General features: G+C 70.7%; 53 protein-coding genes (1 of these 53 running past the window's edge). 30 read left to right on the forward strand and 23 right to left on the reverse strand.

Translation table 11 applies throughout. The features are described from left to right. Positions 1 to 20: the end of a hypothetical protein gene (locus tag ACGFYY_RS24840; RefSeq protein WP_393712469.1), read on the forward strand. 217 nt of this gene lie to the left of the window's left edge; the window shows 20 of its 237 coding nt (coding positions 218-237); its start codon lies off the left edge, out of view; it ends in the stop codon at positions 18 to 20. A 17-nt stretch (positions 21 to 37) separates the two neighbouring features. On the opposite strand, the gene ACGFYY_RS24845 is transcribed toward ACGFYY_RS24840, so the two are convergent. Together ACGFYY_RS24845 and ACGFYY_RS24850 are read right to left on the reverse strand one after the other, a co-directional pair. Continuing rightward, entirely contained in the window at positions 38 to 1,294 is a 1,257-nt protein-coding gene (locus tag ACGFYY_RS24845; RefSeq protein ID WP_393712471.1) for a cation:proton antiporter, read from the reverse strand. A 6-nt stretch (positions 1,295 to 1,300) separates the two neighbouring features. After that, a complete protein-coding gene (locus tag ACGFYY_RS24850) occupies positions 1,301 to 1,771 on the reverse strand; it encodes a TrkA C-terminal domain-containing protein (protein WP_365270572.1) in 471 nt (156 codons plus the stop codon). 289 nt (positions 1,772 to 2,060) lie between these two features. On the opposite strand from ACGFYY_RS24850, the gene ACGFYY_RS24855 reads away from it, so the two are divergent. From ACGFYY_RS24855 to ACGFYY_RS24875, 5 genes are all read left to right on the forward strand, one after another. Beyond that, positions 2,061 to 3,035: a histidine kinase gene (locus tag ACGFYY_RS24855; RefSeq protein ID WP_393712474.1), complete on the forward strand. Its 975-nt coding sequence runs from the start codon at positions 2,061 to 2,063 to the stop codon at positions 3,033 to 3,035. Further along, positions 3,032 to 3,697, forward strand: a complete 666-nt coding sequence (locus ACGFYY_RS24860) for a response regulator transcription factor (RefSeq protein ID WP_030714905.1) — start codon at positions 3,032 to 3,034, stop codon at positions 3,695 to 3,697. Before ACGFYY_RS24855 ends, ACGFYY_RS24860 begins: the two co-directional genes overlap by 4 nt. 166 nt (positions 3,698 to 3,863) lie before the next feature. Then, entirely contained in the window at positions 3,864 to 4,745 is an 882-nt protein-coding gene (locus ACGFYY_RS24865) for a peptidoglycan DD-metalloendopeptidase family protein (protein WP_393712477.1), read from the forward strand. Positions 4,746 to 4,819: 74 nt separating this feature from the next. Continuing rightward, the gene (locus tag ACGFYY_RS24870) at positions 4,820 to 5,581 is read left to right on the forward strand and encodes an FHA domain-containing protein (protein ID WP_393712479.1); all 762 of its coding nucleotides are present in this window, start codon (positions 4,820 to 4,822) and stop codon (positions 5,579 to 5,581) included. Next, positions 5,578 to 6,942: a serine/threonine-protein kinase gene (locus tag ACGFYY_RS24875; RefSeq protein ID WP_393712560.1), complete on the forward strand. Its 1,365-nt coding sequence runs from the start codon at positions 5,578 to 5,580 to the stop codon at positions 6,940 to 6,942. Before ACGFYY_RS24870 ends, ACGFYY_RS24875 begins: the two co-directional genes overlap by 4 nt. Positions 6,943 to 6,967: 25 nt before the next feature. Here the strand turns inward: ACGFYY_RS24875 and ACGFYY_RS24880 are convergent, their stop codons facing one another. Continuing rightward, positions 6,968 to 8,779 carry a TerD family protein gene (locus ACGFYY_RS24880; RefSeq protein WP_393712481.1) on the reverse strand — a complete coding sequence of 604 codons (1,812 nt, stop codon included), beginning with the start codon at positions 8,777 to 8,779 and terminating at the stop codon, positions 6,968 to 6,970. A gap of 233 nt (positions 8,780 to 9,012) precedes the next feature. Between ACGFYY_RS24880 and ACGFYY_RS24885 the strand changes: the two genes are divergently transcribed. After that, the gene (locus tag ACGFYY_RS24885) at positions 9,013 to 9,546 is read left to right on the forward strand and encodes a hypothetical protein (RefSeq protein WP_393712483.1); all 534 of its coding nucleotides are present in this window, start codon (positions 9,013 to 9,015) and stop codon (positions 9,544 to 9,546) included. A 40-nt stretch (positions 9,547 to 9,586) separates the two neighbouring features. On the opposite strand, the gene ACGFYY_RS24890 is transcribed toward ACGFYY_RS24885, so the two are convergent. The 12 genes from ACGFYY_RS24890 to ACGFYY_RS24945 form a co-directional block, all read right to left on the reverse strand. Next, positions 9,587 to 10,537 (reverse strand): LLM class flavin-dependent oxidoreductase, encoded by a 951-nt coding sequence (locus tag ACGFYY_RS24890; RefSeq protein ID WP_393712485.1) that lies wholly within the window; start codon positions 10,535 to 10,537, stop codon positions 9,587 to 9,589. A 10-nt stretch (positions 10,538 to 10,547) separates the two neighbouring features. Further along, positions 10,548 to 12,335, reverse strand: a complete 1,788-nt coding sequence (locus ACGFYY_RS24895) for an ABC transporter ATP-binding protein (protein ID WP_393712487.1) — start codon at positions 12,333 to 12,335, stop codon at positions 10,548 to 10,550. Then, on the reverse strand, positions 12,332 to 15,448 hold the full coding sequence (locus tag ACGFYY_RS24900; protein ID WP_393712490.1) for a lantibiotic dehydratase: 3,117 nt from the start codon (positions 15,446 to 15,448) through the stop codon (positions 12,332 to 12,334). Before ACGFYY_RS24900 ends, ACGFYY_RS24895 begins: the two co-directional genes overlap by 4 nt. Continuing rightward, positions 15,445 to 16,743, reverse strand: a complete 1,299-nt coding sequence (locus ACGFYY_RS24905) for a lanthionine synthetase C family protein (protein ID WP_393712492.1) — start codon at positions 16,741 to 16,743, stop codon at positions 15,445 to 15,447. Before ACGFYY_RS24905 ends, ACGFYY_RS24900 begins: the two co-directional genes overlap by 4 nt. Before the next feature lie 141 nt (positions 16,744 to 16,884). Then, positions 16,885 to 17,070, reverse strand: a complete 186-nt coding sequence (locus ACGFYY_RS24910) for an FDLD family class I lanthipeptide (RefSeq protein ID WP_365270600.1) — start codon at positions 17,068 to 17,070, stop codon at positions 16,885 to 16,887. A gap of 164 nt (positions 17,071 to 17,234) precedes the next feature. After that, complete coding sequence (locus ACGFYY_RS24915; RefSeq protein ID WP_393712494.1) at positions 17,235 to 17,555, reverse strand: response regulator transcription factor; 321 nt, start codon at positions 17,553 to 17,555, stop codon at positions 17,235 to 17,237. Then, positions 17,552 to 19,429, reverse strand: a complete 1,878-nt coding sequence (locus ACGFYY_RS24920) for an ABC transporter ATP-binding protein (protein ID WP_393712497.1) — start codon at positions 19,427 to 19,429, stop codon at positions 17,552 to 17,554. The genes ACGFYY_RS24915 and ACGFYY_RS24920 overlap by 4 nt, the downstream gene beginning before the upstream one ends. Further along, positions 19,426 to 19,866: a lasso peptide biosynthesis B2 protein gene (locus ACGFYY_RS24925; protein WP_393712499.1), complete on the reverse strand. Its 441-nt coding sequence runs from the start codon at positions 19,864 to 19,866 to the stop codon at positions 19,426 to 19,428. The genes ACGFYY_RS24920 and ACGFYY_RS24925 overlap by 4 nt, the downstream gene beginning before the upstream one ends. Beyond that, a complete protein-coding gene (locus ACGFYY_RS24930) occupies positions 19,863 to 20,114 on the reverse strand; it encodes a lasso peptide biosynthesis PqqD family chaperone (protein ID WP_393712501.1) in 252 nt (83 codons plus the stop codon). The genes ACGFYY_RS24925 and ACGFYY_RS24930 overlap by 4 nt, the downstream gene beginning before the upstream one ends. A 12-nt stretch (positions 20,115 to 20,126) precedes the next feature. Beyond that, positions 20,127 to 21,797: an asparagine synthase-related protein gene (locus ACGFYY_RS24935; protein WP_393712503.1), complete on the reverse strand. Its 1,671-nt coding sequence runs from the start codon at positions 21,795 to 21,797 to the stop codon at positions 20,127 to 20,129. Positions 21,798 to 21,924: 127 nt separating this feature from the next. Then, positions 21,925 to 22,044: a keywimysin-related RiPP gene (locus tag ACGFYY_RS24940; RefSeq protein ID WP_107069644.1), complete on the reverse strand. Its 120-nt coding sequence runs from the start codon at positions 22,042 to 22,044 to the stop codon at positions 21,925 to 21,927. A gap of 257 nt (positions 22,045 to 22,301) precedes the next feature. Further along, positions 22,302 to 22,775 carry a GntR family transcriptional regulator gene (locus ACGFYY_RS24945; protein ID WP_393712506.1) on the reverse strand — a complete coding sequence of 158 codons (474 nt, stop codon included), beginning with the start codon at positions 22,773 to 22,775 and terminating at the stop codon, positions 22,302 to 22,304. A gap of 326 nt (positions 22,776 to 23,101) precedes the next feature. Between ACGFYY_RS24945 and ACGFYY_RS24950 the strand changes: the two genes are divergently transcribed. The 11 genes from ACGFYY_RS24950 to ACGFYY_RS25000 all read left to right on the forward strand — a co-directional run bounded on the left by ACGFYY_RS24950 (position 23,102) and on the right by ACGFYY_RS25000 (position 31,914). Next, entirely contained in the window at positions 23,102 to 23,575 is a 474-nt protein-coding gene (locus tag ACGFYY_RS24950; RefSeq protein WP_365270621.1) for a helix-turn-helix domain-containing protein, read from the forward strand. 74 nt (positions 23,576 to 23,649) lie between these two features. After that, positions 23,650 to 24,165, forward strand: a complete 516-nt coding sequence (locus ACGFYY_RS24955) for a hypothetical protein (RefSeq protein ID WP_393712508.1) — start codon at positions 23,650 to 23,652, stop codon at positions 24,163 to 24,165. Continuing rightward, positions 24,162 to 25,301 (forward strand): MAB_1171c family putative transporter, encoded by a 1,140-nt coding sequence (locus ACGFYY_RS24960; RefSeq protein ID WP_393712510.1) that lies wholly within the window; start codon positions 24,162 to 24,164, stop codon positions 25,299 to 25,301. Before ACGFYY_RS24955 ends, ACGFYY_RS24960 begins: the two co-directional genes overlap by 4 nt. Before the next feature lie 193 nt (positions 25,302 to 25,494). Beyond that, a complete protein-coding gene (locus tag ACGFYY_RS24965; RefSeq protein ID WP_393712512.1) occupies positions 25,495 to 25,896 on the forward strand; it encodes a WXG100 family type VII secretion target in 402 nt (133 codons plus the stop codon). 12 nt (positions 25,897 to 25,908) lie between these two features. After that, a complete protein-coding gene (locus ACGFYY_RS24970; RefSeq protein WP_393712514.1) occupies positions 25,909 to 26,214 on the forward strand; it encodes a WXG100 family type VII secretion target in 306 nt (101 codons plus the stop codon). Then, complete coding sequence (locus ACGFYY_RS24975) at positions 26,214 to 27,890, forward strand: RNase A-like domain-containing protein (RefSeq protein ID WP_393712516.1); 1,677 nt, start codon at positions 26,214 to 26,216, stop codon at positions 27,888 to 27,890. The genes ACGFYY_RS24970 and ACGFYY_RS24975 overlap by 1 nt, the downstream gene beginning before the upstream one ends. A 37-nt stretch (positions 27,891 to 27,927) precedes the next feature. Beyond that, positions 27,928 to 28,476: a hypothetical protein gene (locus tag ACGFYY_RS24980; protein ID WP_393712518.1), complete on the forward strand. Its 549-nt coding sequence runs from the start codon at positions 27,928 to 27,930 to the stop codon at positions 28,474 to 28,476. A 9-nt stretch (positions 28,477 to 28,485) separates the two neighbouring features. Then, complete coding sequence (locus tag ACGFYY_RS24985; RefSeq protein ID WP_393712520.1) at positions 28,486 to 28,785, forward strand: RNase A-like domain-containing protein; 300 nt, start codon at positions 28,486 to 28,488, stop codon at positions 28,783 to 28,785. 10 nt (positions 28,786 to 28,795) lie between these two features. Further along, positions 28,796 to 29,473: a contact-dependent growth inhibition system immunity protein gene (locus ACGFYY_RS24990; protein ID WP_393712522.1), complete on the forward strand. Its 678-nt coding sequence runs from the start codon at positions 28,796 to 28,798 to the stop codon at positions 29,471 to 29,473. Between the two features lie 545 nt (positions 29,474 to 30,018). Next, the gene (locus tag ACGFYY_RS24995) at positions 30,019 to 31,491 is read left to right on the forward strand and encodes an alpha/beta hydrolase (protein ID WP_393712525.1); all 1,473 of its coding nucleotides are present in this window, start codon (positions 30,019 to 30,021) and stop codon (positions 31,489 to 31,491) included. A gap of 84 nt (positions 31,492 to 31,575) precedes the next feature. After that, positions 31,576 to 31,914 (forward strand): hypothetical protein, encoded by a 339-nt coding sequence (locus ACGFYY_RS25000; RefSeq protein ID WP_393712527.1) that lies wholly within the window; start codon positions 31,576 to 31,578, stop codon positions 31,912 to 31,914. Here ACGFYY_RS25000 and ACGFYY_RS25005 read toward each other — a convergent pair. Beyond that, positions 31,893 to 33,095 carry an IS110 family transposase gene (locus ACGFYY_RS25005; protein WP_393712529.1) on the reverse strand — a complete coding sequence of 401 codons (1,203 nt, stop codon included), beginning with the start codon at positions 33,093 to 33,095 and terminating at the stop codon, positions 31,893 to 31,895. The two genes, ACGFYY_RS25000 and ACGFYY_RS25005, sit on opposite strands and share 22 nt — an antisense overlap. A gap of 457 nt (positions 33,096 to 33,552) precedes the next feature. Further along, on the reverse strand, positions 33,553 to 34,722 hold the full coding sequence (locus ACGFYY_RS25010; RefSeq protein WP_393712531.1) for a magnesium and cobalt transport protein CorA: 1,170 nt from the start codon (positions 34,720 to 34,722) through the stop codon (positions 33,553 to 33,555). 153 nt (positions 34,723 to 34,875) lie between these two features. Between ACGFYY_RS25010 and ACGFYY_RS25015 the strand changes: the two genes are divergently transcribed. Together ACGFYY_RS25015 and ACGFYY_RS25020 are read left to right on the forward strand one after the other, a co-directional pair. Next, positions 34,876 to 36,039, forward strand: coding sequence for a winged helix DNA-binding domain-containing protein (locus ACGFYY_RS25015; RefSeq protein WP_393712534.1), 1,164 nt, complete (start codon positions 34,876 to 34,878; stop codon positions 36,037 to 36,039). A 97-nt stretch (positions 36,040 to 36,136) separates the two neighbouring features. Then, the gene (locus tag ACGFYY_RS25020) at positions 36,137 to 37,828 is read left to right on the forward strand and encodes an AMP-binding protein (protein WP_393712536.1); all 1,692 of its coding nucleotides are present in this window, start codon (positions 36,137 to 36,139) and stop codon (positions 37,826 to 37,828) included. Between the two features lie 95 nt (positions 37,829 to 37,923). Here the strand turns inward: ACGFYY_RS25020 and ACGFYY_RS25025 are convergent, their stop codons facing one another. Beyond that, positions 37,924 to 38,412: a glutathione peroxidase gene (locus tag ACGFYY_RS25025; protein WP_393712538.1), complete on the reverse strand. Its 489-nt coding sequence runs from the start codon at positions 38,410 to 38,412 to the stop codon at positions 37,924 to 37,926. Between the two features lie 158 nt (positions 38,413 to 38,570). Beyond that, entirely contained in the window at positions 38,571 to 39,449 is an 879-nt protein-coding gene (locus ACGFYY_RS25030) for a hypothetical protein (RefSeq protein ID WP_393712540.1), read from the reverse strand. A gap of 265 nt (positions 39,450 to 39,714) precedes the next feature. Here ACGFYY_RS25030 and gcl point away from each other — a divergent pair, with 265 nt between their 5' ends. Continuing rightward, positions 39,715 to 41,502 (forward strand): glyoxylate carboligase, encoded by a 1,788-nt coding sequence (gcl, locus tag ACGFYY_RS25035; RefSeq protein ID WP_365277485.1) that lies wholly within the window; start codon positions 39,715 to 39,717, stop codon positions 41,500 to 41,502. Between the two features lie 88 nt (positions 41,503 to 41,590). Here gcl and ACGFYY_RS25040 read toward each other — a convergent pair whose 3' ends face one another. Beyond that, complete coding sequence (locus tag ACGFYY_RS25040) at positions 41,591 to 42,727, reverse strand: SAM-dependent methyltransferase (protein WP_393712542.1); 1,137 nt, start codon at positions 42,725 to 42,727, stop codon at positions 41,591 to 41,593. A 174-nt stretch (positions 42,728 to 42,901) separates the two neighbouring features. Here ACGFYY_RS25040 and ACGFYY_RS25045 point away from each other — a divergent pair, with 174 nt between their 5' ends. Together ACGFYY_RS25045 and ACGFYY_RS25050 are read left to right on the forward strand one after the other, a co-directional pair. Then, entirely contained in the window at positions 42,902 to 44,410 is a 1,509-nt protein-coding gene (locus ACGFYY_RS25045) for an APC family permease (RefSeq protein ID WP_393712544.1), read from the forward strand. A 71-nt stretch (positions 44,411 to 44,481) separates the two neighbouring features. Then, positions 44,482 to 44,958 (forward strand): hypothetical protein, encoded by a 477-nt coding sequence (locus ACGFYY_RS25050; RefSeq protein WP_393712546.1) that lies wholly within the window; start codon positions 44,482 to 44,484, stop codon positions 44,956 to 44,958. Positions 44,959 to 45,361: 403 nt separating this feature from the next. Here the strand turns inward: ACGFYY_RS25050 and ACGFYY_RS25055 are convergent, their stop codons facing one another. From ACGFYY_RS25055 to ACGFYY_RS25065, 3 genes are all read right to left on the reverse strand, one after another. Next, complete coding sequence (locus ACGFYY_RS25055) at positions 45,362 to 46,819, reverse strand: catalase (RefSeq protein WP_365277474.1); 1,458 nt, start codon at positions 46,817 to 46,819, stop codon at positions 45,362 to 45,364. A gap of 211 nt (positions 46,820 to 47,030) precedes the next feature. Next, positions 47,031 to 47,921: a 2-hydroxy-3-oxopropionate reductase gene (locus ACGFYY_RS25060; RefSeq protein WP_365277471.1), complete on the reverse strand. Its 891-nt coding sequence runs from the start codon at positions 47,919 to 47,921 to the stop codon at positions 47,031 to 47,033. 75 nt (positions 47,922 to 47,996) lie between these two features. Next, the gene (locus tag ACGFYY_RS25065; protein WP_393712549.1) at positions 47,997 to 48,830 is read right to left on the reverse strand and encodes a TIM barrel protein; all 834 of its coding nucleotides are present in this window, start codon (positions 48,828 to 48,830) and stop codon (positions 47,997 to 47,999) included. Between the two features lie 125 nt (positions 48,831 to 48,955). On the opposite strand from ACGFYY_RS25065, the gene ACGFYY_RS25070 reads away from it, so the two are divergent. The 7 genes from ACGFYY_RS25070 to ACGFYY_RS25100 all read left to right on the forward strand — a co-directional run bounded on the left by ACGFYY_RS25070 (position 48,956) and on the right by ACGFYY_RS25100 (position 54,992). Then, on the forward strand, positions 48,956 to 49,207 hold the full coding sequence (locus ACGFYY_RS25070) for a thiamine-binding protein (protein ID WP_150260218.1): 252 nt from the start codon (positions 48,956 to 48,958) through the stop codon (positions 49,205 to 49,207). Next, complete coding sequence (locus ACGFYY_RS25075) at positions 49,204 to 49,602, forward strand: helix-turn-helix domain-containing protein (protein ID WP_266377658.1); 399 nt, start codon at positions 49,204 to 49,206, stop codon at positions 49,600 to 49,602. Before ACGFYY_RS25070 ends, ACGFYY_RS25075 begins: the two co-directional genes overlap by 4 nt. Before the next feature lie 154 nt (positions 49,603 to 49,756). Next, the gene (gene uraD / locus ACGFYY_RS25080) at positions 49,757 to 50,272 is read left to right on the forward strand and encodes a 2-oxo-4-hydroxy-4-carboxy-5-ureidoimidazoline decarboxylase (RefSeq protein WP_365277467.1); all 516 of its coding nucleotides are present in this window, start codon (positions 49,757 to 49,759) and stop codon (positions 50,270 to 50,272) included. A 2-nt stretch (positions 50,273 to 50,274) separates the two neighbouring features. Beyond that, complete coding sequence (gene uraH / locus ACGFYY_RS25085) at positions 50,275 to 50,667, forward strand: hydroxyisourate hydrolase (protein ID WP_030765369.1); 393 nt, start codon at positions 50,275 to 50,277, stop codon at positions 50,665 to 50,667. 1 nt (position 50,668) lies between these two features. Beyond that, positions 50,669 to 51,592: a factor-independent urate hydroxylase gene (pucL, locus tag ACGFYY_RS25090; protein ID WP_365277464.1), complete on the forward strand. Its 924-nt coding sequence runs from the start codon at positions 50,669 to 50,671 to the stop codon at positions 51,590 to 51,592. A gap of 190 nt (positions 51,593 to 51,782) precedes the next feature. Next, positions 51,783 to 53,186, forward strand: coding sequence for an 8-oxoguanine deaminase (locus tag ACGFYY_RS25095; protein WP_393712554.1), 1,404 nt, complete (start codon positions 51,783 to 51,785; stop codon positions 53,184 to 53,186). 378 nt (positions 53,187 to 53,564) lie between these two features. After that, complete coding sequence (locus ACGFYY_RS25100; RefSeq protein ID WP_393712562.1) at positions 53,565 to 54,992, forward strand: nucleobase:cation symporter-2 family protein; 1,428 nt, start codon at positions 53,565 to 53,567, stop codon at positions 54,990 to 54,992. The last annotated feature ends 212 nt before the right edge of the window (positions 54,993 to 55,204 follow it).

The following is a 55,204-nucleotide window of genomic DNA, read 5'->3' on the forward strand; positions in this document are numbered from 1 at the left end:
AGCCGATGGCACCACCCTGATCGGCGGCCCGCGCCCGCTACGGTCGCCCGGCGGGATCCTGGTCGGGAGCGGGCTCCGCGACGTCCTCGGGGGACCTGGCGGGGGCCGGCACGGCGGCGAGCAGCGGGGCGCGTACCGCACGCCGCTCCCTGAACCACGCGGCCAGGGGCTCGGTGTAGCGGGCGGTGAGCGGCCCGATCACCACGAGGATGAGCACGTAGGCGGTGGCCAGCGGCCCGAGGGCCGGTTCGATGCCCGCGGTGACCGCGAGACCGGCGATGACGATGGAGAACTCGCCGCGTGCGACGAGCGTGCCGCCGGCCCGCCAGCGGCCCTTGACCCCGACGCCCGCGCGCTTCGCCGCCCAGTACCCGGTGGCGATCTTCGTGCCCGCCGTGACCACGGCGAGGGCGAGCGCCGGCAGCAGGACCGGAGGAATGCTGGCGGGGTCGGTGTGCAGGCCGAAGAAGACGAAGAACACGGCGGCGAACAGGTCCCGGAGCGGGCTGAGCAGGGTGTGCGTACCCTCGGCCACCTCCCCGGACAGGGCGATGCCGACCAGGAACGCGCCGACCGCGGCGGAGACCTGCAACTGCTGGGCGACGCCCGCCACCAGCAAGGTCAGACCGAGGACGACCAGCAGCAACTTCTCGGGGTCGTCGCTGGAGACGAAGCGGGAGATGTGGCGGCCGTAGCGGACCGCGACGAAGAGGACCAGGCCGGCGACGCCGAGGGCGATGGCCAGGGTCAGGCTGCCCGCCGCGAGACCGACCCCGGCCAGCAGCGCGGTGACGATGGGCAGGTAGACGGCCATGGCCAGGTCTTCGAGGACCAGGATCGACAGGATGACGGGGGTCTCCCGGTTGCCGACGCGGCCGAGATCGCCCATGACCTTGGCGATGACGCCCGAGGAGGAGATCCAGGTGACCCCCGCCAGGACCACGGCTGCCACCGGCCCCCAGCCCAGCAACAGGGCCGCGACCGCGCCCGGCACGGCGTTGAGGGTGAAGTCGACCAGCCCGGCCGGGTACTGGGTCTTGAGGTTGGAGACCAGGTCCGAGGCGGTGTACTCCAGCCCCAGCATCAGCAGCAGCAGGATGACGCCGATCTCGGCGCCTATCGCGACGAATTCCTCGCTGGCGCCCATGGGCAACAGTCCGCCGGTGCCGAAGGCGAGACCCGCCAGCAGGTACAGGGGGATCGGGGAGAAGTGGAAGCGGCCGGCGAGCCTGCCCAGCAGACCCAGGCCCAGGATGATGGCACCGAACTCGATCAGGAAGACGGCGGAGTGCACAGGCGATCACTCCCGTCCGAGTATGGAGGCGGCCGCGTCGACGCCCTCGCGGGTGCCGATCACGATGAGCGTGTCCCCACCGGCGAGACGGAAATCGGGTGCGGGGGACGGGCGGGCCTCGGCCCGCCGCAGGACCGCCACGATCGACACCCCGGTCTCCGTCCGCATCCGGGTCTCGCCCAGCAGCCGGCCGTTCCAGTACGAGTGACCGGACAGCTCGATGCGCTCGGCGACCAGCCCGAGATCGGTGGTGTGCAACAGGTTCGGGCTGTGGTGGGCGGGCATCAGGGCGTCGATCAGCGAGGTGGTCTCCGCCCCGGACAGGTGCAGCGACTGGGCGCACGCGTCAGGATCGTCCGCACGGTAGACGTTCACCGTGCGGGTGCCGTCGCGGTGGGCGATCACCGACAGGTGGCGCCGCTCGCGGGTGGTGAGGTCGTACTGGACCCCGATGCCGGGCAGTGGCGTGGTGCTCATCCGTGGAGCAGGCACAGCTCTGTCCCCCCTTGCTTCGTGTTCGACGGTGGTGCGGCGCAGCCTGACGGCATACAGGTTCCGGTGGCCGCGCGGGCTCATGGTGCCACCTCGCGCGGGGGGCCGGATATGGGTGTCGGCACGGATGGACAAGGCCCCCGGTAGCCGACAGGCTGAGGCGGGGACACCGATCCCACCGCAGGTCACCGCAGGTGCGAGGGCGCATCGGCGGGGATGGTGGGAGCGAGCGGTCCGCCATCGCGGCGGACCCGGAACGAAGGAAGGAACGCCCGTGTCGCTGTACTGGCGGATCTTCCTGCTCAACGCGGCCGTCCTCGTCACCGCCGTCCTGCTGCTCCTCGGCCCGGTCACCGTCTCCACCCCGGTGCTCTTCGGCGAAGCCGTGGTGCTGCTCGCCGGGCTGGCCGCCATGCTCATCGCCAACGCCGCCCTGCTCCGGATCGGCCTGGCACCGCTCGGCCGGCTGACCCGCGCGATGAGCGCGGTCGACCTGCTGCGCCCCGGCGGCCGGGCGCGGGTGGAGGGCCCCGCCGAAGTGGTCGAGCTGACCACCTCCTTCAACGCCATGCTGGGCCGCCTGGAGGCCGAGCGGGCCGGCAGCAGCGCCCGCGCCCTCTCCGCCCAGGAAGCCGAACGGCGGCGCATCGCCCAGGAACTGCACGACGAGGTCGGCCAGACCCTCACCGCCGTCCTGCTCCAGCTCAAGCACGCCGCCGACCGCGCCCCGGCCCCCTTGCGGGAGGAGCTCCGCCAGGTGCAGGAGACGACCCGTACGAGCCTGGACGAGATCCGCCGGATCGCCCGCAGACTGCGCCCGGGAGTCCTGGAGGAGCTCGGGCTGCACAGTGCCGTGCGTGCGCTGACGGCCGAGTTCACCAGCGGCTCGCTGACCGTTCGGCACGTCATCGGCCCGCACGTGCCCCCGCTGGACGAAGCGGCCGAACTCGTCGTCTACCGGGTCGCCCAGGAGGCCCTGACCAACGCCGCCCGGCACGCCGGCGCGAGCGAGGTCGAGGTGCGCCTGGCGGGCCGGCCCGACGGGGCGGTCCAACTCCTGGTCCGCGACAACGGCCGGGGCATCGGAGCCGCCGGTGAGGGCGCGGGGATCCAGGGCATGCGGGAACGGGCCCTGCTGATCGGCGCCGCCCTCGCCATCGGCAGCGGCCCTCGGGGCGGCACCGACGTACGGCTGGACGTACCGGCGGTGACCACGGCCGCCGCCGCGACCACGGAGGAGAACCGTTGACCGATCCTGAACGGCCGCCGACCCGTGTGCTGCTCGCCGACGACCACGCCCTCGTACGGCGCGGGGTCCGACTCATCCTCGACGCCGAGCCCGACCTGACGGTGGTCGCCGAGGCCGGGGACGGAGCGGAGGCCGTCGCCCTGGCCCGTACCGGGGAGGTGGACCTCGCCGTCCTCGACGTGGCGATGCCCCGGATGACCGGACTGCAGGCCGCACGGGAACTCTCCCGGCTGCGCCCGGAGCTGCGCATCCTCATCCTGACCATGTACGACAACGAGCAGTACTTCTTCGAGGCGCTCAAGGCCGGGGCGGCCGGCTATGTCCCGAAGTCGGTCGCCGACCGTGACCTGGTCGAGGCGTGCCGGGCCGCGATCCGGGACGAGCCGTTCATCTATCCCGGTGCCGAGACCACCCTCATCCGCAACTACCTGGACCGGGCCCGCCAGGGCGACCCGCTGCCGGCCCGGGCGATCACCGAGCGCGAGGAGGAGATCCTCAAGCTCGTCGCGGAAGGCCATTCCTCGAAGGAGATCGGCGACCTCCTGGTCATCAGCGCCAAGACCGTGGAGCGCCACCGGGCCAACCTGCTCCAGAAGCTGGGGATGCGCGACCGGCTGGAACTGACCCGGTACGCGATCCGGGTCGGCCTCATCGAGCCGTAGGCCGCCTCCTCCGGAACCTGCCCGATGCGCGCCGCCGGCCGTGACGACCGGCGCCCGCAGCTCGCACCCTCGTAGCTACGAGGTGGCGCGACCCGGCCCCCGACCCCAGCATGACGCGGGAGACCGCCCGTCCGGGCGCTGTCCACAGGGGCCGGGAGGGGAAGACGTGCTGCGGTATCCGAGCAGGTTGTGGGCGTTGGTGTTGATGTGCCTGGCAGGACTGGTGTCGACGGGCACGCACGCGCCCGCCTTCGCCTTCGCCACCGCCCCCGCCACTGCGTCTGTCGCGGCGAAGCCGCCGTTCCAGCTGCCGTTCCCGTGCGGGACCACCTGGCAGTTGAACACCTGGGGCCACAACCCCGCGCTGGACATGGTGGTGGAGGGCAACACCGGTTCCGACGCCCTACCCGTCCTCGCGTCCGCCGCCGGCACGGTGTCCGCCACATATTGGACGAACGGATCGGGCAACACCCTCCAGATCAGCCACGGCAACGGCTGGTTCACGGCGTACTACCACCTGAAGGACGACCCGGCGACCTACGTCAAGAAGGGCGACCCCGTCCAGCCGTCCACCCGGATCGGCCGGATCGGCACCTCGGGTGCCTCCGAGTGGTCCCACCTGCACTACGAGCAGCGCTACCTGGCCTCCGGCGACTTCACCGACGAGAGCCACCGCGTCCCGGCCCACTTCGACGGCATCGAGTACTCGGGCGCCGCGAAGGAGTGGCCGAGCGTCACCAGCCGCAACTGCGCCGGCACCCCGCCCCCGGCCTGGCAGGACTGCCCGTCCGGCCACGTCTGCTTCTACTCGGGGGCCGACGGCACCGGCACCGTCTGCCGTTCCGCCGTCGACGAGCCCCGGAGCACGTGCGGGCTGCGCCGATCCTTCTTCAACAACGGCACACCGCAGCCGGGTTACGACCACGTGCAGGTGTACTTCCGGGAGGGCGGCAGCGCCTGCCTGCACCGCGGCTGGGACGAGGGACGCGGGAACCTCCCCGCCGGGGGCCGGACCATCGAGCGCTTCCAGTGGCGCGGGGAGTGCTGAAGACAGGCCATCGTTGTGGGAACGATTGATTCCGCCGGCTAGCCTTCCCCTGCACCTCCGGGGAAGGAAGCGACGTGAACAGCATCATCGTGGTTCCGGGGCCCACCATGTCCCCGACCGCACAACTCCGCCTGGCACCGGGGCAGACCCTCCGGTTCGGCCGCGAGCCGTACGGCGCCTCCGGGGGCGGCCCGCACGTCCTACGGGTCCCGCACGCCGGCGTCTCACGCTCGGCGGGGGAGATCACCGCCACCGCCACGTACTGGTCCCTCAGCAATTTCTCCCGCTCGGCGACGTACGTGGTCGAGAACCCCGAGGGCGCCGGCGAGCACATCAAGATAGGCCCCGGCCGGCTGGACGCACCGGTCCCCTTCGAATTCGCCCGACTCGTCCTGCCCGCCGGCTCCGAACTGCTCACCCTCGACGTCTGGGCGCCGCGCCACGACTACGCCGACCGGGACGCCACCGGCGAGCCCGACGGGGAGCCGACCGTGGTCCCCTTCCCGCTCGACCGCTCCAGCCGCTACTTCCTGGTACTCACCGCGCTCTGCGAGCCGAGGCTGCGCGGCGCACCGCACGCGCCGCTGCCCACCGTCGAGCAGGTGGTCGAACGGCTCAAGCCGGCCTGGCCCGCCGCCAATCGCGCCGCCGTGCAGTGGAACATCGACTACCTCGCGGTCAAACTGCGCCTCAAGCCCGGCCCCGACACCGTCGATCCGGGGCCGCGGCTGGTCGGCAAGAAGGAGACCCTGGTCTCGCTCGCCCTGCGCTTCGACCTCGTCCGCGAGCAGGATCTGGTGGCCCTGCCGGCCGCCCCGACCGGTACCGCCCGCTGACCGGGAGAGCCGGTGACCCCGGCGCACTCACCGTCCCGGCCGGCTACCGGGTCGGCCCCTGGGTGGTCGGACACCTGCTGGGGGCCGGCGCCTTCGGCAGCGTGTACGCCGCCCTGCGCGCCCTGCCCGAGCCGGGGCTGCCCGGCCGGGCCGCGCTCAAGATCCTGCCGACCGGTACCCGTACCCCACGCCAGTTACGGCACCTGAGCGAACTTGCCGCGCGCGAGACCGAGGTACTGCGCCGGGTGCGTACACCCCGGCTGATCCGACTGTACGAGGTGCTCACGGTCGACGACCCCGACCGACCCGAACTCGACGGCGCCACCGTCCTCGTCCTGGAAGAGGCGACCGGCTCCCTCGACACCCTGCTGGTCGACGGAGCACCGCCCACCGGGCCCGCCCTGCTCGCCCAGATCTGCGAGGGGCTCGACCAACTGCACGGGGCCGGCTGGGTGCACGGCGACCTCAAGCCGGGCAACGTCCTGCTCATGGCCGACGGCACGGCGCGGCTGGGCGACTTCAACATGGCCGCCGAACTGGAGGGCACCCACGCCTACTCCCCGGCCTTCGCCACACCCGACTACACCCCGCCCGACCTGCTCTGGTCGGAGGTCGGCGAACGCGGTACGAAGATCCGCCCGACGGCCGACATCTGGGCCTTCGGGGTTCTCACCCACGTCGTCCTGACCGGCGCGCTGCCGCTGCCCGGCGGCACCCCGGCCGCCCGCCGGGACGCCGCGCTGCGCTACGCCAGGGGCGAGGAGGAACTGCGCCTGTCCCCGGAACTGCCGGAGCACTGGAAGGACATCGTCCGCGACTGCCTGGCCCGACGGCACGAGGACCGGGCTCCGCACACCGCCGCGTCGCTGCTGCGCCGGGTGGGTGCGGCGGCCGAAGCCTCGTCGCCCGCCCCGCCCGTCCCGGGGGTTCCCCCACCACCGAGGCGCGGCCGCGCGCTGATCGCGGCCGGTACGGCGGCACTCGCGGGCCTGGGCGCCCTCTGGGTCTCGGGCCTGTTCCACCTCGGGGACACCGCCGGGGCATCGGGGTACGACCGGTGCTGGCGGGGCGCGGTCTGCTTCTTCTCGGAGGAGGACGGCCGCGGCGAGATGTGCTCCTGGGTGGACGGCGGCGCCGACTGGATCGACGGCCCGGCCCCCTGCCCGTGGACGGCCCGCAGCGCACCCCGCTCGGTCTTCAACAACGGTTTCGACGTCACCGAGGGGGCGTCCAAGGTCGACGTCGTCTACTTCGGCCAGGCAGCCCAGCAGGAGCTGCTGGGCTGCGTGAAGGTACGGACGAGGACCAACCTGAGCGGAACCGTCCGGCCGCGCTCCCACGCCTGGGTCCCCCACTGCTGAGGCCCTCCGGCCGGGCCGGCTCGGGCTACGCGACCTCGATGCCGTACCCCCTCACGAGTGCCTCGAGACCGTGGTCGTAGCCCTGCCCGACGGCGCGGAAGCGCCACTGCCCGCCCCGACGGTAGATCTCGGCCAGGAGGAGGGTCCGTTCGCTGGTGCTGCCGTCGAGCGTGGCCTGTGCCGCGGCCTGCGCGTCGCTGCCCGGCGCGATGCAGATCTGGACCGCTCCGACGTCTCCGAACGTGGCGCTGCCGTCGATGGCGGCGGCGATCGCGATCCTGTGGGCGGCGGGGGGAAGCGCGGCGAGATCGAGGGTGACGGTCTGCTCGGTCGGGCCGTCGCACAGGAGCCGGACGGTGCCGTCCGGGCTCTCGGGTGCTCCGTAGAAGACGAAGTCCTCGTCGCAGGAGACCTGTTCCTCCTCATCGAGGACGAAGGCGACCACGTCGATCTCGCAGTCCGTCCGCAGCGCCCAGGAGGCACCGACGTGCCAACGGCCGGCCGTGGGGAGGGCGGGGAGATCGAGGACCCCGCCGCGGGGGAGAACCTCGGTCGACGCACCGCCTCCGTGGTGGGCGACGACCGGCTCGGGGCTCGGTGCACCGAGCCACGCGGAGTCGTGGACCGGTAGTCCCAAGGAGGTGACGCGAGCCATGCGACGATCGCCCTCGCCGCCCGGCAGCAGCACGATGTCGGTGACGCTCGCCGAGAGATTGATCGCGGCGGCCCCGCCCATCTCCACGACACGCGCTCGCGAGGCGGCCGCCTCCTCGTGGGTGCCACCCAGCACGAGGACCCTGCGCCGCCCGAACGGCTTCGCGGCGGGCCGGGGCTCGGCCTGCCGGGGCACCGCGGCGGTGGGCTGTGCGGCGGGAGGCTGTACGGCGACGGGCGCTTGTGGCGGAGCCTGCTTCTCGTGGGGCGTTCCGGGACGCACGTCCGCCAGCAGCGTGAGGAACGCCTGCTCGTCGATGACGGTGACCCCTTCGGCGACCGCCCGTCGGGCCTTCGCCGAGAGCGCGTTCGCGTCGTTGGTGACGAGGGCGCTGGTGTGCCGGCTGACCGTGCTCATCACGTTCAGGCCGCTCGCGACCGACCGGGCGACCAGTTCGACCCGAGCGATCTCCGTCTCGCCCGTGACGGCGATCTTCATCCCCTGGACGAGCGGCTCGCCGGGCTTCAGCGGGCCCGGGTTGCGGTAGGCGCAGGGGACCTTCGGCAGTTTCGGTGCGAACCGCGGGTCCTGCCGGGGCGGGCAGGACACCAGGGGCAGCGGGAGGTCCAGCCGTACGGCTTCGGCGAGCGAGGCGCGGAAGATCCCCGCGAGGACACGGGTGTCGTCCAGCGCGTCATGGGCTCTGGTCTGCGTCACGCCGTAGTGCGCGGCCAGGGAGGCCAGACCGAGGTCGGCGGTGGGCGGCTCCACCCGGCGGTTCAAGGCCAGGGTGCACAGACGTCGGGCGACGGGCAGGTGGAGCCGGGCGCGGGCGAACTCGTGGGCCAGGAAGTCGTAGTCGAACTGCGCGTTGTGGGCCACCAGGACCCGGTCCCGCAGGAGCGCGCCGATCTGCTCCGCGACGCGCTCGAAGGGGGGAGCGTCGCGCAGCCGCTCCGCCGTGAGCCCGTGGATGTGCACGGGACCCGGATCGCAGCCGGGGTTCACCAGGGTGGTGAACTCCCCGGTCGGGGCGCCGTCCGGCCCGTAGGTCAGCACCGCGATCGAGAGGATCCGGTCGCGCCGTGCGACCAGTCCGGACGTCTCGACATCCACCAGGGCCCAGTCGTGCGCGTACTCGGGCAGGCGCGAGACGTCGAGCGCCGCGGAAACGGTAGTCATGCGGGCAATGATCAACCGGACGCCGCCGCCGATTCAACCCGAATGGCCTTTTGTCCCCTTCGTTCAGGGGTCGCGGCGCCCGCCCCGGCTCCGACCGAAAAGGGACGGACGGTTCGTCCGGCGTGCCGATCTCCCCGGCTGCGCGAAGTGGCCGAAAAGGGAACGGGCCCCACCGCGCACGGCCCAGACTGGTGGGAGACGATCACCAGGGTGAGCAGGAGGCAAGTGTTTCGATGGATCCGTACGCGTACGTGCCCGCCGACGATCCACTCTTCGGCACGGTCCGGATCGAACTCGACCACGAGGCCGGGACGCTGGGCGTGAGCGGGGACGGACTGCCGCCGGTCGACATCCGGCGGGTCCCGGACACCGTGCCGGTGAGCCATGTGCCGATCGGGACGCGCGACCCCGAGCAGCTCACGCTGCTCGTCGACGGCGCGGCGGAGACGCTGCTGCCCGCCAAGGGATTCCTGACCCGGCGCTCGTACCGCGTCGAGGTCGTCTCGGGGGCGCGGAAGTGTCGCTATCTGCTGGTCCCGGACTCCATCGGCACCAGCCGGCTGCTGCGGGACGAGCGGCTGCTGGGCGTCTTCTCCTCGACCGGCGACGGGTACGTGTCGGCCGAGTGGGAGGTGGTCGGCGAGACCGAACCCGCCCACGAGCCCTACGACGCGTCGGTGGGGTACGCGCTCGCGGCGGCCTTCGGCACGGGTGCCGAACCGATGTGGCAGCTCACCCTGAACGCCGCGCTCGACCTCTGGCCCTGAAAGGGCCTCCGTCAGCGCGTTCCACGGGTCGGCCCGCCGCCTATCGGGCCGCGAGGATGTCCTGGAGGTCCCGTACCGCCTCCGACCGACCGTGCTCGGCGTACACGCCCGCCACGTTGACCACCACTTCGTCCACCCCCGCCCGACCGTATTCGGCCAGCTGTGTGGCGATGCTCCCGGGCGTGCCGTAGAGGAAGACCCCGGCGTCGACGAGGGCGCGGGCGCCGAGTCCCGGGCGGCTGTGGTGGACCCGCAGGCCGGCGCGGCGGAGCATGTCGACGTAGTGCGGACCGGCCAGGTGGACGTGGGCCGCGGCGAAGGCGAGCCCGTAGGCGTGGCGTCCCGGACGGTCGACGGCGGCGTGCACGACGGTGACCATGCGGGGCACCGGGCGGCCCGACTCGGCGGCCCCCTTCGCCATGGCGGGCAGCAAGGTGTCGCGGACGTATCCGGGCGGGGTCATCCAACTGATCGCCGCGTCCGCCGCCCGGCCCGCCGCCCGCGCGAGCGTGGGCCGGAGCACCCCGAGTCCGGTCTCCACTCCCGGATGGCGAAGACCCGGCAGGCCGACGGAAGCCCCGTGGCCGGGCCCGGCGGCTCCGTCCTCGGCCCCGACCAGGCGCCGCACCTCGGTCAGGTAGTCCACACAGGCGTCGCGGGGGCTGTCGTACGGCTTGCCGTGCAGCCCGGCGACGAAGTCGGGGGTCGCGGGACCCAGTCCGACGACCGTGCGGTGTCCGGTGAGGACGGACAGGGAGCGGGCCTGGATGGCCGCGTCAAACGGGTGCCGCAGCGGCATGAGGGCGACGCTGGTCCCGACCGGGACCCGGTAGCCCATGCCGGCCAGGTAGGCGAAGACCTGCTGGGTGTCGGCGCAGAGGGACTGGCCCTGCCAGAGGCGGGCGGCGCCCGCGTCACGGACGAGCGCGGCGAAGGGGGCCACGTGCCGGGGGTCCGTCGGCATGGCGGGGAACAGGACGGATACGCGCATCGCTCGGCCTTCAGGGGGACGCGGCTTCGGTGGTCAGGTAGCCCGAAGCCTGGATACGGAAGAGCCGGGCGTAGACGCCGTCGGCCCTCAGGAGGTCGTGGTGCCCGCCGTTCTCGATGACCTGGCCGTTGTCCAGGACGACGATCCGGTCGGCCATCCGGACGGTGGCGAAGCGGTGCGCGATGACCAGGGAGGTGGCGCCGCGGGCGACGTCCTTGAGTCGGCCGAAGATCTCCGCCTCCGCCTCCGCGTCGATGGCGGCCGTCGGTTCGTCGAGGACGACGACGGGGGCGCGGCGCATGAAGGCCCGCCCCAGGGCCATCTTCTGCCACTGGCCGCCGGACAGTTGGTGGCCGTCCTCGAAGTGGCGGCCGAGCGGGGTGTCGTAGCCGCGGGGCAGCGACTCGACGATGCCGTCGGCGCCGGCCGCCCGTGCCGCCTCGGCGACGCGCCCCGTGTCCTCGCGGGATTCGACGCGGCCGAAGCCGATGTTGTCGCGGACGGGCAGCTCGTAGCGGATGAAGTCCTGGAAGATCACGCCGATGTGGCGTTGCAGATCGTCCAGGTCGTACTCCTCGATCGGGACGTCGTCCACCAGGATCTGGCCGCTCGTCGGCTCGTAGAGCCGGGTGAGCAGCTTGACCAGGGTGGTCTTGCCGGAGCCGTTCGGTCCCACCAGCGCGACGCATTCGCCCACGGGCAGGGTGAAGCTGACGCCGTCCAGGACGACGCGGCCGGTGCCGGGGTAGACGAAGCGGACGTCACGGAACTCGATGCCCTTGCGGAGTTGGTCCGGGAACGGTCGGGTCCCGCCCTTGATCTGCCGCTCGGGCAGGGCGAAGAAGTCGAAGAGGTTGCCGAGGAAGAGACTGTCCTTGTAGAGGGCTGCGATGCCGAGCAGCATGCCGTGGGCGGAGACCTGGATCGAACCGACGGCCTGCAGGTAGCCGGCGAGCTGGCCGACCTGCCCGGCTTGTGTGGTGGTGTGGATCGCCCAGAGCACGGCGCCGGAGGAGGCGACGACGCTGAGCAGACCGAGGACGCCGCCGAGCACGGACTGTCGGCGGGCGAGGCGGCGGTCGACGTCGAAGAAGGTGCGGACGAGCCGGGTGTAGAGGTCCACCAGGTGGGGGCCGAGCTGGAAGAGGCGGATCTCCTTGTAGGAGTGGTCGGTGGTGGTGAGGTGCTGGTAGTAGTACAGGCGTCGCCGGTCGGCGGCCCGGTCGTACTCGATCTCGTACGCCTTGTGGCTGAAGAGCATGTACGAGACGACCGACGGCATCGGCGACAGCAGGATCGCGAGGGCGATCCAGGGGCTCCAGGAGAACAGCACCACGCTGACGGTCACCAGGGTGACCAACTCCCGCGCGACCTCCAGGAGCTGGGTGAAGACCTGGTAGACGCGGCCTCCGCTGCTCTCCTGGAAGGCGCGCTGCATCTTGTCGTAGACCTCGGCGTCCTCGTACTGCTGGAGGTCGAGCATGGTGCCCTTGCGCATCACCCATTCGCCGATGCGAGCGGTGAGTTCGAGCCGCAGGAGGGTGTCGAGGTATTGCAGAGAGGTGCCCAGGAGATGGTTGACGAGGCCCACCCCGAGAAGGGCGCCGCCCGCCAGGAGTGCCGACCGTCCGGCGTCCGGGTCGCCGGTGACGGCGTCGGCCACACCCTGCACGGCGGCGGCGACCAGACCGATCTGCGCCGCCGGTACGAGGGCGAGGAGGACGGAGACGCCCGTGAAGGCGGAGACCCGCAACGGACTGAGCCGCCAGAACAGCGCGCTGACGCGCAGCCAGATCATCGGCCTTCCCTCGCCTTCGCGGCGGTGCGGCCGCGGACGGCGCGCAGCACATGGGCCCACAGGGCGTGGCTGCGGGCTTCCCGGACGAGGTCGATGGGAAGGAGCCGGTTGATCTGCATGTGCGCCAGGCTGGCGAGGATGGCGTCCTCCGAGCCGACCAGGAGGCCACGGCGAGCCGCCTCGCGGACGGCTCCGGCCATCTCGGCGACGGCGGGCGCCTGGGCGGCGAACGTCTCCTGGAGGAGCAGCCGGTGGGCCCTGCCTTCCTCGTGCGGATCGCGATCCCACGGGCTGAGGAGTTCGCACAGGTAGGCGCGGTGTTCCCGGAACAGTGTCCGGGTGTCCCGGACGTGGGCCTCCTCGTGGCCGCCGAGGTGGTCCGTGCGCGCGCCCCACTGGGCGTAGAGGGTGTCCAGCGCGGCGACGGCGAGGAACTCGGGCTTGATGTCGGGCTGTCGCGACAGCAGAAGGGCGGTGGCCTCGCTGTTGGCGGTGAAGACCCGCTCGGCCGCGTCGAAGACCTCCGGGCCGCCGTAGCGCGCGATCTCCGGTGCGTAGCCCGCGAGTTCGATGTCCAGCGCCAGCCCGCGCGTGACGAGGCCGCGGCCCCAGGTGGCGACCCGGGTGAGGATGCGGTCGGCGTCCGTGCCGCGGACCCGCAGGCGCAGGTGTGGGAAGGGGTCGGCGTAGCGGATGTAGAACCAGCGGTCCAGGATCCCCTCCTGGCCCAGTTCCGCGACGAGGTCGAGCAACGGGCCCGCGATGATCTCGTCCTGCCGCTCGGGAGCCGCGTAGACCTTGAGGAACGTCCATGCGCCGCCGGGCAGATGGCGCTCCACGGGCACCTCGCGGCCTTGCCTCGGCACGGGAGCTCGGGAGGCGCGGACGGCGTCGCGGGCGAGGACGGGGACGACGACCTCGGCGGCGTGGCGCTCGCCGGCGGCGTCCTGGAGCCACATGCCGTCGAAGGACGGCAGCATCTCGTGGAGGACGACGGTGCCGCGCGCGTCCAGCTCCGTACGGAGCTCGGCCCGGCAGGCGGGGTGGTCGAGGTCCATCAGCAGCCGTTGGTCCGCCTCGACGAGATAGACGTGGCGGGGCACGTTCCAGCGCCGACGCCAGCCGTCGAGGTCGTCGAGCGGGTGCGCGGACGGTGTGCCGGCCGCGGGTGCCGTGGGTCCGGCCGCCCTGTCGTGCGCGTCCACCCGCCCTGTGGTGATCCGCCACTGCGCGGGGCGCAGGACGATCCGCCCGCGCGTGACGCGCGGCAGGAAGGGAGCCGCCTCGGCGGGGCCCCAGTGGAAGCCGGAGGGCATGACGTGCCCGTCCTGGGAGGCCTCGATCAGGAACCGGGCCACGTTCGGCGCCAGTGTCGGGTTGAGCATGTGGTGTTGGGCGACCACGACCTCCCGGTCGAGCGTGCGGGACCACAGGTGGAAGCGGTCCCCGCTGACGCCGACGAGGATGTCGTCGAGCGGCAGGACCCGGTCCGGGCCGACCGACGGCGTGGTGTTGACGGGGATCTCGTACGGCCGGACGGCGGGGCGCAGGGTGATGTTGGCCGCACGGCCGTACGGGGGCAGGAACGCCAGCTCCGCGTAGGCGACGTCGGGGAAGAGCGCCTCCTCGGCGCGGGCGTAACCGCGCACCCGCTCGACGGCGGGTTCGCCGAGCAACTCGCTGAAGCGCCCGAAGGTGCGGCCGCCGTACGTGAGGCTGTCGGGGCGCAGGACGGCCCGCCACTCCCCCCGGTCGACGGCGGCGCGGTCGGCGGCGTGCAGCTGGAGGTAGACCTCCATGGCGGGCGGCGGGTCGGGCACCGGCCCGGTCGGCGTGAGCCGAGCCAGCCAGGCGTCGGTCAGCTCGACTTCGAGGGACCTGTCCCACCAGGCCTGCTGGGCGAACTCGACGAGCGTGCCGTCCAGCCGGGCGGTGTCCTCGGGCGGCGTCATCGGCAGTTCGATGTTCCGCGGCGGGTTGGTGTAGGACGGCGGGGCGTCGAGCCCGGTGTCCGGGCTGAGCAGACCGAGCACCGGGACGCGGGTACCGGCGCCGTAGCGTTCGGTGAACTCCTCGCGGTAGCGCGTGAGGTGGTTGCGCCTGCCATGGGCGGAGCTCAGGCGGACCAGGATCCCGACGGCCTCGGCCGCCGCCTCCCCGATCGACGCGTTCAGGACGGGCTCGTCCAGCCGTAGCGCCATGTCGGCCTGGTAGGAGCGGCCCTTGTGCCCGGGGACGAGGTCGTGCTGCGCGGCGGCCAGCCGGCGCAGCGAGGCGCTGTCGTCCGCCCGGTCGGCGAGGTCGGCGGCGGTGGCGAGCCGGTCGGCCGTCTCCTGCGCGGCGGGGATACCGGTGAGCCTCTTCAGGACGTGGTGCTCGGGCCGCTCCGCGGTCTGCGGGGGCCTCAGGTCGCTGATGAGGAAGCCGAGGTCCCACATCTGCCGGACCAGGCCCTCGACGGTCTCGGCGGGCACGTCGGGGAAGGCGGCGGCGAGCTCGGCGGTGATCCGGTCGTACGGGACAGGGGTGGCGGCCGTCCGCATGACGAGGTCGACGGCGGGCGTGGCCCGGATGCGTACGCTGCGGGCGTCGTGCCGGCCGTACTTGTCGGCCTGCGGCAGGACCACGCGATCACCGGCGGTGCTCGCCATCGGGTTGAGGACGAGCCGGAGCTTTCGGAGCAGGTCGTCGGACTCGTCGAGGCGCTCGATCAGCCCGAGCAGCCAGCCCATGTCGGCGCGCACGCGCAGCCGGTGCTCCTCCGGCCGCCCGAGCCGGGCGGTGGTACCGGGACCGAACTCGCCCATCGCCACGCCGGCGAAGGCTCCGAAGGGTGTGGGCCGGGTCGTCATGCGCGTGACGTAGCGCAGCAGCCCGGAACGTAACCGACGCAGACGCTTCTCGCTGAGGTCGCCGATCCGGTCGAGGCTGTCGGCCATGTCCTCGCTGGCGATGAGCAGGGCGCGTGTGACATCGGGACGGCGGGCGAGGTCGACGAGGGCCTGCGGGGTCTCGTCGGGCCGCGCGGTCACGTCGAGCCAGGTGCGGGCGGGCAGGACCGGGGAGCGCAGGAGGAAGAAGCCGACGGGCTCGTACGGGGTCACGGGCGTCACCGGCCGAGGAAGGCGCGGAACCAGTCGGGCCGCCGGTCGCCGGTGGCGGCGAGCAACGTGAGCGCGACGCCGGTGGCACCGGTGAGCAGCCCGGGGTCGTCGACGGGCCTACCGGGCTCCTCCAGGTCGGCGAACCCGAGCGGGCGGTCCGGCTCGTGGCGGTCGAGGAGGTCCCCGACCAGTTCCGGCAGCCGGTCACGGGCGGCCGTGCTCCAGGGGGCGAACTCCATGGTCAGCATGACCAGTCCGGCGAGCCCGTGGCAGAGGGTCGGCGACAGGGGCCGCAGGTCCCCGGCCCGGGCGAGCGCGCCCTCGAAGGCGGTGACGGCCTCGGCGCGCAGTGCGTCGTCGCCGGTGGCCACGGCGACCGTGAGGAGCGCCCCGGCGACGCCGAAGGTGCCGTAGCACCAGCCGATCCGCTCGTGCACGCATCCCGCGGAGACCTCGTGACCGTGCTCGTCGACGGGGGTACCGTCGCTCCACCGGGGGCCGTACGTGTCGATGTCCGCCTGTGCGCGGATCCAGCGAGCGAGGGTGGTGACGGCTTCGAGGTGGCCCGGGCGTCGGTGGCCCGCCGCCCAGGCGGCGGCGAGGGCCGCGGCGATTCCGGGGACGCCGTGCGAGATGCCGAGGTTGAGGTACCCGTGCGGGTACTTGGTGAGGTAGTCGCCGACGGGCGGGTAGTGGGCGGGCGCGATGAGCAGGCGGTACGGGGTGCCCTCGGTCTCGGCGGATTCGGCGAGCCAGATGAGGTGGTCGGCGAGGAGGGCGGCCGCCTCGCCGACCCGTTCGGAGGGGTCGGGTACGGAACTCAGCTGGGCGAGGGTGCCGGCGGCCCCGGTGACGAGGTCGTAGTCGAGGTCGCTGACGGCCCCTTCGGTGCGGTGCGGGGGCGCGGCGAGGACCTGCTCGGCGAGCTGGTCCGTCAGCCGGTCGAGGCTGGGGCGGAAACGAGGTTCGTCGCGGGTCACGTCCGCGAGGGCGAGGAGGAGACCGCTGGTGCCGGCGAACATGCCGTGGTGCTGCAGAGGTTCCGTCCGGGTGGAGAGGACCGCCTCGCGTATGTGCTCGCAGGCCGTGTCCAGGTCACCGAGCCCGGCCCGGGCGGCGTACAGGTGGAGCAGCGCGGTACCCGCTTGGCCGTGGGTGAGACTCGGCGGATACCAGGCGCCGGTGGTGTCGCTCTGCTCGAAGGCGCGGAGCGCGAGGTCGTCGACCTGGGTGGTGGTGACGGTTTCCCGCAGGACCTGCCGGACGGCAGTCCGCGCGCGGCTCACGAGGTCGTCGTCTGCCACGCCGGCCCAGGCTTCGGTACCGTGTCGGGTGAGGTGCATGGTGGTCGGGCCCCTGTCTGTTCGGCGTGCTTCTCTCGCTCTGCGACGACGGGTGCTGCCGTGTCTCGACCACGGCAGCACCCGTCGGGATTTCGCCCGTGGTTACTTGCCGCCCACGCAGAAGATCGTGCACATCGAGGTGCAGACACAGGTCTTGCTGGCCTGGCAGGTCACCCGGGTGCAGACCGTGCGGGTGGCGATCCCCGAGATGGACGGCGGCGGCGCCTGCTCACCGGCGGGGCCGGCGGGGGCGGAGATCCGGGCGTCCAGGTCGAATGCGTCGGACATGTCATTCCTTTCGTCATTCTTCCCGGCGAATCAATTCGCCGGGGGCTCCGGAGTTTTTCGGTGCCAGGGAAATCATGTCGAACCTGTCGGGGCCGTTCCATTGGCCGTGGCGACAATATTCACGAGGGGCTCTGATCCCGAACGGGCAACGTTTTGTGCATTGTTCAGGAAACGGGTCGGTCCGTGGCGTCCGTATTCTCCGTGGAGAATACGTAGGAGGCCAGGCAGACGGTCAGGCGCGAGGAGAGCTCGAGTTTCTCCATGACCGCGGCCACGTGTGCGCGCACGGTCCGTTCGGTCACGTGCAGCCGTCTGGCCATCGTCTCGTTGGAGAGCCCTTCGGCGAGCAGCAGGAAGGTCTCCTGTTCGCGCGGGGTGAGTCGGCCGACCCGTTCGAGGGCCGGCGTCCAGTGCGGTGCGCCCGGGGCGCGGGCACCGGCGGTCGCACGGCGTACGGCGGAGGTTCGGGGGGTGGTGTGGCTCACGGTGCTGCGACGCTCCTGTCTGGGGCGGGCCTGCCGGGAGGCCGTGTGAGGTGGTCGGTGGTCAGCCGGCGATAGAACGGATCCTCGGCGAGCAGCTGCTCGTGCGTGCCCTCGGCGCCGACCCGACCGTCGTCGAGGACGACGATCCGGTCGGCCGCCCGGACGGTGGACATGCGGTGGGCGACGACGAGCAGGGCCCGGTCCCGGGAGATGTCCCGCAGGACGTCGGTGAGTTCCCGTTCGTTGATGGGATCGAGCTGCGACGTGGGTTCGTCGAGAAGGACGAGTTCGGGCCGGGGGAGCAGGGCGCGGGCGATGGCGACGCGTTGGCGTTCGCCGCCGGACAGGTTGAATCCGCGGTCGCCGACTTCTGTCTCCAGTCCGTTCGCCAGTCGTTCCACGAGTTCTTCGAGATTCACCATCCGGAGCACTTCTCGGATCTCCGTCCCGGTGGCATCCGGCTTCGCGTAGACGAGATTGTCGCGCAGGGTTCCGTACAGCAGCGGCGCGTGTTGTTCGACCAGACCGATTCGGGAACGGTGGTGGCGCGGGTCGACGCCTTGGAGGTCGGCGCCGTCGAAGAGGACGTGTCCGCCGTCCGGTTCGTGGAATTTCTCGGCGAGCGAGACGATGGTCGTCTTGCCCGCGCCGGACCGTCCCACCAGGGCGATGAGCCCGGTGCGCGGCACGCGGAACGAGACGTCGCGCAGGACCGGGCGGTCGTCGTAGGCGAAGGAGACCCGGCGCAGTTCGAGCAGCGGGGGCGCGGCCGACGGGGCGGGGGAGGGGAGCGGCGCGGGCGCACCGTTCTCCCGGTCCTGCTCGACGGGCAGACGCAGGACGTCCTCGATCCGGCGGAGCGAGCCGAGGCCGCGCTGGATCAGACTGAGCGCGTTGAAGAGGCCGGCGAGCGGCATGACGAGATAGGTGGCGAACAGCAGGAACGCGACGAGTTCGCTGACGGACATGGAACCGTCGGAGACCCGGACCGCGCCGACGAGCAGGACGAGCAGGAACGAGCCGTTGACCGCGATCTCCATGGCGGGCCCGACGACGGAGCCGAGCTTCGCGGAGCGGACTCCGGCGGCGTAGGCGGCGTCGACGTCCGTGCCGATGCGTTCGGCCTCCCTGTGTTCGGCTCGCGCCGCTCGTACGGTCCTGATGCCGCCGAGGGCGCGTTCGAGGTCGGCGGTCATCGCGCCGACCCCGGCGAGGGCCTGTTCGGTGCTGGTCCGGATGCCGGCCATCACGCCCGCGACGAGGACGGCGGCGACCAGCAGCGTCCCGGCGACCACGAGGAACATGACGGGGTCGATCCAGAGCATCAGTGCGGCCGCGCCGACTCCGGTGATGGAGACGGTCACGAGTTGGACGAAGCTGCCCGCGACCATGTCCCGCAGCATGGTCGTGTCGGTGCCGACCCGGGAGAGCAGGTCGCCGGCGCGCCGGCCGTCGAGCTCGCGGAGACGGACGAACAACAGCCGTTCGACGAGGCTGCGGCGCAGGCGCCGGACCACGCTCTCGCCGGTCACGTCCAACAGGTATTGACCGGCCGCCTCCAGGGCGGCCTGGACGAGGAAGAGCGCGGCCAGCGCCACGACGAGCGAGGCGACGGCCCGGTCGGCGGAGACCCGGTCGATCAGACGCATGGTCAGCAGCGGCTGGAGCAGTCCGAGGGCGGTGCCGACGACGGTCAGCGCGAGCGCGGCTCCCACGGTCCGGCCGCTGCCGCGCAGCAGGCGTAGCAGATCACGGGCGCCCGGGCGGTCGCCGCCGGCGGGGTCCTCCCCGGGGTGCGCCGCGGCAGGCGGCGCGCCCCCGGTGCCCCGGCCGGTTCCGGTCGCAGCGCCGGACGGATCCGCGTGGTCGGTCATGAGGGGCTCCTCTCCTCGCTTCCGGAGCCCACGGTGATCAGCCTCCGGAAGTAGCTCTCGGGCAGTTCCTCGCCCACCAGTCGGCCTTCCGCCTCGACCCAGGCGTGGGCGCCGAAGGGCGGCGCGGCGCGGACGCCGACGCACCACGTGGGCCACTCCCCACGGCTCCGGCAGAGCAGGGCCGTGGCCACCGAGCGAGGCAGGCAGCCCTCACGGCCGGCGCAGACCGTGCTGACCGTGGTGACGGCCTGTCGGGCCCGGTAGGTCCGGTCGTGGCCGGCCGGACGGGCCCCGCGGGACAACACCCCGAGCACCCGCCCCAGCCGGGCCGGCGGCAGGAGCAGCAGGGGCCGGCTCACCGCCACGGCGAGGCGGGCTCCGGCGCGCTCGGCGAACGAGGTCCCGGTATGGGTCTCCGGGACCGGATGGAAGCTCATGGGCGGACCAGCCGGGCGTCGCGCAGGGCGCTGAGCAGGGCGCTCACATCGGTCCGCGCCCTGTCCTCGTCCACGTCGAACTCGGTGCACAGGGCATCGGCGATGTCGTCGGCGGGGATGCCGTCGAGCAGCCCGGCCAGCACGGAACTACCGGTCGGGTTGAGCTCCCAGTACTCACCCGTACCGCCGTCGAGCAGGACCTTGCCGTAGTCGGTGTCCACCACGGACACGTCCTCACGCAGTCGCATGGGTTTCCCCCTTCAGATGGTGCGGAGCCAGATCTCGCAGGCGAGGGTGGCGTCGAGGCCGCCGTGCCGGAGTTCGGGCGACGAGGGTCGCAGGGTGATGTCCAGGAGCTTGTCGGCGTCGACCAGTCCGGCCTTGGCGAGCAGGGAGTCCCGCCACAGCTCGGCGAGGCGTTCGCGGTTCTCCCGCAGCCCGTTGGCGGCGTCGGCCGAGGCCTCGCCCTTGGTGGTGCGGCGCAGTAACGCGTCGGGCATACGCCCCCGCATCGCGCTCTTGAGCAGCGGTTTGAACTCCCAGGGTGTGGCGCGTTCCTCGGAGCGGACCGACCAGCACGCCTCGACGACACGGTCGTCGAGGAAGGGGCTCGCCAGGGGCAGTCCGCTGTGCTCCGCGACCTGGTGCAGGACGCGGGTGGCCCGTGTGCCGTGGTGGAGCGTGTGGAGCTCGTTGTGGAGGGCGCGGGTCGTGCCGCGCGGCTGTGCGGTACGGGCGGCCTCCCGCAGGCTTCGGCGTACGGAGGCGGCGGCGTCGGCGGTGGCCCAGACCGGCAGGCGGGGTGGGATGTCCCAGCCGAAGACGTCCGGGCTGTGCGGGGCGGCGCGGGGGGCGGTGACGTCGTCGGCGACGTCCGCGAGCCAGCGCCCGTAGGGACGGCGGTCGGCGAGCACCGACAGGGTCTCGCGCAGCGACCAGCGGTTCTGGGCGCGATAGCCGCGGATGCTGCGCAGGGCCGTGAGCGGACGGGTGGCCAGCAGATCGCGGTGGTGGGCGGGATGTCCCCACAGCACGTGGTCGCCGCCCATGCCGGTGAGGTGGAGGCGCGACCCGCCGGCGAGGAGCGCGTCGTGGCCGACCAGTTGGCGCGGCTGGTCGAGGAGGGTGGGGAGGGGTTCGTCGACGGGCCCGCGCACGTCCAGCAGGCCGCTGTAGAAGAGCGGGATCTCGTCGATGTCGAGCAGGAGGTGCTCCAGGCCGTCGATCTCGGCGGCGGCGAGCCGGGCCCAGTGCACGTCGTCGTCGCCCGGGTCCCTGCTGGGCATGGTGAGCGCGGGGATCGGTGCGGTGCTCACGCCGGCGGCGAGGGCGCAGACGGTGGTGGAGTCGAGGCCGCCGGAGAGGTCGGCGCTGACGCTTCCGGCGACGTCCACCCGCAGACCCACGGCCTCCTCCAGCGCCGTACGGAGCGCCTGCGCGCCCTCGGCGAGCGGGACCTGTGTCCGCGGGGGCTCCCACCAGCGGACCGTACGGGGGGCGGAGCGGCCGAAGCGGAGGAACTCGCCGGGGAGTACGGAGCGCACACCGCGCCAGAGCGGGACATCACCCAGCGGGTGCGGGACGAAGTCCAGCAGACGCAGGGCGAGGACGTCGTCGTCGACGGGCGCGTCGAACAGCCCGGCCAGGACGTCGGCGCGGTTGGCGGCGACGGTGACGCCGTTCTCGGTGGCATGGAAGAGACGGCGCATCCCCGAGGCGGTGCCGTGCGCGTGGATCTCGCCGTGCGCCTCGGCGATGACGTGGAAGTCGCCCGGGAAGCGCGCGGCGATCCGATGGACCGCGCCGGGTTCACGGACCCCGGCGATGTGCGCGCCGAGTTCGGGTGCGCCGACGGGCGTGTGCCCGATGAGGGCGACGAAGAGTCCGTGGTCGTTGCGGGCCTGGACGGAGGTGGCCCAGTCGCCCAGCACGAACGGTCTTCCTGACGGGTGCGTGAGGGTGCGTTCGACGCCCGGACCCGATCGGGAGGCCACGGCGAGGGCGGCCTCACAGTCCGGAAACAGCGCGAACCATCCCTCGCCGTGGCTTGTCATCGGACTACCAGCCCAGGGGCAGACGGACCTTGGGCTCGTGCGGCCCGCGCTTCAGGAATCCGGTGTCCTTGCGGAAGTCGCCGGCCTTGGACAGCGCCGGAACCTCGTAGACCTTCTTCGCCATGGTTCTCATCCCTTCTCGCGTGGGTTTCTGACGGGACGACCCCGTTTCCCGGGATTTCGGTGGCCGCCCGGAAAGATCCTCGGCCGCCGACCCCCCACCGCTCAAGGAGCGACCGGTGCCCGACACGGTCCGCGACCGGGCGGCCGGGCCACCCGGCGACCCTCGTCAGGGCCCGTCACCTGGCAGGGGAGGATCGGAGGCAGAGAGCCTCGCCGATCCGGGCGGGCGTGATCGGCGTGGTCTTCTTGGGCTGTTGGTCACTCTCCGCATGAGCTTCCTTGGCTCCATCCCGGCCGGTGGCCCCGCACCGCCGGCAACCCACGCCGCATCGCCCTCCCGCGACGGGGGGCCATTCTCGGCATCCGTTCGATCGCGGAGATGATCGCGGCACGAGGGATACCGGAGACGTCCGCGAGGTTGACGACCCGCTGGAGCTGGTCGGAGATGTCGTCGAGGCCCACCGGGCGGGAGGTCGGAAGGACGACGGCGCCGCGCCCGCGCCCGAAGTCCACGACGCCTTCGCTGCGCAGCATCCGCAGCGCGCGGAGGATCGTGTTCTTGTTGACGCCGTACTCCTTGCCGAGCTGGTCGGCGGGCGGAAGGTGCTCTCCCTGGTGGTAGAGGCCCGAGGCGATGTCCACCCGCAGCTTCGCCCGGATCTGGGCGTACAGCGGTATTTCGGTGGCACTGCCGAAGTGGCCGACGTTCCCCGTTCCCGAGGCGGTAGACATGTGTTGCTCCCCCTTATGGCTCAAGTGGTGCTCAAGCGTTCGCGCCACGCCGTCCGCTCGCCGGGGTAGGGGACGGGGAGGGGCGGAGGGACGGCTGCCGCGCGGTCGGTGCGGAGCCGATGGCTGCCTTCGTCGCTTCCCCGGGTCCGGCATCGACCCATGTCGATCTTTTCGGTACGCGGTTCTTTCACATCGGTTGACGGCCTGGTGCAGCCGTACCGTAGTCCGCACCTTGACGCTCTTCAACCAGCCTGGCCATAGTGGACGTTGCACCGATTCACCTGAGTGGAAGAACAGGCCTGGCCGGACCAGGGAGGGGGGACGTCATGCCGGAGGAACCGGAACACGGCTTCGCCGACAAGCTGAACCGGCTCTTCGAGACCGTCAGACCGGATCCCGCCCACGAGTACAGCAACGAGCAGGTGGCCTCCGCCATCCGGGGCACCGGGGTGTCGATCTCCCAGAGCTACATCTGGCAACTGCGCAAGAGCAGGAAGAGCAACCCGACACTGCGTCATCTCCAGGCACTGGCAGCCTTCTTCGGGGTCCCTACCGCCTACTTCGTCGACGACGCGGCCACCGCGCGCATCGAGGCGCAGCTCGCGGCCCTCGCCGCCGAACAGGCGCGGCTGCACGAGGCCTCGCAGGGCAGCGACGTGAAGCTGATGGCCATGCGGGCGGGGCAGTTGTCGCATAAGCACCGCAAGCAGGTGATGGACCTGCTGGACGTGGTCTACCGGCTGGAGCAGGCCGAGGGCGCTCCCGGCCAGGACGATGGCCTAAACCGTCCTGGATCATGACGGTGTGACCCCGTTGGATGGCATTCCAGGCCCCCAGGCCCATGCCCCAGGAGATTCACCAGCGGAGTTGGCTCGTGAACGAACGTGCGTTACGTAAACGATGTCGGAGCATCCTCCGGGAACTCGGCGTCACCGCTCCCTTGCGCGTCCCCGAGCTGTGCCGGCTCCTCGGCGAGCACCGCGGCCGGTCGATCCGGTTGGTCCCGTACTCGCTGCCCGTCCCCGGCCCGTACGGGCTGTGGATCGCGGGCGCGCAGGCCGACTTCATCTTCTACCAGAAGGAGACCAGCCAGGCCCACCAGGACCACATCGTGCTCCACGAGATCGGGCACATCCTGGCGGACCACGGGAGCGACGAGTCCGAGGATGCCGTCTGGCAGGAGATGCTGCCGGACCTCTCGATCGAGGCGATCAACCGCGCGCTCCGACGCACTTCCTACGCCGAGGAGAGGGAGCGGGAGGCGGAACTCGTCGCCACCATCATCCTGGAGTGGGCGTCGGTGCTGGACCGGGTCACGCCCCGCGCGCCCGGCGACCTCTCGGCCCGACGGGTGCACACCGCGCTGTCGGACCGGCAGGGGTGGTTGTGAGCGTGTTGTCCCTGCTGCTCGCCGTCGTCCTGTACGGCGCGCTGCTCTGGACGGGGCGGCAGGTCGTACGCGCTCCCTCCGACCGGCTGCTGCGCGCCGTCTTCCTCTGCATGCTCAGCGCGGGGCTGTCCTTCCCGTTCGGCCTGCCCGCGGTCGTCCGATTCGTCGACGGGCTCACCGGGGACGGGGCCGGGAAGCTGCTGCAGAATCTCTGCCTGCTCGGGGCCGTGTACTTCCTCGGGTGCTTCTTCATCCACTCGGCGTCCGACCCGGCCACGGCCCGGACACGGGTGCGATGGCATCTGGTGCCGTTCGCCGCGACCGCGGTGGTCGCCTCCGCGGCCATGGCGGTGACGCCGCACGTCGAGCGGGCCCACACCTACGCGACCGCCGACATGAGGGTCCCCGGTGTCGCGGTCTTCTACCTCTCGGCCGGCGCCTACCTCACGTACGCCTTGGCGGCGGCGCTGTTCTGGACGGTGCGGTACGCGAAGCTGGCGAGCCGGCCGTTGGTGACCGGGCTGCGCATGGTGGTCGCCGCGCTGTCCGCCATGGTGCCGGCCTCGGCGGTACGGGAGTGTGTGACGCTCGTGCGCCTGCTCGACGGCGGTGTGCCCCGTCCGGTGATCATCGGGGCGAAGCTCCTGCTCGACCTCGCGATCCCGCTCTTCGTGGCGGGCGTGGTCTACCCGGGACTGGTGACGCGCTGGGCCAGCATCCGTCTGTGGTGGCACCACGGGCGCGCCTACCGCAGACTGGCGCCTCTCTGGGCGGCCCTGCACCGGGCGTTCCCGGAGGACGCGCTGGAGCGCACGCCGGCCGGCCACCGCTGGGACGTGCTGAATCCACGGAGCGTGCACCGACGCTACTACCGACGGGTCATCGAGTGCCGGGACGGCCTCGTCCGGATCAGCCCCTACCTGGCGCTGGAGGCGGCCACGGCCGACGCCGACGTACCGCTCACGCCCGAGGTCGCGGCGCGCCATCTACGGAGCGCGCTGCGGGCGTACGCCTCCGGGGAGGACGCCCCCTCCGAGGCCGTCCCGGTCGCTCTGCCCGGCGAGGGCGACGACGGCCTGGAGAGCGACGTGCGGCAACTGATCCGACTCTCGGAAGCCTTGACAGCGCCCCGCTGAATGCCGCCGCGCGCTCGGAGAACGTGCTGCGGGAGCAGCCGGCGGTCATACGGGCGACGCCGCCCCCTGTGGCGCTGCTTGTTAGAGTGCGAGTGGTGCACGCTTTGCTGAGCAACGGCGCAACTGCGCGGCTGAACAACGAAGTAGTACGCAACTGAGCAGTGAGCGGTCGTCGGGGTACGGGGGCGGATGCATGACGGCAGATCCCAACTTGCAAGTGAACAGTGGACACTTGACCAAACTTGCCGACGACCTCGACGAAATGCAGCGCTACCTGGACCGGCAGGTCAAGCGCATGGACACGGTTGTCGACACGATCGAAGCCCGCTGGCGGGGGCCCGCGGCCAAGGCCTACCGACGGCGGCATCGTGAGGCCGCCAAGGAGGCGGTCCGCATCCGTGAACTCATGAAACTGATCGAAGCGGCCGTGCGAATGAGCCGAGACGGGTTCACCGAGCAGGAGCTCGACATTCTGGCCGCCTTCAGGCGCATCCAGAAGTCCGTGGACGTGGACAGGGAGGCGGCCGAGCTCTCGACCCCCAACACCGAGAGCCCGCCCCCCGCGCCGCGCACGAGTCGCTTGCAGGATCTGTGACGAGGGGGACGCATGACTGACAGTGACGGCAACATAGCGGTCGACTTCGCCACTCTGCAGCTCCTCTCCGGTCAACTGGAGGAGATCCTCGCGGAGCTCAACGAGAACGTCCAGACCATGCACGACCGCGTCGAGAAGGTCGTTCTCGCCTGGGAGGGCGAGGCCCGCGAGGCGTTCATCGACAGGCTGGACGAGTGGGATCGGTCCGCACGGGACCTTCAGGCGACACAGGCGTGGCTTCACAGCATCGTGACGACCGGTCAGAGCAACTACGCGGCGGCACAAGCCGCGGTGCTGCGCGGATGGGGAGCGGCCTGATGGGCATGCCTGTTCCTCCGCCGCCCATGAAGGACGGAGTCATCGACGTCACCCCCAGGGCGCTGCACGCGCTGGCGGGCTTCGTCGCTCATCTCCAGGACGGACTGCACAAGGGGGCCAATCAGCTCCTCGACGAGCTCGGCCGGTATCCGGACTGCGGGGGCTACGGAACCGCCGCATGGGAGTTCTCCACCGCGTACAGAAAGGTCGGCAACCGTTTCATCGAGGTGTGGGCCAAATCGGTGGCGAGCGTCGGAGGCGCTGCCGTCGGCTTCGCCGTGACCGCGAACAACTACGCGACCGCGGACGCCGCCACGGACCCCTCGGGCGCTCCGGCCCAGACCCAGCCACCGCCGACGGTGATCGACACGCCGCCCAACTACGGGTCCGTGACGGACCTCAAGTGGGCGGACGTCGACCAGAGTCAGGACATCTTCCAGTTGGCACTGGAAGCGCTGGAGGCCGGAGTCCTGGCGATCATCAGGCCCCTCCTGGAGGATGCCTACCGCATGGGCAAGGCGGCCGAGATCATGCCGTTGCCCGACTATGAGGGCTTGGACAACATGTCCATCGCCTGGGTGTACGCGAGTATGTCCGTCACCGCCACGGACGGAAACCTCAGCAGTGCCGTGCACAACTACACCGATCGGTCCAACGGCGAGTGGAACGCCGCGATGCGGCAGTTCTGCAGCGCTGTCTGGGGTACGAGCGCGTGGGGCCAAAGTCGCGAGGGCCACGAGTGGAAACATGACTCCGGGCAGCCCGGTCAGGGCAGCAGCCACCCGGTCATGGACGTGATGGTCAAGACCTGTGACGTCATGAGTGACGCGCTGCGTGCCGTGGCGGCCGCCGCGAAGGACGTGCGAGACGACCTTCGCAGGCTCTACTACGAGGCCGTGTTGAAGGCTCTGCCGCACATCGACAGAAGTGACGGCCTGGACATGAAGGACGTCAAGAGCTTCGGCAAGGGACTCCTCAAGATGGGGAGAAGTTTCGCGGTCGGCTTCGCCCTCGAGGTGGACGAGGAGGCGATGAACGCGGCGGTCGAGGGGTACAACAACCGCGTGCGCCGGCAGGTCGCGGAGCTGAACAAACTGCACGAAGCCCTGGACGAGGCGTATCTCAGTGCTCCCACGTTCCGGGCCGAGTCGGCGCGGGCGGAGTCCTTCGGCGCCCGAGCTCTGACCGATTTCAAGAACGATCCGCTCTACACGGTGGCGGGGGACGACGAAAGCAATCACAAATACGCGATCGACCTCGCGAACCAGGAGGGGATTCTCGGGTCCCATGTGGTGGACAAACATGTGGGCAAGACGGATGAGCAACTGGAACAAAGGCTGAGGGACCAGCAGATCGTCAGGCCTTCCGGAATCCGTCCCGAGGCCGTTTCGGCGTTCGGGAGCCTTACGGACGCGCAGCGGTATACTCAGGCGGCCCTGGATGAACCGGACAATCAGAGGAAGATCGACAATTGGCTCGCGGGTAACCCTGGACCCAACTCGTCGCGCTCGCTCCTCCTCACGACGAACGACGTCGTGGGAAGGTCGTGGGACCGGGGCGACACCGCCGCGCGTGACGTGACCAATGTATGGGTCGTTCTGAGACCCAATCCAGGGGGCCACCCGCCGTTCGTCGTTCTCACTTCCATGCCCACCGACAAGACCCAGCACCCGTAGTGCGCACGTGGAGAACTGAGGTAAGGCCGTGACTCGGATGGACGCCACCTCGTGGAGCCGTTCCCTGCGGGCTCTTTTCGGGGAGGAGATGTTCGCGGCTGTGGGGGCGCGGCGGCGCGATGACTGGCGCCTGGACGTCCTCGACGTCATGCAGCTGCGGACGGAGGATCCGCGTGGCTGGTCCAAGGTTGCCGCTGCACCGGGAGGGGGCGATCACGGCACCGGCCCGGACAGCCCGTTCGGTGCCGTCACGCCAGGCGACTTCAGTGCGGCCTTCCCCGTGTCCAGGAGGGGCGCCGAACAAATCCTGGTCACGCTCCAGGGCGAGTGGTTCCAAACAGATGACATTCCGGATTTTGATGCGCGAGAGGCCGAGCTCACCTCGCACGCGAGAACGATCCTGGAAAGATTCGGAGAAGACGCGCTGTTCTTCACCAATGCGGCGACGGCGCGAGAGAATCCCCATGCCGATATGTTCCGTCGCGAGGGTGCCTATGAGGGCTTCACCAACCACGTGATGGATTGTGGTGTAATCGCTGTCTCCGCCACGGAAGTCGGCATCTTCTGGGGCTTCACCATCGACTGAGGATCTCCCGTGCGTACCCGTTCTGCCACTTATCCCGACCGCGCGACCGCACAGTGGTGTACCCAGCAGGTCGTCACACGCAACGAGCAGGCCGTACATCGCTGGCTGGCCCAGGGCACGCGACCGAGGCTCACCATCGAGGCCGCGTGGCCGTCCCGTGAGGAGGCCGTCGGGCGCGTGCTGCTGCAGGCAATGATGCTCGCCGGTCGTGAGCCCGTCGACGTGCGGGCCGCGCGGGTGACGCTGAGACGTGAACCGTCGAGTCCGCACGGCTTCGTCGTGCACGCCACGTATCCGATCTATCTCTGAAGGTGCCGCAGTGCCCATGAAGCCGCTTGAGTTCGACCGTCGGTACGGCGAACTCGACGTCGTCGTCGCAGCCTTCGTCGGTCAGGAACCCGATAGTCCGGAAGCCGGCACAGCGCCTCCGGCTCTTCGGGCGTACCTCCGGCACACCTGGCACACCCGGCCCTGGGCCCTCTCCGTCGCCGAACAACAACTCCGGGAGTACGCGCGGAATCCGCCGGGCAGCTTGCGACTGCGCCTCGGCGAGTTCTATTCGGTACCCGACATCGGGCTGTCCGAGTCCCGGACCCAAAGCTGGCTGTCCGAGATGGCCGACCACATCAAGCGCAGCATCGAGTCCGGAGACGTCCCTCCGCCGGGCGCCCCTCGGACCCACTGGGAGTGGCACGCCCGCTTCGGGGAGCTGGGACAGTTCCTCGGCGGATGGTTCTCGCAGGACATGCCCGACGAGTTCGGCGACCACGATGTGGCGGTCCGCGACTACAAGGCGACGGTCGATCCCCAGCTGACCGCCCGACTGGTCGGCGAGATCCACGAACTGCTGGCTCTGGGGCTGGAGGAACACGACTACGCCGTCGGCGTCGCCGAGCTCGGTATGGAGGTCGAGCCGCCGGCCCCGTTCTCGGTCGAAGCCTGGCTCGGGACGCTGGCGGAGGATCTCGCGACGGCCAGGCCCGACTACGGGAACTGACCCCTTCCGGGCCGGCGGGGGCCATGCCGGGCCCCGCCGCCACGGGCCGGCGTCCTGCGGGGCTGTGGCGCACTGTATTACAGGCAGTCCCGCTTCTTGAAGATGACGTACAGGCTGACGCAGACGACCGCCATCAGCAGGATCGCGGAGGGGTAGCCGCCGGCCCACTTCAGCTCGAAGGGTCTTTCCGACCCTTTACCGTGCTGCCCGTTTGTACGGCTGATCTCGCAGCTGCCGCTGGGAGGTGCCCCCAGGCCCGCGGCGCCGAAGGGGCGTGCGCCACCGGCCGCGGAACCTGTTCGGGTGCGCAGCGGGGGCGGGGCCCACCGGTTCCGTGGTGAGCTGAATCCAGATCGCGGGACCTCCGGCACGAGTGGCCGGCTCACGTGGGAAGGAAGCCTATGCCAGGCCTCATATCCGGTGGGCGAGGGCGCCGCCGTCCGGGACGACGCGCCGCCGTGCTGGTTGCGTGCGTGTGCGTGGTGACCGCTGCGGCCGCCCCGCAAGCCGTTCGTGGAGGGGGGAGCGGGGAAGGCGGAGCATCGGTGCTGAGGTGGGCGCCGTGCGAGGAGTCTACCGAGCAGGGATACGAATGCGCGACGCTGCCGGTCCCGCTCGACTACGACCATCCCAACGGGAAGGTCGTCGATCTCGCGGTGATCCGGCACCGGGCCACCAGTCCGTCGACGCGCATCGGTTCGCTGTTCTTCAATCCCGGCGGACCCGGAGGACCCGGCACCGACGCCCTGCCGGCCTGGTACAACCGCTTCTTCCCCGCCGAGCTGCGCAAGCGCTTCGACATCGTGAGCTGGGACCCGCGCGGCGTGGGCCGCAGCACGGCGGTCCGGTGTTTCGCCAACGCCGAGAAGGCGACGGCCTTCTGGGCGCGCCGGCCCGAGGGATTCCCGGTGGGCGAGAAGGAGCGGAAGGCCTGGTTCGCCGGGAGGGCGGAGCTGGCCGAAGGCTGCAGGAAGCGTGCCGCGAATCTGCTGCCGTACGTCTCCACGTACTACAGTGCCCGCGACCTGGACCAGCTGCGCCGGGCCGTCGGCGACAGGCAACTGCACTACTGGGGCGTCTCGTACGGCACGTTCCTCGGCGCGGTCTACGCCAACACCTTCCCGGACAAGGTGGGCGGCCTCGTCCTGGACGGGAACGTCGACCCCCGCAATTACGTTGACGGCGCGATGAACGGCGATACGCGACAGACCACTTCGTTGCGCATGGGGTCGGACCTGGGCTCGGCCGACACTTTGGGTCAGTTCCTCAAGCTGTGCGGGGAGGCGCCCGCATCCCGCTGCGCGTTCTCGGCGGGCACCCCCAAGGCGACCCGCGCGAAATACACGGACTTGATGCGGCGGCTCCAGCGCCGCTCGGTGGGCCGGTGGAGCTACGCCCGGGCGGTCACGGAACTGCGGCAGGACCTGTACATCGTCCACCCGGGCTGGACGAGCGCCGCGGAGATGCTGCAAGCACTGTGGCAGGAGCGCGAGCCGGAGGCGGCCGCGCCCCCTCCGGCAGGAAGGTACCCCGGAACCGAGCAGGAGGCCGCCGTGGTCTGCTCGGACAGCCCCAACCCCCGCGCACTCAGTCGCTACCCCGAGCTGGAGGCGTTCAGCGCCGAACGCGCGGGTGACCTCGGCCGCCGCTGGGTCTGGGACTACGAGTGGTGCGCGCAGTGGCCGGCCACGGCCGCCAAGCGCTACACGGGACCGTTCGACCGGCCCACCGCCCACCCCATCCTCGTCGTCAACCCCTTCTACGACACGGCTACTTCGTATCAGGCGGCCCGGTCCATGACGAGCCAGCTGGCCGATGCCCGGCTGCTGACCCTTCAGGGCTACGGTCACACGGCCCTGCTCAATCCCAGCACCTGCGTGAACAACTACGTCGTGCGCTACCTCACCACGGGTGCCCTGCCGCCCGCCAAGGCCACCTGCCGACAGGACACCGCGCCCTTCGCCCCGACCGGGACGGCAAGCGGCGTCGCAGCGGGCGGCAGAGGAGCGCGCCGCTGATGGCGGCCGATCCGGTCCGCGGACGCCGGCGTGCTGGGGGGTGCCCCTATCTCTTTGGTCAAGGTCCTGGGCCAGGATGGCGGCATGACGACGTGGTTCCGCACCTACTACGAGGACGAAGATCTGTGGCTGTATTTCGAGGCCGATGACGAAGGCTGGGCAGCGCGACAGGTCGAGGTCCGCAGGCAGGACTCGCGCCCGGTGACGGCGGCCTCTCTGGAAGAGGTGCTGCACTTGCGTGATCATGCCGATGTCGGCGCCATGTTCCGCACTATGAACGGCAGTTCGGGGTCCTTGCCGAAGGTCCGATGGAAGGCTGGCAGGACCAGCCTGAGGCGGACGAGATCTCTGCGGAGGAGTTCGAGAGGGTGTGGACTGAGGCCCGCCAGGCTCTCGGCGATTCAAGCTGACCTGGCGGGTTGAGGCTCGTAGAAGGTTCCGTCGCGGAGCATCGCGAAGAGGACGTCGGCCCGACGCCTGGCGAGGCAGAGCAGGGCCTGGGTGTGATGCTTCCCTTGGGCGATCTTCTTGTCGTAGTAGGCCCGCGATGCCGGGTCGCCGAGCGCGGCGAACGCGGAGAGGAAGAAGGCCCGTTTGAGCTGCTTGTTTCCCCGCCGGGAAGGCTGTTCACCGCGGATCGAGGAGCCCGAGCTCCGGGTCGCCGGGGCGAGACCGGCGTAGGCGGCGAGGTGGCCGGCGGTCGGGAAGGTGCTGCCGTCACCTACCTCGATCAGGATCCTGGCTCCGGTCCTGACGCCGACTCCCGGCATTGACGTCAGGACCTTCGAAAGAGGGTGGTCCTCCAGCAGTTCCTCGATCCGCCCGGCCAGCAGCTTGCGCTGATCGAGCACGGCGGCGAGCGATCCGGCCAGACTCGGGACGATCAACGCGGCCGCCTCGGTCCCCGGAACGGTGACGGTCTGCTCGTCCAGTGCGGCGAAGATCTCCTCGACCAGCCGCTCGGCCATCCTCGGCGCCTTCGGCCGCAGCAGCGTGACCAGCTGCCGACGGCCCGCCTTGCGTATCTGTGCCGGTGAGCCGAACCGCTCCAGCAAGGCCAGGACGGCAGGGTGCTGCAACCGCGGCCCCAGCACCCGTTCCAGCGAGGGGTGGATCTGGGTCAGCAGGCCGTGCAGCCGGTTCGCAACCCTGGTGGCCTCGCCTGCGAGGTCGTCGTCGAACCCGACGATCATCTCCAGCTCGGCGGTCGTCTCGTCCTCGCCGTCGATCGCCCGCAGCGTGTGAGGCATCGCGCGGGCCGCGTCGGCGATGATGAACGCGTCCCTCGCGTCCGTCTTGGCCTCGCCCGGGTAGAGATCGGCGATCCGCCGCATCGTCAGGCCAGGCAGGTAGGCAACCTCGCATCCCATGTCCCGTGCCACGGCCAGGGGCAGGGCGCCGATCGAGGCCGGCTGGTCGACCACGAACAGCACCGTTCCGTGCTTGGCCTTCAGCTTGGCGAACAGTTCACGGAGCTTGGGTTCGGTGTTGGGCAGCCGCTTGTCGAACGCCTTCTTCCCGGCCGGGGGGACGGCGGTGGCGTGGTGTTCGCCCTTGCCTACATCCAGGCCGAGGAAGACGTCGATGCTGCTGGTGTCGATCACGTGCAGGCCCCTCCATCACGCTTTCGTCCGGCCTTGCCAGGGCACCGAGCTGCCACATCCACGTTACGGAGAGCTCTTCCGGCCCAGGTGAAGCCGGTGCTCAAGCCCCTCATCAGCGGTCCGTCGATGCCTCCGGGACCGGTGACACCACCCCCCGGATCATGAACAACAAGGGGGGGAAGTCATGCCGGACCCGAAGGCCGGTAGCCCCATTGCGGAGCCACGAAGAAGGTAACGGGGGGGGGGCAGGGACGATCGTGGAGTCGCCCCCGACGACCCAGCCGAGGTCGCCTTCGGCATCGGCCTGCGCGAGGAGGCCGATGAAGACCTCCCCAAGTCCGTCGGGGGCCGAGTCCCGAAGCCGATTGGGTGCGCCCTTCCACGATCCGAAGCGCTCGGGCAGTCCGACCTTTCGGGCGTTTGCTATGGCGACATCAGTCGAGAGGTGGGGCTGCGTCTACAGCCAGTCGCGCTTCTTGAAGATCACGTACAGGCTGACGCAGACGACCGCCATCAGCAGGATCGCGAAGGGGTAGCCGCCGGCCCACTTCAGCTCCGGCATGTCCTCGAAGTTCATGCCGTAGATGGTGCCGACCAGGGTGGGGGCGAAGAGGATGGCGGCCCAGGAGGAGATCTTCTTGATCTCCTCGTTCTGTTCGAAGCCCGCCTCGGCGAGGGCGCGCATCTCGGCGTTCTGTTGTTGGGAGACCAGGGTGGCGTTGACCGTCAGGATCTCCGTGAGGGCCTGGCGGAAGCCGTCGACGCGTTCGCTGGTGTGCGTCACGTGGTCCGCCACGTCGCGGAGGTAGCGCTGGAGTTCCTCGTCCGTGCCGTACTTCGCGAAGCCCGCCATCAGGCCGTGGAGCATGCCCACCAGGGGGCGGGTGGCGCGTTGGAACTCGACCATCTCGCGGGAGAGTTCGTAGATGCGGCGGGAGACCGCCGGGTCGCCGCGGAAGACCTCCGTCTCGATCTCGTCGATGTCGGTCTGGACGCCCTCGACGACCGGGGCGTAGCCGTCGACCACCGCGTCGAGGATGGCGTACAGGGCCGCCTCCGGTCCCAGGGACAGGAGTTCGGGGTTGCCCTCCATCCGGCGGCGGACCGCGGAGAGGTCCGGGGCGCCGCCGTGGCGGACCGTGATCAGGAAGTCCGGGCCGACGAAGATGTGCAGCTCGGCGAAATCGACCTCCTCCTGGGCGTCGAGGTAGCGGGCGGCGCGCAGGACGACGAAGAGGGTGTCGCCGTAGCGTTCCAGCTTGGGGCGCTGGTGGGCCTCCAGGGCGTCCTCGACGGCGAGTTCGTGGAGATTGAACTCGGCGGCCAAGGAGTGGAGTTCGGGCTGCGTCGGGCGGTGCAGGCCGATCCAGGCCATCCCGTCGGGCTCCTCGCGCAGCCGCCGGAAGGTGTCGGCGAGGGTGGCGGGGGAGGCGATCCGGCGGCCGTCGCGGTAGACGGCCGAGTCGATCACGCTGCGGTGGTTCGGGGGAGCGGGGGCCGCCGGCGCCGGCCGCGGGCCGGCCGGCGGTCCCGCCGCCGGGGTGGCGGCGGTCGGGTCGGTGGGGCGCCGCCGACCGGCGCGCTTCGCGGCGGACGGCGAGGGGCGGCGGTCTGGACGCTCCGACATCGCAGGTCAGCTCCCGGTCGAATGAACGTTTACGGGCAAGGGGCAGGATATAGGGCAGAAAGGGGCGGCCGGTGTCGGGCAGGGGAGTTTTCGGCCCGCTCAGGAGGGAGGTTGCGGACCGAAACTGTCCGCAACGGGCATTAGTTTGCTGCCATGGCTTCCAGGACGACACACCCCGTACTCGGCACCCGCGCTCTGAACCGTGCCACGCTCGCCCGCCAGTCGCTGCTGAGCCGCGCCGAGATGTCCGCGGCCGATGCCGTCGCGCACCTCCTCGGGCTGCAGGCGCAGAACGTGAAGCCGCCCTACTTCCAGCTGCACGCCCGACTCGCCGGCTTCCGGCCCGCCGAGCTGGCCGGGCTCATGGAATCCCGCCAGGTCGTCCGCATGGTCACCATGCGCTCGACGATCCACACGCACACCGCCCACGACGCCCTGACCTTGCGCCCCCTTGTCCAGCCCGCCCGCGACCGCGAGGTCACCTACTTCCGCAAAGGGCTCACGGGAGTGGATCTGGACCGGCTCGCGCGGCGCGCCCGTGACTTCGTCGAGAGCGAGCCGCGCACCATGGGCGAGATCCGCGAGGAACTGCTCCAGGAATGGCCCGACGCCGACCCGCAGTCGCTGTCCGTCGCCGCCCGCTGTCGGCTGCCGCTCGTCCAGGTCACCCCTCGGGGGGTATGGGGGCGTAGCGGCCAGGTCCGCCTCACCACCGTCGAGAGCTGGCTCGGGAAGCCCGCCGGCGCCGCTCAGCCCGTGGACGAGGTCGTGCTGCGCTACCTCGCCGCCTTCGGGCCCGCCTCCGTCAAGGACATGCAGACCTGGGCCGGACTGACCCGGCTGCGCGAGGCCTTCGAACGGCTCCGCCCTGACCTCCTCGTCTTCCAGGACGAGAACGGCGTGGAGCTCTTCGACCTCCCCGACGCCCCCCGCCCCGACGCGGACACCCCGGCTCCGCCCCGCTTCCTCCCGGAGTTCGACAACCTCCTGCTCTCGCACGCCGACCGCACCCGCGTGGTCGCCCTGGAGATCAAGGGGCGCACATGGACGGGGAACCAGGCCCACCGCACCCTGCTCGTGGACGGGTTCCTCGCCGGCCTGTGGAAGCTGGAGGGGAGGGAACTCACCGTCGAGCTGTTCGGCCCGGTCCCGAAGGCGGCACGGAAGGAGATCGTCGCCGAAGGGGAGCTGATGGTGGAAGGGATGACGGAAGGGGCGGCGGACGGGACAGCGGAAGGAGCGGTGGAAGAGGCGGTGGAAGGGGCGGTGCACGGGGGCGGTGGTGCGGTCGTACGCTTCGGGGAGATCAACCCCTGACGGGGGCCCCGGGAGGGTTCCGGCCGGTCCCGAGCCGTCAACTCGCGGCTGACGCCGCACTGGTGGTCCGTACACCGAAGGCGGCACGATGCCCGTCATGACGACCGAGAGCACGCAGGACGACGCCACCGCCCGATTCTTGGCCGCACGGGACTTCCTCCTGGAGCGCCGCGGCGACTACGAGGCCGCCCACACCGGATTCACCTGGCCCCGCCCCCACCACTTCAACTGGGCCCTGGACTGGTTCGATCGCATCGCCGACGGGAACGACGCCGACGCCCTGCGCATCGTCGAGGAGGACGGCACCAGCCGGAGCCTCACCTTCGCGGAGCTCGCCGAAAGGTCGGGCGCCGCCGCCAACTGGCTCCGCGGGCAGGGCGTCGCGCCCGGCGACCGGATCCTGGTCATGCTCGGCAACCAGCGCGAGCTGTGGGAGGTGATGCTCGGCGCGATGAAACTGCGGGCCGTGGTCATCCCCGCCACCCCGCTGCTCGGCCCGGCCGACCTGTGCGACCGGGTCGAACGCGGCCAGGTGCGCCATGTCGTCGTACGCGCCGAGGACACGGCCAAGTTCGACGAGGTGCCCGGCGACTACACCCGGATCGCCGCCGGGGAGCAGGTCCCGGACGGCTGGCTGCGACTGGCGGACACGGCAGCCGCCGACGGCGATTTCACGCCGGACGGCGATACCCTCGCCGCCGACCCGCTGATGCTGTACTTCACCTCCGGCACCACCGACCGCCCCAAGCTCGTGGAGCACACGCACGCCTCGTACCCCATCGGGCACCTCTCCACCATGTACTGGCTCGGGCTGCGCCCCGGCGACGTGCACCTCAACATCGCCTCGCCCGGCTGGGCCAAGCACGCCTGGTCCAACCTCTTCGCCCCGTGGAACGCCGGGGCGACCGTCTTCGTCCACAACTACACCCGCTTCGACCCCGAGCGGCTGATGGCCGAGATGGACCGGCACGGCGTGACCACCTTCTGCGCCCCGCCCACCGTGTGGCGGATGCTGATCCAGTCCGACCTCACCCAGCTGGCCCGGCCTCCGCGTGAGGCCGTGGCCGCCGGGGAACCGCTCAATCCGGAGGTCATCGAGCGGGTCCGCGCGGCCTGGGGCGTCACCATCCGTGACGGTTTCGGCCAGACCGAGACCACCCTCCAGGTCGGGAACTTCCCCGGCGTGCCCGTCAAGCCCGGCTCCATGGGCCGCCCCGCGCCCGGCTACGAGATCGTCCTGCTGGACCCGGTCACCGGCAAGGAGTCCGCGGACGAGGGGGAGCTCTGCGTGGACCTGCGCACCCGGCCCGCCGGGGTGATGACCGGCTACCGGGACGACCCCGAGCGCACCGCCGAGGCCATGGCCGACGGGCTCTACCGCACCGGTGACATCGCCGCCCGGGACGCCGACGGGTACCTCACCTACGTCGGGCGCTCCGACGACGTGTTCAAGGCCTCGGACTACAAGATCAGCCCCTTCGAGCTGGAGAGCGCCCTGCTGGAGCACGAGGCGGTGGCCGAGGCCGCCGTCGTCCCGGCCCCGGACGCGCTGCGGCTGGCGGTCCCGAAGGCGTACATCACCCTCGCGGGCGGCTGGGAGCCCGGCCCGGAGACGGCCCGGATGCTGTTCGAGCACTCCCGCGCGGTGCTGTCCCCGTACAAGCGGATCCGCCGCATCGAGTTCGCCGAGCTGCCGAAGACCGTGTCCGGCAAGATCCGCCGGGTGGAGTTGCGGGAGCTCACGGCCGCCGGGTCGGCCGGGGAGTACCACGAGTCCGACCTGGACTGAGCACCGAGCGGATCGGCCAGGCCCTCCGGGCCGCTGCGGCCCGTAGGTGGCTCGCAGCGGCCCGAGGGAGTACCCCCAGGAATCCCTACGGAGTGTTACGCGGGCAGGTTCGCCTCGATCGCCGCGATGACCTCGGGGGCCTCGGGCTCGGTGCGCGGGCGGAAGCGCGCCACGACCTCGCCGGCGGGGGAGATCAGGAACTTCTCGAAGTTCCACTGGATGTCCCCGGCCGCGCCGTCCGCGTCCGGGGTCTTCACCAGCTCCTGGTAGAGCGGGTGCCGGTGCTCGCCGTTGACCTCGGACTTCTCCAGCATCGGGAAGGTGACACCGAAACCGGCCGCGCAGAAGGTCTGGATGTCCTCGGCGCTGCCGGGCTCCTGCTCGCCGAACTGGTTGCAGGGCACGCCGATGACCGTGAAGCCCTTCGCCTCGTACGCGAACTGCAGGCGGGCCAGGCCCGAGTACTGCGGGGTGAGCCCGCACTGCGAGGCGGTGTTCACCAGGAGGATCGCCTTGCCCTTGTGGGCGGCCAGGCTGGTGGGCTCGTCGGACAGGGTGGTCAGCGGGATGTCGTACAGGCTCATCGGGCTCTCCTGGGCAGGAAGTAGGCAATGGCTACGAGCTTAGGGGGTAGCTCGCCGAACCTGCCGGGACCTGCCGGGACCTGCCGGTGCCCGCCGGGACCGTCGGGTGCCCGCCGGGACCGTCGGGTGCCTGCCGGGTCCTCCCGCTCCTGGACGGCCTACACGTCCGGGCCCACCAACGCGTCCGCCGGGTCGTTGACCGCCTGCGGCATGCCCGTCAGGTCCATGACGAAGAGCGGTATCCCGAGATCGTCCGCGCGGGCCCGGGCGTCCTCCGTGTAACCCGCGAGCGCGAAGTAGACGCTGGTCGCGGAGGCCGTGAGCCCGTTCAGCCAGACGCACTCCACCGCCCGCAGCCCGGCCGGCGCCGTGGTCGGGTCCACCTGGGCCACCAGGCCCGGAGCCCGCAGGTCCACGGTCGCCGCGGGGATCGGCCGTCCGTCGGGCTGCTGCACGTCCCGGAAGCCGAGCCAGCGCAGGTACAGCGCGGCCGTGGCCACCGCGTCGCGGGCCGTACGAATGGTCACCGGCCGGAAGGCGGGGCGCGGCACGGGCGGGGCCGGCGGCGGCGGAATGTGCGCCGGGTGCCCGTCGGCGGCTGCGCCCGTGGCTCCACCGGCTCCGCCCCTGCGCCCGCCCACCGAGCCGGACCCGGACCCGGACCCGGACCCTGACCCGCCCACCGACCCGGACCCGGCCCCGGTGCTGTCCGGGTCGGGCCGGGCGGTCACCGGGGACGAGCCGGCCGGACCCGCGGGGGATGCCGTCCCCTCCAGCGGGTGCACCGGGATCAGGACCACCGTGCCGCACGCACCGCAGCCCAGCTCGGGGTGCGGCCACTCGCTCTCCCGCCCGCAGGTCGTGCAGCGCACCGTCACCCAGGTGTCGGACCACGTCCGGTGGGTCAGCGGAACCGGCGGCGCCGCCAGGTCCAGCGGCGGATGGACCGGGCTTCCGCAGGCGCAGGGGAAGACCGGGGCGGTGTAGCCGTTCTCGCGCAGGCACGCCGGGCAGCGCACCGGTACCGCTTCCGCCATGAGACCTGGACCCCCTCGTCGCTGTGCGTAGGTCCATGCTCCACCACCGGCGACCGCCGGGGGGCGTTGCACGCCTTTTCCGGGGGATTCCCGTCGGCGGATCAGTGATTTGTACAAGTCGGCGACCGACTTGCGGCTTTTCGTGGCTTCCGAGGTCCCCCACCGCCTTGACGTCGCAGGAGTCGCCGCTTAGCTTGTTCCGTATAGCAGAACAAAAATTCCGGATTACGGAAAAGCCTGACCGCCAGACCCGCAGGAGAACTCGATGCCTCGTATGACAGCCGCCGCCGCTGCAGTGGAGATCCTCAAGATCGAGGGTGTCGAACAAGCGTTCGGCGTCCCCGGCGCTGCGATCAACCCGTTCTACCGAGAGCTCAAGAACGTGGGCGGCATCGCGCACACCCTCGCCCGCCACGTCGAGGGCGCTTCGCACATGGCGGAGGGCTACACCCGTGCCAAGGCGGGCAACATCGGCGTCTGCATCGGTACGTCGGGCCCGGCCGGCACCGACATGATCACCGGCCTGTACTCGGCGATCGCGGACTCGATCCCGATCCTGTGCATCACCGGTCAGGCCCCGGTCTCGAAGCTCCACAAGGAGGACTTCCAGGCCGTCGACATCGCCTCGATCGCCAAGCCGGTCACCAAGAAGGCCACGACCGTCCTGGAGGCCGCGCAGGTCCCGGGCGTGTTCCAGGAGGCCTTCCACCTGATGCGCTCCGGCCGTCCGGGCCCGGTCCTGATCGACCTCCCGATCGACGTCCAGCTGACCGAGATCGAGTTCGACCCGGAGACCTACTCCCCGCTGCCGGTCTACAAGCCGCAGGCCACCCGCGCCCAGGCCGCCAAGGCCCTGCAGTTCCTGCTGGAGTCCGAGCGTCCGCTGATCGTCGCCGGTGGCGGCATCATCAACGCCGACGCCTCCGACCTGCTGGTCGAGTTCGCCGAGCTGGTCAACGTCCCCGTCATCTCCACCCTGATGGGCTGGGGGACCATCCCGGACGACCACGAGCTGGCCGCCGGCATGGTCGGTGTGCAGACCGCGCACCGCTACGGCAACGCCACGTTCCTGGAGTCGGACTTCGTCTTCGGTATCGGCAACCGCTGGGCCAACCGTCACACCGGTTACAACCTGGACGCCTACACCAAGGGTCGCAAGTTCGTCCACGTCGACATCGAGCCCACCCAGCTCGGCAAGATCTTCGCCCCGGACTTCGGCATCGCCTCCGACGCCAAGGCCGCGCTGGAACTCTTCATCGAGATCGCCAAGGAGCTCAAGGCCGAGGGCAAGCTGCCGGACTTCTCCGCCTGGACCGCCTCGGCGCAGGACCGCAAGGCGACCCTGCAGCGCCGTACGCACTTCGACAACATCCCCCTGAAGCCGCAGCGCGTCTACGAGGAGATGAACAAGGCGTTCGGCCCGGAGACCCGCTACGTCACCACCATCGGCCTCTCCCAGATCGCGGCGGCGCAGTTCCTGCACGTCTACCGCCCGCGCAACTGGATCAACTGCGGTCAGGCCGGCCCCCTCGGCTGGACCATCCCGGCCGCCATCGGTGCCGCCACCGCGGAGCCGGAGACCCCGATCGTCGCGCTGTCCGGCGACTACGACTTCCAGTTCATGATCGAGGAGCTGGCGGTCGCCGCCCAGCACAAGGTCCCCTACGTCCACGTCCTCGTGAACAACGCCTACCTGGGTCTGATCCGTCAGGCGCAGGGCGGCCTGGGCATCAACTTCGAGGTCAACCTCGAGTTCGAGAACATCAACACCCCCGAGCTGGGTGTCTACGGTGTCGACCACGTCAAGGTCGCCGAGGGCCTGGGCGTCAAGGCCATCCGCGTCACCGACCCGGACAAGCTGGGCGAGGCCTTCGAGGAGGCCAAGAAGCTGGCCCAGGAGTTCCAGGTCCCGGTCGTCGTCGAGGCCATCCTGGAGCGCATCACCAACATCGCGATGAGCAAGACGGTCGACATGAGCGACGTCACCGAGTTCGAAGAGCTCGCGACGGAGCCGGGCCACGCCCCGACCGCGATCAAGGCCCTGCAGGTCTGATCCGCGACAGCGCGGAACGACGGCCCCCGTCCCTCCTGCCGGAGGGGCGGGGGCCGTTCGGGTCGTCCCTACGGGGCCTACGGGGCCCTCAGGGCGCCTGCGGGAACCGGACGGGGACGGCGAGTACCGCCGCGGTGCCCTCCGCCGCGGCGACGACGAACTCCACCGAGGCGTCCGTCCGCGGCCGCCCGCCTCCGCCCGCGGGCAGCAGCCCGCTGACCTCGTAGGCCGTCGCGAAGGGCGTCTGTCGCAGCTCGTCGGAGGTGAGGAGAACGTCGCCGCCGTCGAGGAGTCCGCCGGCGATGTCCTCGGCGACCTCGGCGACCAGGCCCGCGTGGACCACGGCCGGGTCCGGCACGTACAGGTAGCGGCCCAGGGGGCGCACGGACGGCTCGGGCAGGTCGCGTGCGGTCAGCGAGACGCCGGCGGGCAGCAGGGTGGCCTTGCGTACGCTGACCGCCACCTCCTCTCCCCACGGCCCGAAGCCGAACCACAGGACGAGTTCCTGGACGACCCCCTCGTAGGAGATCCACTCGACCTCGTCGGGCCGGCGCGGAGCGGTCGGGACGTCGGCCAGGACATCGGCCAGGACGTCGGTCGGGACGTCGGGCGCGAGCCGGATCCACCCGAGGCCGGTCGTGCGTACCCGCTCCAGGGCCCAGGAGAGGGGCGGATCGTACGACTCGGGGTCGTGCGTCCCGTCAGCCGCGGGACGCCGTACCAGGTCGATGAAGACGGCCTCGCCCTGGCTGTCGAAGGCGGTGAGGTCCTCGGCCGTGGGGAAGAGCATCGGGGTGTCCAACGCCGGCGCGTTGGCGGCGGCCATCTCGACCGTCAGCGGGTCGGGGTCGACGCCCATGGTGTGGTGCGACCAGCCGAGCACGAGGGCGTCGACGCCGCTGCCCAGGCACATCGTGTCGATCAACACCACGCCTATCTCGTGCAGGACGCGGTGCAGTTTGTACTCGGACACGGCCAGGTGGGAGGAGAGTTCGACGATGTCCGGGGTGAGGTACATGCACGCGGAGTGCTCACCGAACTTCGCGGCCGCCAGACCTCGCAGCCGCACCTGCTCCTCGGCCGCCGCGACCAACGCGGGACCGCTCTGCCACAGGGCGGCCGTCGCCGCGGCACGCGATCCTCGTTCCCCGCCGGTTTCCCCGAGGGCCGCCAACAGGCTCTGCCCTTCGTCCGACAGCAGGGCGCGGAACAGCTGAAGATCCATTGGGTCAGTCAACCAGGCCCCCACCCGCACCGGAGAGCCGGCCCGGCCCGGGGCGTCCGTTCGGGTCCCCGCCGCGTGCGTCGGCCGCCGATCACCGGGGTGGGGCGGCCCGGCCCAGCACACTGGCCGGGCCCCCGCAGCCGCTGCGGGGCCGACGGAGAGCGAGGTGGCCGGGTGACGCGGGCTTCGGTGGGCGGACAAGGCGGAGAAGGTGGCGGCAGCGCCGGCGCCGGCAGCGGCGGGGGAGGCGCGAACGGCTCGGACGTCGAACTCGGTGGCTACCGGCAGGAGCTGAAGCGCACCCTGGGCTCCTTCCAGGTGTTCGCGATCTCCTTCGCCTTCATCTCGGTGGCCGTCGGCGTCTTCGCCACCTACGACGAAGTGCTGCGCAGCTCCGGGCCGGTGGGCATCTGGCTCTGGCCGATCGCCGCCGTGGGGCAGACCCTGGTGGCGCTGGTGGTCGCCCAGTTCGCGGCCCGCATCCCGCTCAGCGGGTCCTCGTACCAATGGGCTTCCCGGTTGGCCGGCCCGCGGATCGGCTGGTGGTTCGGCTGGCTGACCTTCTGTTACCTCGCGATCGCCGTCGTGGCCATCGACAACGCGCTCGCGAGCCAGGCGTTCATGCCGCTGGTCGGCATCGCGCCGGACGAGGGCACCGCACGCGTGATCACCCTGGTGGTGCTGCTCGTCCAGGCCGTTCTCGCCATCGCCTCGACGCGCCTGGTCGGCTGGATCAACTCGGCCGCGGTGGGGCTCGAAGTGGTGCTCGTCGTCGTGGTGGCGATCGCCCTCGCCATCGCCGTGGCGGTCACGGGCGGCGGTGAGGCGGCGAACCTCACCTCGCGGGGCGTCGCCGCCCACGCGCCCGACTACTTCGGCGTCGGGGGCGGGCTGATGCTGGCGATGATCATGGGTCTCGCCACCCTCGTGGGATTCGACTCGGCGGCGAACCTGGCCGAGGAGGCCAAGGACCCCCACCGCAGCGTGCCGCGCGCGATCGTGGGGTCGGTCGTCGCCGCCGGGATCCTCGGCATGGTCTTCCTGATCACGCTGACCCTCGCGATCGAGGACCTCCCGCGGATCAGCGCCGAGGGCTCGCCGGTGGCGGCGATCATGCGCGACCGCCTCGGCGCGGTCGCCGAGCAGGTGCTGCTCGTCGCGATCTCGTTCGCGTTCTTCGGCGCCGGCATCGTGGTGATGGTCGCCTGCTCGCGACTGGTCTACGCGATGTCCCGCGACGCCCGCTTCCCCGCGCACCGGCTGATGCGCCGCGTCGACCCCCGTACGAGCACACCGGTCCCGGCGACCCTGCTGATCCTCGCGATCGGGTGCCTGCTGATGGTCGCGCTGCCCGGCGCCGCGCTGTTGGAGCTGATCACGGCGTCGACGATCCTCCCCGCCCTCATCTACGGCGCGACGGTCGTCCTCTACTTGGCGGTGCGTGGCCGGCTCGCCCGCCGGAAGGGCGCCTTCGACCTCGGCGCCTTCGAACTGCCGGTCGCGGTCTGCGCGCTCCTGTGGACGCTGCTCGCGCTGTTCGTCCTCGTGACCCCGGGGGAGGCACGGGTCCCCGTGGTGGTCGTGGCCGGACTGCTCGTCCTGGGCGGGCTGTTCTTCCTCGGCCTGCTGGTCCTCGACCGGGAGGCACTGGACACCGAGCCGGGCGGTGACACCCGCTGGTAGGGGCTCTACGTGCCCGCGTGCGATGCTGAGCCCGGCCCGGCCCGGCCCGGCTGGATGCCTGAGGGGGAAACATGACGGAGTTCGGATTTCCGCGTGCCTGCGACGAGGTGCTCGCCGTCCGCAGCGAGCTGGCCGACCAGGTCGTCGGAGCACTGCGGAGCGCCGGACTGCCCGCCTTCCGCGAGGACGCGCCCGTCGGACGGGAGGAAGGGCCGGAGGTCGGCCCGGGGGCGGTGGTCATGGTCGATGCCGACGCCGAGACGGGGTCGGCAGCCGTCTCCGTGGGCTGGAGGTGCGGCCCCGGCGTGGTCCAGGCAGCCCTGGACGGCCTCGCCGCGGGAAGACCCCGTGACGCGCCGGTCGTCGCCCGCCCCGGAACGATCGCTCTCCGGACGCAGGGTGAGCTGATCCGGCTCCTGCTGTCGGCGGGGTTCCTCGCGACTGTGGAGAACGACCTCATGAATCCGGACCACGTCCTGGTGTTCGGCCGGATGTCCGACCTGCCGCCCGCGCTGCGGCCCACGTTCGTCCCACCGGGAAGCCGGTAGCGGGGGGCCGACATGACAAAGCGCCGAGTCACGGGACCGTCCGTGACTCGGCGCTCTGGTTGTTACCGCCCGACGGTGCGAGGCTGGCGCGACAGGACGTTCGCACCGCCGGGCGGGGTGTGTGGGGAGGTGGGTCCTCCGCGTGCGGGGGGCTCTGTGCGAAGCCCCTGTACGAAGAGGACGGGGATTGGCTGGGACCGTGGCGGCGGGCGACGAGAACTCCGGCGTCGTCTCCCTCAGGTCAAGAGACGGGCCTCGGAACCCATTACCACCGCACTGGCTCGCTCGCTCGCCACGGTCCTCGTCCTGCCCTCACCGTGTACCACCCCTCATCCGGGTCCACGGGTCGGGCTGAGCACCCGGGGCCTGACCTCCCGTCAGGCCCCCGGTACATCTGGGTGGCTCAGGCGTCGCGCAGGGCGCGGACGGCCTCCTCGACGCGCTTGCCGTAGTCGGCGTCGGCGGCGTGGAAGTGAGCCAGGTTCTTCTCGATGACGTCTTCGAGGGTGACCTGGGAGAGGCCGCCGGCGATGTTCGCCACCAGACGCTGCTTCTCGGCCTCCGACATCAGGCGGTAGAGCTCACCGGCCTGGAAGAAGTCGTCGTCCTTGGTGTGGGCCGGGGCCTCGTGGGTGCCCGTGTAGCCGGAGACGGCCTTCGGGGCGCCCAGCGCCAGACCGGTCTCGGCCGGACCCTGGTACGAGTTGGGCTCGTAGTTCTTGTCGTGGCGCGAGCCGTTGCGCAGCGCCATGACACCGTCGCGACCGTAGTTGTCGGCGGTCGTCGCCTTCGGGGCGTTGACCGGCAGCAGGGTGTGGTTCACACCGAGGCGGTAGCGCTGGGCGTCGGCGTACGCGAACAGGCGGCCCTGGAGCATCTTGTCCGGCGAGGCGGTGATGCCCGGGACGAAGTTGTTCGGGGAGAAGGCGGACTGCTCGACCTCGGCGAAGACGTTGTCCGGGTTGCGGTCGAGGACCAGACGGCCCACGCGCTGCAGCGGGTAGTCGCTGTGCGGCCACACCTTGGTGAGGTCGAACGGGTTGAAGCGGTAGTCCGCGGCCTCGGCGGCGGGCATGATCTGCACGTAAAGGGTCCACGAGGGGTTCACACCGCGCTCGATGGCCTGCAGCAGGTCGGTCTGGTGCGAGTTCGCGTCCTTGCCGACGAGCTCGGCGGCCTGCTCGCCCGAGAGGCTGCGGATGCCCTGGTTCGTCTTGAAGTGGTACTTGACGAAGAAGGCCTCGCCCTGCTCGTTCGTCCACTGGTACGTGTGGGAGCCGTAGCCGTTCATGTGACGGTACGACGCCGGGATGCCGCGGTCACCCATGAGCCAGGTGATCTGGTGCGTCGCCTCGGGGGCGTGCGCCCAGAAGTCCCAGACGTTGTCCGGCTCCTGCTTGCCCGTGAACGGGTCGCGCTTCTGGGAGTGGATGAAGTCGGGGAACTTGATCGGGTCCTTGATGAAGAACACCGGGGTGTTGTTGCCGACGAGGTCGTAGTTACCCTCTTCGGTGTAGAACTTGAGCGCGAAGCCGCGCGGGTCGCGGACCGCGTCCGCGCCGCCGAGCGAGTCGGCGACGGTGGAGAACCGCAGGAAGGTCTGGGTCTTCTTGCCGACCGTGTTCAGGAAGGCGGCGCTGGTGTACGCGGTGACGTCGTCGGTCACCTCGAAGTAGCCGTACGCGGCCGAGCCGCGGGCGTGCACCACACGCTCCGGGATGCGCTCACGGTTGAAGCGGGCGAGCTTCTCCAGGAGCTGCTGGTCCTGGACCAGGAGCGGGCCACCGACGCCGGCGGTGGCGGAGTTCTGATTGTCGGCGACCGGGGCGCCGGACTCGGTCGTCAGCGTGCGCTTCGACATGGTGACCTTCCGTACGGGGTAACTGCTGACGGAAAGCGTCTTCCGTCATGCGGAACAGCCTAATTTCGGCACGAACTAAACGTCAACAGTTTGTTGAACGAAGTTGAAAGGTGAGTGGTGATCCGGACGGCGCCGGCACTTGGGCGCGACAGGACAGGTGTCAGCACCGGCGCCATCCGGAAACTCAGGTCCCCTTCGAGAGGGGAGGTGCTCAGATCTGAGCGCCGGAGAGGCGCTCGACCGCACGGAGCAGGGCGGAGTGGTCCAGGCCGCCGTCACCCTGGGCGCGCAGCGAGGCGACCAGCTGGGCGACGACCGCGCCGACCGGAAGGGCCGCACCGACGTTGCGGGCGGCGTCGGTGACGATGCCCATGTCCTTGTGGTGCAGGTCGATCCGGAAACCGGGCTTGAAGTCGCGGTTCAGGAAGTTGTCCTTCTTGCGGGTCAGGACCGTGGAGCCGGCCAGACCGCCGTTGAGGACGTCCAGGGCGGCGGTGAGGTTCACGCCCGACTTCTCGAGGAAGACGACGGCCTCGGCGCACGCCTGGATGTTCACCGCGACGATGAGCTGGTTGGCGGCCTTCACCGTCTGACCGGAGCCGTGCGGACCGCACAGGACGATGACCTTGCCGAGGGCCTCGAGGACCGGCAGGGCCTCGTCGAAGTCGGCCTGCTCGCCACCCACCATGATCGACAGGACGGCCTCGATGGCGCCGGCCTCGCCGCCGGACACCGGGGCGTCGATGACGCGGATGCCCTTGGCGGCGGCGTTCTTCGCGAGGTCGATCGAGGTCTGCGGGGTGATCGACGACATGTCGATGATCAGCGCACCGGACTTCGCGTTCTCCAGGATGCCGTTCTCACCGTAGGAGATGGCCTCGACCTGCGGGGAGGCGGGCACCATCGTGATGATGACGTCGGCGTCCGCCACGGCCTCGGCGATCGAGCCGGCCGCGGAGCCGCCGGCGGCGGCCAGACGGTCCAGCTTGTCCTGCTCCAGGGTGAAGCCGGTGACCGAGTAGCCGGCCTTCAGGAGGTTCTCGGCCATGGGGGAGCCCATGATTCCGAGACCGATCCAGGCAATCTTGGGGAGGTTGCTCATGATGAGGGTCCTTCTCTTAATGCTTTGTACGAAAAGCTCGTGAAGTGCCTGGCGGATCGCCCGGACTTTGTCCGTCTACTTCGCGGCGCGGGCCTCGGCCGGCAGCCATGCGAAGGAGGCGGCAGCGTCGGCGGCCTTGTACTCCAGGCCTACGTAGCCCGCGTATCCGGCCTTCTTCAGCTGGTCGAGCAGCTCCTCGAGGGGCAGCTCGCCGGTGCCGGGGGCACCGCGTCCGGGCTTGTCCGCGATCTGGACGTGCCCGGTCTTGGCGGCGTACTTTTCGATGACCTCGGAGAGGTCCTCATCGTTCATCGCCAGGTGGTACAGGTCGAGCAGGAACTTGGCGTTGCCGAGGCCGGTGGCCTCGTTCACCTTGTCCACGACCTCGATGCCGGCCGGCGCGCTCACCAGGGGGTAGAGCGGCGACTCGGGCTTGTTGAGGGTCTCGATCAGGAGGATCGCGCCGACCCGGTCCGCGGCCTGGGCCGCCACGACCAGGTTCTTCAGGGCGAGCTCGTCCTGGACGGACGGCTCCACGCCTTCGACGCGGTTGCCGTAGAGGGCGTTCAGCGCCTTGCAGCCCACCGAGGCGGCGAAGTCCGCGGCCACGTTGATGTTGGCGTTGAAGCGCTCCGACTCCTCACCGGGTACCGAGACCGCGCCGCGGTCCGGGCCCGGCAGTTGGCCGGCGTAGAAGTTCAGGCCCACCAGCTGGGTGCCGGCGTCCTCAAGAGCCTTCTTGAGGGCGTCGAGCTCCGACTGTGCGGGGGTGGGGGTCTCGATCCAGGGCCACCACAGCTCGACCGCCGTGAAGCCCGCTGCGGCGGCAGCCGCGGGACGCTCCAAGAGCGGGAGTTCCGTGAAGAGGATCGACAGGTTCACATCGAAGCGCTGGTCCGTGTATCCCATGAGGGGTGTGCGCTCCTTCCGTATTGCGGAAGTTATTTTCTGTCTGATGGAAGATTGCATGGGGTTCCGCGTGGATGTCAAGTGCGGACTCCCGGAAAATCGTGACCGCGGGGTAGCTTGACGGCGTGCGATTGAGAGTGGAGTTCACGACCGAGCCCTTCGATCTGGAAGAGGCTCCTGCCCATGCCGTGGCGGCCCGCGAGGTCATCCAGAAGGCCCAGCTGGACGCGGTGGACGTCGGTCCGTTCGGCAATACCGCCGAGGGTGAGGCCGACCGGGTGCTGGCCGCGGTGGGGGCGCTGCTGCGCGACTCCCTGGAGGCCGGCGCCACGCGTGTCTCGCTCCAGGTCAATGTGATCGGGGAGGAGGTGTCATGACCGAGCCCCGCGACCATCCCTTCGTCACCGCGGTCAAGCCGCTGGTGGACGCCATGGGCGGCGAGCTGATGGATCCGGCCCTGGCGCAGCCCGACGACGTCGTGCTCGCCTGGGAGGGGCAGGACCTGCTGGCCGTGCGCCTGCCGCAACTCTCGGACTCGCTGGATCACATCCTGGCGGCCCTGGAGCGCCGGTACGGCGTACCGTTGGCCCAGCTGGACCGGAAGTCCAAGCAGGACGTCGTGCGGATACTGGAGGCGCGGGGCGCCTTCTCCGTGCGGCATGGCGTGGAAACGGTCGCGGGCGCCCTGGGCGTCAGCCGCTTCACCGTCTACAACTACCTGAACCGGGATGCGAACGCCCCGAAGGGCACCGGTAAGAGCAGCCAGGAGTGAACATATCCTGACTCACGGTGACGAGCCGCCGCCCAATTCACCCGGGCGGCGGCTTTTGTGTACGGGAAGTTTCAACAAAGTGTTGACGCCGTGTTGTCGAGGGCGTTAGCTATGCGCAGCCCGTCAAAGCAACAACAGGCCACGGAGGCCTACCGTGACTTCGAGTCCGACCCCGGGTCTCACCCGGTTCAACACCTTGGACGACAGCGCGGCCACGGCCGAGCTGCACGAGGTGTGCGCCAGTTCGGCGTGGGGCAGCAAGATGCTCGCCCAGCGCCCCTTCACCACCGCAGAGTCCCTGTTCGCCGCGAACGAGGCCGCCATGGCGGAGCTCACCGCGGACGACCTGGGCGAGGCGATGGGAGGCCACGCGCCGATCGGCCGGCCGAAGCCGGGAGACCCGACCTCCGCCCGCGAGCAGCGCGGCATGGCCGGTGCCTCGGAGGAGCTCAAGAGCGAGCTCCTCGAACTGAACCTGGCCTACCAGGACAAGTTCGGCCACGTCTTCCTCATCTGTGCCACCGGTGCGACCGGTGAGTTCATGCGCGACGCGGTCAAGGTCCGGATCGACAACTCGCCGGAGCAGGAGCGGGAGATCGCCCGCGGCGAGCTCGTCAAGATCAACAAGATCCGCCTCACCCGTCTCGTCGAACTCGCAGAAGGAGCGTGACCATGAGCACCGAGACCACCGCGTCGGTGTCCACGCACATCCTGGACACCAGCATCGGCAAGCCCGCCGAGGGCGTCGCCATCTCCCTGTCGGCCCGCACGGGCCTCGACGGCGAGTGGGCGGCCCTGGGCGGCTCCGCCACCGACGCGGACGGACGCTGCAAGGACCTGCCCGCCCTGCCGGAGGGCACCACACACGTGCGTCTCGACTTCGAGACCGAGACGTACTTCTCCAAGAAGCAAGCCGCCGAGGCACAGCAGGACGCCCCCCGCGTAAGGGACAGCGGTCCGTTCTTCCCCGAGGTCACCATCACCTTCGCGGTGAACCCGGGCGAGCACTACCACGTACCGCTGCTGCTCAACCCGTTCGGCTACTCCGTTTACCGAGGGAGCTAGCATGGCCACCATTCTGGGCCAGAACCAGTACGGCAAAGCAGAGAACCGCGTAGTCAAGATCACGCGGGACGGCGACACCCACCACATCAAGGACCTGAACGTCTCGGTCGCCCTCTCCGGCGACATGGACGACGTCCACTACAACGGCTCGAACGCCAACTGCCTTCCGACGGACACCACCAAGAACACGGTGTACGCGTTCGCCAAGGAGTACGGCATCGAGTCGGCCGAGCAGTTCGGCATCCACCTGGCGCGCTGGTTCGTCACCAGCCAGGAGCCGATCAAGCGGGCGCGCATCCGGATCGAGGAGTACGCCTGGGACCGGATCGCCACCTCGGACGCCAACTCCAAGTTCATCGGCTCCGACGAGGTGAACCACTCCTTCGTCCGCCAGGGCATGGAGACCCGCGTCACCCAGATCACGTACGACGGCACGAACTGGGAGGTCATCTCCGGCCTCAAGGACCTCGTCGTCATGAACTCCACGAACTCCGAGTTCTGGGGTTACGTGAAGGACAAGTACACGACGCTGAAGGAGGCCTACGACCGCATCCTGGCCACCCAGGTGTCGGCCCGCTGGCGCTTCAACTGGTCGGACGACGAGCAGCGGATGCCCAACTGGGAGAAGTCCTACGCCGAGGTCCGCAAGCACATGCTGCAGGCCTTCGCGGAGACCTACTCCCTGTCGCTGCAGCAGACCCTGTACCAGATGGGTTCGCGCATCATCAACCACCGTTCGGAGATCGACGAGGTCCGCTTCTCGCTCCCGAACAAGCACCACTTCCTCGTCGACCTGGAGCCCTTCGGCCTCAAGAACGACAACGAGGTGTACTTCGCCGCGGACCGTCCCTACGGTCTGATCGAGGCGACCGTGCTCCGGGACGGGGTCGACGCCCGTATCCCCGTGGACATGACCAACCTCTGACGCGGCCGGCGCGTCCCGGGGCCCCGCAGTGGCCCCGGGACCGCGCGACACCCGCAAGCTTCCTGAATCGGCACCCGGACGTATCACACGGGGCGGCAGTACTGTCAGCTGTCAAGGCCCCCGGCTCCGGAACTCAAATCTCCAGGGCCTTGCCGTGCCCGTACCGCCACTGAAAGCACGAGGAAGTCCCATGGCAGCATCGGCAGCCCATGACAGCGCGGTCGAGCGCACCGTCATCGAAAACTGTGCGATCGCGACGGTCGACGCGGACGACACCGAGTACGCCTCGGGCCATGTCGTCATCGCCGGCAACAGGATCGAGTTCATCGGTGCGGGCAAGGCCCCCGAGAACCTCGACAACGTCGTTCGCCGTATCGACGGCACCGGGCACCTCGTGACCCCCGGTCTGGTCAACACGCACCACCACTTCTACCAGTGGATCACGCGCGGTCTGGCCACCGACCACAACCTCTTCAACTGGCTCGTCGCGCTGTACCCGACGTGGGCGCGCATCGACGAGCAGATGACGTACACGGCCGCGCAGGGCTCCCTCGCCGCGATGGCCAAGGGTGGTGTGACCACCGCGATGGACCACCACTACGTCTTCCCCAAGGGCTCCGGCGACCTCTCCGGCTCGATCATCCGCGCCGCGTCCGAGATGGGCGTCCGCTTCACCCTCGCCCGCGGCTCGATGGACCGCAGCGAGAAGGACGGCGGCCTGCCGCCGGACCACGCCGTGGAGACCCTCGAAGGCGCGCTCGCCGACACCGAGGCGACCGTCAAGAAGTTCCACGACGCCTCCTTCGACTCGATGACCCAGGTCGCGGTCGCCCCGTGCTCCCCCTTCTCGGTCTCCACCGAGCTGCTCAAGCAGGGCGCCGAGCTGGCCCGCCGCCTCGGTGTGCGCATGCACACGCACGGCAGCGAGACGGTCGAGGAGGAGAAGTTCTGCCACGAGCTCTTCGGCATGGGCCCCACCGACTACTTCGAGTCGACCGGCTGGCTCGGCGAGGACGTGTGGATGGCGCACAGCGTCCACATGAACGACTCCGACATCGCCGCGTTCGCCCGTACCCGGACCGGTGTCGCGCACTGCCCGTCCTCGAACGCCCGTCTGGCCGCCGGCATCGCCCGCGTCCCGGACATGCTGGCCGCCGGCGTACCGGTCGGCCTCGGCGTGGACGGCACCGCCTCCAACGAGTCCGGTGAGCTGCACACCGAGCTGCGCAACGCGCTGCTGATCAACCGCCTGAACCCGGTCCACCGCGAGCGCGCCCTGAACGCGCGCCAGGCCCTGCGCCTCGGTACCTACGGTGGCGCCCAGGTCCTCGGCCGTGCCGACAACATCGGTTCGCTGGAGGTCGGCAAGTGTGCCGACCTGGTGCTGTGGAACCTGAACACCTTCCTGCACTCCTCGATCGCCGACCCGGTCATCGCGCTGGTCTTCGGTGCGGCGGCCCCGGTCACCGCGTCGTTCGTGAACGGCAAGCAGATCGTCGAGAACAACCGACTCCTCTTCGCCGACGAGGACGCCATCGCCGTGTCCACGCGGGCAGAGGCCCAGCGCCTCGCGCGGATCTCCGCGCAGGGCTGATCCCACGGAGTCCGGCCGGGGGGGACGGCCCCCGGCCGGCGGCCGCGGACCCGAGCGGGGTCCGTGGGCAGCCGTTCCCGGGTAGCGCCTGAGGAGATCCGAAGGCGCCCCGGGAGCGGTGACTCGTTGCCATCCGCCCCGCGGCGCGCGTCTCGCGCCCTTGCCGCGGCACCTCCAGCTCACGATCCGGTCCGGCACGTGCCGGGGGTCCTGAGCCGCACCACAGCGCGGAACCGACGATCGGGCGACTCGTTTCCGCACCCCTTGGGACAAGTATTCGCACCACCACAACCGCATACAGGCTCGACTCGCACCTCTTCCGCACCACCTCCAAGACACCACGTCCCTGCCGGCGTGTTCAACCGAACGGAGGAAGCCGTGGCCCAGGCGCCCAGGTTTCGCAAAGACGCAGTCGCAGTACCGGGGGAACCGGGAGGACCGGGGGCACCAGGGGAACCGGAGCTGAAGCATCCGGTCGATGAGACCCTGCCTCCGCTGAAGATGTTCACGAGCGGCCTGCAGCACGTGGCCGCCATGTACGCGGGTGTCGTGGCCCCACCCATGATCGTCGGCCCGGCCGTCGGACTCTCCGCGACCGAGACCGCCTTCCTGATGGGCGCCTCGCTCTTCACCGCCGGCCTCGCCACCCTCCTCCAGACCCTCGGATTCTGGAAGATCGGCGCCAAACTCCCGTTCGTCAACGGCGTTTCCTTCGCCGGTGTGACCCCGATGATCGCGATCGGCAAGGGGGAGGGGGAGAACGCCCTTCCCATCATCTTCGGCGCGATCATCGTCGCCGGGGTCGTCGGCTTTTTCGCCGCCCCCTACTTCGGCAAGCTCGTCCGCTTCTTCCCACCGGTCGTGACGGGTACGGTCATCACCCTCATCGGCGTCTCGCTGCTGCCCGTCGCCTTCAACTGGTCACAGGGCGGGAACCGCACCGCCACCGACTACGGCTCCATGCGCAACATCGGCATGGCCGCCGTCACCTTGGTGATCGTCCTGCTGATGCGCAAGTTCCTGCGCGGCTTCCTCCAGCAGATATCCATCCTGCTCGGCCTGGTCGCCGGCACCCTCATCGCCCTCCCGCTGGGCATGACCAGCTTCGACGCCGTCCGGAACGCCTCGTTGGTCGGCTTCCCGACCCCCTTCCACTTCGGCGCCCCGCAGTTCCAGGTCGCGGCCGTCCTCTCGATGTGCATCGTCATGCTGGTCTGCATGACCGAGTCCACCGCCGACATCCTGGCCCTGGGCAAGATCGTCGGACGGCCGGCGGACGCCAGGACGATCGAGGGCGGCCTGCGCGCCGACACCCTCGGCAGCGCGATCAGCCCGCTGTTCAGCGGTTTCATGTGCAGCGCCTTCGCCCAGAACATCGGCCTGGTCGCCATGACCAAGGTGCGCAGCCGCTTCGTCGTCGCCGCGGGCGGCGGGATCCTGATCCTGCTGGGTCTGTGTCCGATGGCGGCTTCCGTCATCGGCGTGGTCCCGCTGCCGGTGCTCGGCGGCGCCGGCATCGTCCTCTTCGGCTCGGTCGCCGCCAGCGGCATCCAGACCCTGGCCGGGGCGGCCATGGAGAAGGGCGAGAACGCCCTGATCGTCGCCGCCGCCGTGGGCATCGGCCTGATCCCGATCGCCGCGCCGGACTTCTACCACGCCTTCCCGAAGGACCTGCTGGTCGTCCTCGACTCCGGCATCAGCACCGGGTGCGTGGTGGCGATCCTGCTGAACCTGGCCTTCAACCACCTCGGTGCCAGGAGGGACGCGGCCTCGGGGGCCGCGGCGGACCCGGTACCGGTGCACTGAGGCGCGGCCACCCGCCCGGTCCGTCCGGGCAGCACGGCGGGGGGGGGGGGGGGCCCCGGCGGGGGGGGGGGGGGCCGGCCCGGGGGGGGGGGGGGGGGGGGGGGGGGGGGGGGGGGGGGGGGGCGCGCCCCCCGGGGGGGGGGCCCCCCCCCCCCCGGGGGGGGTGGGGGGGGTAGCGGCGGCCCCGCCCGCGGCCGCCCGCCGCCTCGGAC

The organism is Streptomyces sp. NPDC048331 (assembly GCF_043201215.1).
In the GTDB taxonomy this organism is placed as follows: domain Bacteria; phylum Actinomycetota; class Actinomycetes; order Streptomycetales; family Streptomycetaceae; genus Streptomyces.

What these genes read in the sequence shown, in the direction of transcription:
- ACGFYY_RS25065 (WP_393712549.1), bottom strand. Translation starts at nt 48,830, where the DNA reads ATGGGATACACGGACCAGCGCTTCGATGTGAACCTGTCGATCCTCTTC.
- ACGFYY_RS24910 (WP_365270600.1), bottom strand. Translation starts at nt 17,070, where the DNA reads ATGTCCGACGCATTCGACCTGGACGCCCGGATCTCCGCCCCCGCCGGC.
- ACGFYY_RS24930 (WP_393712501.1), bottom strand. Translation starts at nt 20,114, where the DNA reads ATGCGACTGCGTGAGGACGTGTCCGTGGTGGACACCGACTACGGCAAG.
- ACGFYY_RS24890 (WP_393712485.1), bottom strand. Translation starts at nt 10,537, where the DNA reads ATGCGCGTATCCGTCCTGTTCCCCGCCATGCCGACGGACCCCCGGCAC.
- ACGFYY_RS25000 (WP_393712527.1), top strand. Translation starts at nt 31,576, where the DNA reads ATGACGACGTGGTTCCGCACCTACTACGAGGACGAAGATCTGTGGCTG.
- ACGFYY_RS24925 (WP_393712499.1), bottom strand. Translation starts at nt 19,866, where the DNA reads ATGAGCTTCCATCCGGTCCCGGAGACCCATACCGGGACCTCGTTCGCC.
- ACGFYY_RS24880 (WP_393712481.1), bottom strand. Translation starts at nt 8,779, where the DNA reads ATGACTACCGTTTCCGCGGCGCTCGACGTCTCGCGCCTGCCCGAGTAC.
- pucL (WP_365277464.1), top strand. Translation starts at nt 50,669, where the DNA reads ATGGCCACCATTCTGGGCCAGAACCAGTACGGCAAAGCAGAGAACCGC.
- ACGFYY_RS25040 (WP_393712542.1), bottom strand. Translation starts at nt 42,727, where the DNA reads ATGGATCTTCAGCTGTTCCGCGCCCTGCTGTCGGACGAAGGGCAGAGC.
- ACGFYY_RS24950 (WP_365270621.1), top strand. Translation starts at nt 23,102, where the DNA reads ATGCCGGAGGAACCGGAACACGGCTTCGCCGACAAGCTGAACCGGCTC.
- ACGFYY_RS24945 (WP_393712506.1), bottom strand. Translation starts at nt 22,775, where the DNA reads ATGTCTACCGCCTCGGGAACGGGGAACGTCGGCCACTTCGGCAGTGCC.
- ACGFYY_RS25050 (WP_393712546.1), top strand. Translation starts at nt 44,482, where the DNA reads ATGACGGAGTTCGGATTTCCGCGTGCCTGCGACGAGGTGCTCGCCGTC.
- uraH (WP_030765369.1), top strand. Translation starts at nt 50,275, where the DNA reads ATGAGCACCGAGACCACCGCGTCGGTGTCCACGCACATCCTGGACACC.
- ACGFYY_RS25015 (WP_393712534.1), top strand. Translation starts at nt 34,876, where the DNA reads ATGGCTTCCAGGACGACACACCCCGTACTCGGCACCCGCGCTCTGAAC.
- ACGFYY_RS24940 (WP_107069644.1), bottom strand. Translation starts at nt 22,044, where the DNA reads ATGGCGAAGAAGGTCTACGAGGTTCCGGCGCTGTCCAAGGCCGGCGAC.
- ACGFYY_RS24965 (WP_393712512.1), top strand. Translation starts at nt 25,495, where the DNA reads ATGACGGCAGATCCCAACTTGCAAGTGAACAGTGGACACTTGACCAAA.
- ACGFYY_RS25060 (WP_365277471.1), bottom strand. Translation starts at nt 47,921, where the DNA reads ATGAGCAACCTCCCCAAGATTGCCTGGATCGGTCTCGGAATCATGGGC.
- ACGFYY_RS24850 (WP_365270572.1), bottom strand. Translation starts at nt 1,771, where the DNA reads ATGAGCACCACGCCACTGCCCGGCATCGGGGTCCAGTACGACCTCACC.
- ACGFYY_RS25025 (WP_393712538.1), bottom strand. Translation starts at nt 38,412, where the DNA reads ATGAGCCTGTACGACATCCCGCTGACCACCCTGTCCGACGAGCCCACC.
- ACGFYY_RS25095 (WP_393712554.1), top strand. Translation starts at nt 51,783, where the DNA reads ATGGCAGCATCGGCAGCCCATGACAGCGCGGTCGAGCGCACCGTCATC.
- ACGFYY_RS24980 (WP_393712518.1), top strand. Translation starts at nt 27,928, where the DNA reads ATGGACGCCACCTCGTGGAGCCGTTCCCTGCGGGCTCTTTTCGGGGAG.
- ACGFYY_RS25020 (WP_393712536.1), top strand. Translation starts at nt 36,137, where the DNA reads ATGACGACCGAGAGCACGCAGGACGACGCCACCGCCCGATTCTTGGCC.
- gcl (WP_365277485.1), top strand. Translation starts at nt 39,715, where the DNA reads ATGCCTCGTATGACAGCCGCCGCCGCTGCAGTGGAGATCCTCAAGATC.
- ACGFYY_RS24920 (WP_393712497.1), bottom strand. Translation starts at nt 19,429, where the DNA reads ATGACCGACCACGCGGATCCGTCCGGCGCTGCGACCGGAACCGGCCGG.
- ACGFYY_RS25055 (WP_365277474.1), bottom strand. Translation starts at nt 46,819, where the DNA reads ATGTCGAAGCGCACGCTGACGACCGAGTCCGGCGCCCCGGTCGCCGAC.
- ACGFYY_RS24970 (WP_393712514.1), top strand. Translation starts at nt 25,909, where the DNA reads ATGACTGACAGTGACGGCAACATAGCGGTCGACTTCGCCACTCTGCAG.
- ACGFYY_RS24885 (WP_393712483.1), top strand. Translation starts at nt 9,013, where the DNA reads ATGGATCCGTACGCGTACGTGCCCGCCGACGATCCACTCTTCGGCACG.
- ACGFYY_RS24895 (WP_393712487.1), bottom strand. Translation starts at nt 12,335, where the DNA reads ATGATCTGGCTGCGCGTCAGCGCGCTGTTCTGGCGGCTCAGTCCGTTG.
- ACGFYY_RS25030 (WP_393712540.1), bottom strand. Translation starts at nt 39,449, where the DNA reads ATGGCGGAAGCGGTACCGGTGCGCTGCCCGGCGTGCCTGCGCGAGAAC.
- ACGFYY_RS24975 (WP_393712516.1), top strand. Translation starts at nt 26,214, where the DNA reads ATGGGCATGCCTGTTCCTCCGCCGCCCATGAAGGACGGAGTCATCGAC.
- ACGFYY_RS25010 (WP_393712531.1), bottom strand. Translation starts at nt 34,722, where the DNA reads ATGTCGGAGCGTCCAGACCGCCGCCCCTCGCCGTCCGCCGCGAAGCGC.
- ACGFYY_RS25075 (WP_266377658.1), top strand. Translation starts at nt 49,204, where the DNA reads ATGACCGAGCCCCGCGACCATCCCTTCGTCACCGCGGTCAAGCCGCTG.